The sequence below is a fragment of the Pseudomonas sp. NFACC39-1 genome, assembly GCF_900110355.1.
Classification (GTDB): domain Bacteria; phylum Pseudomonadota; class Gammaproteobacteria; order Pseudomonadales; family Pseudomonadaceae; genus Aquipseudomonas; species Aquipseudomonas tehranensis.
The window spans coordinates 110,348-165,113 of the sequence record NZ_FODL01000008.1 but is presented as its reverse complement, the minus strand read 5'-3'; the positions used below and the strand labels follow the sequence as shown (position 1 = coordinate 165,113).

Sequence of the window (54,766 nt, the reverse complement as noted above, 5' to 3'; positions counted from 1 at the left end):
GGTCAGCTTCCTACAACTGCCGGTAATTGTAGTCGGGGCTGGTCGCGGTGTGGTCGCTCCGTATAATGCCCGGCATTGCCACTTGGTATGGATGAACGGATTGCATATGACTGAACAGCGCCCGATTGCGGTCCTGGGGGGCGGGAGTTTCGGTACCGCCGTGGCCAATCTGCTGGCCGAGAACGGCCACCCGGTGCGCCAATGGATGCGTGACCCGGAGCAGGCCGAGGCCATCCGGGTCAATCGCGAGAACCCGCGTTACCTCAAGGGCATCAAGATCCGCCCTGAAGTTGAACCAGTGACTGACTTGCAGGCCACCTTGCAGGACTGCGACCTGTTTTTCGTTGCCTTGCCGTCCAGTGCCCTGCGGGCGGTCCTGGCGCCCCATGCCGAACGCTTGAGCGGCAAATTGCTGGTGAGCCTGACCAAGGGGATCGAAGCCCAGACCTTCAAGCTGATGAGCGAGATTCTCGAAGAAATCGCCCCAAAGGCTCGAATCGGCGTGATTTCCGGGCCGAACCTGGCGCGCGAGATCGCCGAGCATGCGCTGACCGCCACCGTGGTCGCCAGTGAAGACGAAGAACTGTGCCAGCGGGTCCAGGCCGCGCTGCATGGCCGCACCTTTCGGGTCTACGCCAGTGCCGACCGTTTCGGAGTGGAACTGGGCGGGGCGCTGAAAAACGTCTATGCAATCATCGCCGGCATGGCAGTGGCGCTGGGCATGGGGGAGAACACCAAGAGCATGCTGATCACCCGGGCGCTGGCGGAAATGACTCGTTTTGCCGTCAGCCAGGGCGCCAATCCGATGACTTTCCTGGGGTTGGCCGGGGTCGGCGATTTGATCGTCACCTGTTCCTCGCCCAAAAGCCGCAACTATCAGGTCGGCTTCGCCCTCGGTCAGGGGTTGAGCCTGGACGAGGCTGTGTCGCGCCTGGGTGAAGTGGCCGAAGGCGTCAATACGCTCAAGGTGCTCAAGGCCAAGTCTCAGGAGTCCGGGGTCTACATGCCACTGGTCGCGGGGCTGCATGCGATTCTGTTCGAAGGGCGCACGCTGGAACAGGTGATCGAACTGTTGATGCGCGGCGAACCCAAGACCGACGTCGATTTCATTTCCACCAGTGGCTTCAACTGAACCTTTATTGATCAGAAGCGGGAGCAAACCATGAACGATCCAAAAGAGCAGGCACGATACGAATCCATCCTGCTGCGTGTGTTGTGGATGGTGATTTACCTGCTGGTGTGGCAGGTGGCGCAATTCATCCTGGGCGCCGTGGTGCTGGTGCAACTGATCTACCGGCTGATCTATGGCGCGCCCAGTGCCAGCCTGATGAACTTTGGTGACAGCCTGAGCCAGTTCCTGGCGCAGATCGGCCGTTTCGGCACTTTTCATAGCGACCAGAAACCCTGGCCATTCGCGGACTGGCCAACCCCGCGCACGCCGGAAGGTGAAACGCCTCACGCCGTGGCTCCGGCCCCGCATCCGGTTCGGGATGAGGAGCCGAAACTATGAAACTTTGGGTATTGCGTCATGGTGAGGCCGAGCCCCATGGCGCCCGGCCTGATCCCGAGCGAACCCTGACCCTCCATGGCCGTGAAGAGGTGCTGCGCAGCGCCGGCCGGTTGATGGGTGAGCCTTTACGGGCCATCTACGCCAGCCCGTATGTGCGAGCACAGCAGACCGCGCACCTGGTGCGTGAAGCGCTGGGTTTCGAGCCGGCGCTGATCACGGTTGACTGGCTTACGCCAGAAACCCGGCCGCAAACCGTCCTGGAACACCTCAAGGATCAGGATGATGTGCTGCTGGTCAGCCATAACCCGCTGGTGGGCAGTCTCTTGGGTTTTCTGCAGCATGGGCACTTGCAACAACCGGAACAGGTACAAACGGCCGGGCTGGCGGAGCTGGAGGGCGAGCTGCCCTTGGCTGGGTCTATGACGCTCAAGGGCATCAAGCGCCCATAAGATTGAGCACCCTGAAAATCTCAAAGGAAAGGCAACGATGAGTCTGTGGCGCACCACCCCCAACATCGAGCAACTGAACGCCGCCGGTAAAAACACCATCAGCGAAGTGCTGGACATTCGTTTCGAATCTTTCGACGACGAGTCCCTGACCGCCAGCATGGTGGTCGATCACCGCACCCACCAGCCATTCGGCCTGTTGCATGGCGGTGCATCGGTGGTGCTGGCTGAAACGGTCGGGTCCATGGCGGCCTATCTGTGTGTGGACACCAGCAAGTTCTATTGCGTGGGCCTGGAAATCAATGCCAACCACCTGCGCGGTGTGCGCAGCGGTCGGGTCACGGCCACGGCCCGGATGGTCCACCTGGGCCGCACCACCCAGGTCTGGGACATTCGCCTGACCAACGACGAGGGCAAGGTCAACTGTGTGTCGCGCCTGACCATGGCCGTGGTGCCGCTGGGCGAACAGCCGCCGGCGCGCTGAAGCCTGGTTGGACCAGGCGGCGCTGTCCCTGTAGGAGCTGCCGCAGGCTGCGATCTTTTGATCCTGATCCATGAGCGTTCACTCTCGCCTCAGTTGCCTGGGAAAAGATCGCAGCCTCGCTGCACTCGGCAGCTCCTACAGGGGGCAGCGTCTTCTTGCATGGGGCCGGGTTCATAACCCAGCCGTGCCTGTCACCATTGCTGTCAGTTACGGTCATTGCCGCGCCGCCGGGATGTGCGGACAATCGGTCCCAGTTTCCCCATGGATCCACCGTCATGTCGCAACAGGTGTTTTTCGCCCACGCCAATGGTTTTCCCTCGGCCACTTACGGCAAGCTGTTCGCCGCGCTGGCGCCGCAGTACGAGGTCGCGCATCTCGAATTGCACGGTCATGACCCGCGGTTTCCGGCGGACGATAACTGGCACAACCTGGTGGACGAGCTCATCCATCACCTGGAACAACAACCTGAACCGGTGTGGGGCGTCGGCCATTCCCTGGGTGGCGTTCTGCATCTGCATGCCGCATTGCGCTGCCCCCAGTTATATCGTGGCGTGGTCATGCTCGATTCGCCGGTGCTGACCCGCGCCGATCAGTGGGTGATCCTGGCCGCCAAGCGCCTGGGGTTCATCGATCGTCTGACTCCGGCGGGACGGACGTTGGGGCGGCGTGAAGAGTTCGCTGACCTGGAGTCGGCCCGGCAGTATTTTTCCGCCAAGACGCTGTTCCGCGGGTTTGACCCGGAATGCTTCGACGCCTACCTGCAACATGGCTTGCAGCAAGTCGGCGACCGCTTGCGGCTGCGCTTCGATCCGGCCACGGAAATCAGTATTTACCGCGGCGTGCCGCACACCAGTCCCGGCCGGGCCCGTATGCTCAAAGTGCCGCTGGCGGTGGTGCGCGGCCGGCAGAGTCGCGTGGTGATGCGCCATCACACCCGCTCGGTGGGCCGTATGCCCCATGGCGAATCCCTGAGCATGCCCGGCGGCCACATGTTTCCCCTGGAACGTCCGCAGGACACGGCCAGACTGCTCAAGGACCTCTTTGAGCGCTGGGAAGGGCGCAGCTTATGAGTGGGGTTGAAGAAGTCCGTCTGAGCCTGCCGCACATTGAACTGGCGGCCCACCTGTTCGGGCCGGAGGATGGCCGGCCAGTGATCGCCTTGCACGGCTGGCTGGACAACGCCAACAGCTTCGCCCGACTGGCCCCCCGGCTTGAGGGCCTGCGGGTCATTGCCTTGGACATGGCCGGTCATGGTCACTCCGGGCATCGTCCGCCCGGTGCCGGCTATGCCCTGTGGGATTATGCCCATGATGTACTGCAAGTCGCCGAACAACTGGGCCTGGCGCGTTTCGCCCTGCTGGGGCATTCCATGGGCGCGATCGTCTCGCTGGTGCTCGCCGGTGCCTTGCCCGAACGGGTCACGCACCTGGGGCTGATCGACGGGGTGATCCCGCCCACGGACAAAGGCGAAAACGCCGCCGAACGCATGGGCATGGCTCTGCAGGCGCAGCTGGATTTGCAACAGAAACGAAAGCCGGTCTACAAAACCCTCGACCGGGCCATTGAGGCCCGCATGAAAGGGCTGGTGGCGGTCAGTCGCGAAGCCGCCGAGTTACTGGCCCAGCGCGGCCTGATGCCGGTACCGGGAGGCTACACTTGGCGCACCGACAATCGCCTGACCTTGCCATCGCTGCTACGCCTGACCGATGAGCAGGCCATGGCCTTCGTGGCGCGGATCGCTTGCCCCGCGCACCTGGTGGTGGCTGCCGACGGCATGCTTGCCCGGCACCCCGAGTTGCTGGAGCGTCTACCCTTCAGTCATGAACGGTTGCCCGGCGGTCATCATTTGCACCTGAACGACGAGGTCGGCGCGGCGCTTGTAGCAGACTGTTTCAATCGGTTCTTCACCGTTTCTTGACTTGCGCCTGGCAACTGTCGAGGCTGGGCGGGTTGAAAAAGGGAGACAACCATGACAGATCTCTGTTTAGCGGCCTCGCAGCGCATAGATGGCACCGGCCTCACCCCAGAGACCCAGGCCATGCCGATCCGATGAAAATATCCATTCATTCACTCGCCTTGCTTACGCTGGCCTGCTTCAGTCCGGCATCATTTGCCGCCGATGTTCCCGGCAGTCGGGATCTGGAGCGGGTGCCTCGCATGCCTGACGCGCAAATAGTCGATTACCGACAAACCACTGACCTGGAGCGGATTTATCCCCTGGGTTCGATCCGCAAGATCAGCGGCCAGTTGCGCTTCGATGGGCAGGTTGATGCCCGTGGCAACACCACGTCGGTGACCTATGAACTGCCGCCGGAACACTCCGCCACCCAGGCCTTTACCGCCGCCCGCGAAGCCTTGCAGAAGCAGGACGCGCAACTGTTGTTCTGGTGCCAGGCCCGCGATTGCGGTGAAAGCAGCCTGTGGGCCAACGAAGTGTTCGGCAATGCCAAGCTCTACGGCGCCGACAACGGCCAGGCTTACCTGCTGCTGCGCCTGGCGCCGCCGGCGGACAACACGCTGATTGCGCTGTATGGCATTACTCGCGGCAATCGCAAGGCCTACCTGCACGTCGAACAGTTCGAGGCAAACGCCTCGCTGGGGAACCTGCTGCCCACATCGGCCACGCTGTTGCGCCAGCTCAAGGATACCGGCGTGCTGGACTTGCCGCGTCTGGTCGGCGAACCGGACGACACTTGGTTGCGCCTGCTGTCCCGGGCGCTGAACCTGGACACGGGCCTTCGCGTCACTGTCGCCGGACCCCAGGCCGAGGCCTGGCGGCAAGCACTGATTGACCAGGGTGTCCGGGCGGCGCGAATGGAGGCCGCCAGGGGCGATGCGGCGGGCCTGCATCTTGAGCTGCTGCGTTAAGCTGTTTCGGGTGACGCGCTTCACGCCGTCATCCCGGCCCTGTTTTTATTTCGAGACCTGACATGCTCAATAACGATCGGCTGTTGGTGCAGATCCTGCTCCTGGTGTTGTTCGGTGCAAGCTTCTGGGTAATGGCGCCGTTCTGGTCGGCGCTGTTCTGGGGCGCGGTGCTGGCGTTTGCCAGTTGGCCACTGATGCGCCTGCTGACCCGCTGGGTCAATGGTCGCGAATCGCTGGCGGCGGCCTTGCTGACCGTGGGCTGGATGGTGCTGGTGGCGGTGCCGCTGGTGTGGCTGGGCTTCAACCTGGCCGACCATGTGCGCGATGCCACGGCATTTATCAAGAATGTGCAGGTCGATGGACTGCCCGATGCCCCGGTATGGTTGGCGGGTGTACCGCTGGTGGGCGGGCGGTTGGTGGGCATCTGGAACAGCATCGATCAGCAGGGTGCGGCCATGATGGTGTCCGTCAGGCCATACCTGGGTCAGGTCGGCAACTGGCTGCTGGCTCGCAGTGCCCAAATCGGCGGTGGGATTCTCGAACTGACCCTGAGCATTGTGTTCGTGTTCTTTTTCTACCGTGACGGCCCGCGCTTGGCGGTGTTCGTGCACAAGTTGCTGGAACGCCTGATTGGCGACCGTGCCGGTTACTACATCGAATTGGTGGCCGGTACGGTGCAGCGTGTGGTCAACGGCGTGATCGGCACCGCAGCGGCCCAGGCGGTGCTGGCGCTGATCGGTTTCCTGATCGCCGGCGTACCGGGGGCGTTGGTACTGGGCATCGTCACCTTCCTGCTCAGCCTGATTCCCATGGGGCCGCCCCTGGTCTGGATCCCGGCCACGGCGTGGCTGGCCTGGAAGGGCGAATACGGGATGGCGGTGTTCCTGGGGATCTGGGGCACCTTCATCATCAGCGGTGTGGACAACGTGCTTAAACCCTACCTGATCAGCCGTGGCGGAAACCTGCCGTTGGTGATCGTGTTGCTGGGGGTGTTCGGTGGCTTGATTGCCTTTGGTTTCATCGGGCTGTTCATCGGCCCGACCCTGCTGGCGGTGGCCTACAGCTTGCTGACGGACTGGAGCAAGAGTCAGGCGCGATAATCCCACGCCTGAGTCCAGCACAAACGGGCTTTGATCCAGGCAGGCAAGCCCGGCTCCGAAAGGCCAGGCTTGCGGGTCAATCAAGTGGCCACGTTCAGGTATTTCCCCACGGGGACGACATCATCCAGTGAGTATTGTCGGCTGAGGTTGGCGATCATCCTGTTCAACGCTTCACTGACATGGGGCTGCTCGGTGGAGCTGTCGCTGTTGCGGTTGGCCTGCAACGCGCTGGTCTGTTCGCGGGTGTCGAGGCTGTTCTGAGCATCGGCGTCGAGCAGGCTGAGCAATGCCTCACCGGAGGCCTGTTGTGGCGGTGGTGCCATCGCGGCCAACTCATCACTGCTCAGGTCCCCGCTGCTGTCGCTGTCCAGGTCGCTGAAATTATCGCTCAGGCTGACCAGGATGCCGTCGTCACTCTTTTGCGACAGGGCAGTGCTCAATTCATCCTGATCGATCGAGCCGTCGGCGTTGCTGTCGAGCTTGCTGAGCAACTCCTTTTGAAACTGCTGGCTACGGGCACTGCTGGTCGTGGTGCTGCTGGTACTGGTATAGGGCGAGTAACTGCTGACGCTACCGATCATGGGCGCTCTCCTTGGGCTGGAATGCCGGTGGGTGCACCGGCTTATGCAGCGTCGGCGGGGCAGTTGTCGTGGGTGTGTGGAGTTTGTACCGGCGGGTGTACAAACTCAGCCCCCGGCGCGGCTCCCACATGGGATTGAGGTTGTTTCAGGCGCGCGGCAAGCGGATCACTGCCGTCAATCCACCCCCCGGCGTTTCTTCCAGGCTCAACTGCCCGCCCAAGCGTTCGGCGGCTTCCCGGGCGATGGTCATGCCCAGGCCGACACCGCCGGAGTTGCGGTTGCGTGAGCCTTCCAGGCGATAGAAGGGCTCGAACACCGCTTCGCGCTTATCCGCCGCAATCCCGGGGCCGTGATCGATCACCCGAATCACTACCTGGTCGCGTTGGTCTTGCAGCGCAATCAATGCATGGCCGGCGTAGCGCAAGGCATTGTCCATGAGGTTGTTGATACACGAGCGCAACGCCATCGGCTGCACCCGCAACGGCGCGCAGCCACCGCTGGTTTGCACGTCGGCACCCTGGTCCTGGGCGTTTTCGCTCAGCGACTCCACCAACGCTTGCACGTCCATCCATTGCAGCGCTTCGCTGGTGCGTTGCTCGTGCAAGTAGGTGAGGGTGGCGTCGAGCATGCCAATCATATCGTTCAGGTCCTGGCGCATCTGGCCCTGAAGCTTGATGTCATCGATCTGTTCCAGGCGCAGCTTGAGCCGTGAAAGCGGAGTGCGCAGATCATGAGACACCGCGCCGAGCATGCGCGAACGCTGCTGCACCTGCTCGCGAATTCGCTGTTGCATGAGATTGAACGTATGGGCAGCCTGGCGGGCCTCCCGGGGGCCGGTTTCCTCCAACGGTGGGCTGTCGAGGTTTTCACTCAGGCGTTCGGCGGCATCGCTCAGGCGCTGGATGGGCCGGGTCAGCAGTTTGGCGCCGTACCAGGCGGCGACGATCAGGCACACAAACTGAAACGTCAGCGGGACCACCGGCCCACCGAACCAAGGGCGCGGAGGGCGGTTGGGCGGGGTCCCCATGGGCGGAGTTTGCTGGCCTTGCCGGGAAAATTCGGGGGGTGGCCCCAAAGGCGGTTTGTCGTATTGAGAAAACCAGGCAAAGGCCAACAGGTGCGCCAGGACGATCGCCAATAACAGCACGCCAAACAGGCGGCCGAACAAGGTGTCGAGGCGCAAGCGCATCAGCCGATGTCCCGGGCGTCGAACAGGTAGCCTTCACCGCGCACGGTCTTGATCAGTTGCGGTGCCTTGGGGTCGTCACCCAGTTTCTGGCGCAGGCGCGAGACCAGCAGATCGATGCTGCGGTCGAACGCCTCGATGGAGCGCCCACGCGCGGCATCCAGCAACTGTTCGCGGCTCAGTACCCGGCGCGGTCGTTCGATGAACACCCAAAGCAGCCGGAACTCGGCATTGGACAGCGGCACCACCAGCCCGTCGGCGGAGATCAGTTGGCGCAGTACGCTGTTGAGTCGCCAGTTATTGAAGCGAATATTGGCCCGTTGCTCGGTGCGGTCGTCGCGTACCCTGCGCAGGATCGTCTGGATCCGCGCCACCAGTTCCCTGGGTTCGAAGGGCTTGGCCATATAGTCGTCGGCGCCCAGTTCCAGACCGATGATACGGTCGGTGGGTTCGCACCGGGCGGTGAGCATCAGGATCGGGATGTCCGATTCGGCGCGCAGCCAGCGACACAATTGCAAGCCGTCTTCACCCGGCAGCATCAGGTCGAGCACAACCACGTCGAAGCGCTCGGCCTGCATCGCCCGGCGCATGGCCGCGCCATCGGTCACGCCGCTGGCGCGTATGTTGAAACGGGCCAGGTAGTCGATCAGCAGCTCGCGGATCGGCACATCGTCATCGACGATCAACGCCCGGGTACTCCAGCGCTTGTCATCGTCGGACGCTTTTTGATCGTCAGAATTTGCAACAGGGGTGTTCTGCATGGGTGCATCATCTGCCAGATAAGCTGCCAAACACAAAGAAGGCGGCGAGGTAGTGGCTCCAGCATAGGCTTCGGGCCGCGAGGCGCAAAGCGCTGAAAGGACGGGGTGCGGCGCAGGGTAGCGTGCAGGCGTGTTGCACACATGTCATGAATGTATCGACTTCGACACAACGGCCGGCATCGTCCGTGCTGCTCGGGCTCGCTGATGATTTACCGATCACCGGGTCCCGCACGGGCGCCTCTTGCGCTACACTGCGCGCCGATTTCGACTTGCCTGAGAGCCCGCTCATGTCCGCCTGCCAGACGCCCATCATCGTTGCCTTGGATTTCCCTACCCGTGACGCCGCCCTGAAGCTGGCCGATCAGTTGGACCCCAAGCTGTGCCGGGTCAAAGTCGGCAAGGAGCTGTTCACCAGTTGCGCTTCGGAAATTGTCGGGACCCTGCGTGACAAGGGTTTTGAAGTATTCCTGGATTTGAAATTCCACGATATTCCCAATACCACTGCCATGGCCGTCAAGGCGGCTGCTGAAATGGGCGTGTGGATGGTCAACGTGCATTGCTCCGGCGGCCTGCGCATGATGGCGGCCTGCCGCGAAGTGCTGGATCAGCGCAGCGGCCCGAAACCGCTGCTGATCGGCGTGACCGTGCTGACCAGCATGGAGCGCGAGGACCTGGCAGGTATCGGCCTGGATATCGAGCCTCAGGAACAGGTGCTGCGCCTGGCGGCGCTGGCGCAGAAGGCTGGCCTGGACGGTCTGGTCTGCTCGGCCCTGGAGGCCAGCGCCCTGAAAGCGGCGCACCCGTCGCTGCAACTGGTGACCCCGGGGATTCGTCCGGCGGGCAGTGCCCAGGACGATCAACGCCGCATCCTGACCCCGCGTCAGGCACTGGATGCCGGTTCCGACTACCTGGTGATCGGCCGACCGATCAGCCAGGCGGCTGATCCGGCCAAGGCACTGGCGGCCGTAGTCGCCGAACTGGCCTGAAGATCCCTTGTGGGAGCGGGCTTGCTCGCGAAAGCGACGTGTCAGTTGGCATAAATGGCGCCTGACACTCCGCTTTCGCGAGCAAGCCCGCTCCCACAGGTGTTTTTGTGACTAGACCTTAAGTACCAACTTCCCGAAATTCTCCCCACTGAACAACTTGGTCAGTGTCTCGGGGAATGTCTCCAGTCCTTCAACGATGTCTTCCTTGCTCTTGAGCTGCCCCTTGGCCATCCAACCGGCCATTTCCTGCCCGGCGGCGGCGAACTGAGAGGCGTAGTCCATGACCACGAAGCCTTCCATGCGCGCCCGGTTGACCAGCAGCGATAGGTAGTTGGCCGGGCCTTTCACCGCTTCTTTGTTGTTGTATTGGCTGATGGCACCGCAGATCACTACGCGGGCCTTGAGGTTCAAGTGGCTGAGCACCGCATCGAGGATGTCGCCGCCGACGTTATCGAAGTACACATCCACGCCTTTGGGGCATTCGCGCTTGAGACCGGCATGGACGTCTTCATGCTTGTAGTCGATGGCGCCATCGAAGCCCAGTTCATCGATCAGGAATTTGCATTTGTCGGCCCCGCCGGCGATGCCCACCACGCGGCAACCTTTGATCTTGGCGATCTGCCCGGCGATGCTGCCCACCGCACCGGCGGCCCCTGAGAGCACTACCGTCTCGCCGGCCTTGGGCGCGCCAACGTCCAGCAGGGCGAAATAGGCGGTCATGCCGGTCATGCCCAATGCGGACAAGTAGCGCGGTAATGGCGCCAGTTTCGGATCGACCTTGTAGAAACCTCGCGGCTCGCCGAGGAAATAATCCTGCACGCCCAGTGCACCGTTGACGTAGTCACCGACCGCGAAGGCCGGGTTGTTCGAGGCGACCACCTGGCCTACGCCCAAGGCGCGCATCACTTCCCCAATGCCTACCGGCGGGATGTAAGACTTGCCTTCGTTCATCCAGCCGCGCATGGCCGGATCCAGGGACAAATATTCGTTCTTCACCAGAATCTGGCCGGCTGCCGGCTCGCCGACCGGTACTTGCTGATAGGTGAAAGTCTCGCGGGTCGCAGCGCCCACCGGGCGTTTGGCGAGCAGGAACTGGCGATTGGTCTGGGCAGTCATGGCTGGCACTCAAGATGAATGAAGCCTTGTTGATAGACCTTCGAAGCACTTGTCGCAAGGTTTGCTGATGCAGCGAATGCAGTTCGATCGAGCCCAGTGATAATGGCGCCGGGGCCGTTATCACTGGCGCCCATGAATGCCCAAACGGCAACTGGATAGTGCTGCCGCATCGTCCGGACCTGTGACTAGACTGGCGCCATCTCCCGCACTCTTCGAGGATTTGACAATGAGCATGACGTTTTCCGGACAGGTCGCCGTGGTCACGGGCGCAGCCGCGGGCATTGGCCGTGCGACGGCCCAGGCATTCGCGGCGCAGGGCCTGAAAGTGGTGGTGGCCGACCTGGACGTGGCGGGCGGCGAGGGCACGGTGCAGTCGATTCGTGAGGCGGGCGGTGAAGCGCTGTTCGTGCGCTGCGACGTAACGCTGGAAAGCGACGTGCAGAACCTGATGAGCGAAGTGATCAATGCCTATGGCCGGCTTGATTACGCCTTCAATAACGCCGGGATCGAAATCGAAAAGGGCAAGCTGGCTGACGGCACCCTCGATGAGTTCGACGCCATCATGGGCGTCAATGTGAAGGGCGTCTGGCTCTGCATGAAGTATCAATTGCCGCTGCTGCTGGCCCAGGGGGGAGGTGCCATCGTCAATACTGCCTCGGTGGCGGGTCTGGGGGCGGCGCCGAAGATGAGCATTTATGCAGCGTCCAAGCACGCGGTGATCGGCCTGACCAAATCGGCGGCGATTGAATACGCCAAGAAGAAAATCCGCGTGAACGCGGTTTGCCCGGCGGTGATCGACACCGACATGTTCCGTCGTGCCTATGAAGCGGATCCGAAAAAAGGTGAGTTCGCCAACGCCATGCATCCGGTAGGACGCATCGGCAAGGTCGAGGAAATCGCCAGCGCGGTGCTGTATTTGTGCAGCGATGGCGCTGCATTCACCACCGGTCATTCGTTGGCGGTGGACGGCGGCGTCACGGCTTTCTGAAGAGCGTAGTGTTTAGCTTGTAGGACTAGGCCCGCACTTGTTGTGGGCTTTTTCTTTGGGGGTTAAAAATGACCCGTGTCAGCCCCTGAATGTGTTTCAAAGGGTGAGAATCGACCGTTTTGGTGACGTTGTCGTACATCGTCCGGAGACGGCCTGTGCTTAACTGTTTCCAGAGATAAAACAGTTGCTTAGGAGCTTGGTTACTCATGGAGTTGAGAATCGACCGGCAGGCCCTGGTGCCTGTCGTGCAGCAAATTGTCGACGCGCTGGCCGGCTGGATTCGACAGGATGGGGTGCAACCGGGAACCCGGCTGCCCTCCATTCGCCAATTGGCCCGGGAGAATTTGCTCAGTCAGTCCAGTGTCAATGAGGCGTGTGAACGCCTGGTGGCCCAAGGAGTGTTGGCGGCGTGCCATGGCTCGGGTTTTTTCGTCGCTCCGCCCCCGTCGTCCAGCTACGAGCCCTCCGACAACGACTGGCTGGAAGACGTGCAGCTCACTCAGGACAGCGTGCCCCGGAACTCGCAGTGGGAACTGAAACTGGGCTGTGGCGGGCTGCCCGAGAGCTGGCGCGAAAGCGATGATTTGGGCTACGCGATCCGTCAGGTCACCCGCACCGACATGGCGGGGTTGTTCAATTACAGTACGCCGATGGGGCTGCCCGCTCTGCGCGAGCAACTGTCCAGGCGCCTGAAACAATTCAATATCCAGGCCGATGCAAATCTGATCCTGACCACCACGGGGGCGACCCACGGTCTGGACCTGATTGTACGCACACTGCTCGAGCCTGGATGCTGCGTCGTGGTGGAGAGTCCGGGGTACTCGAAGCTGTTCGACCTGCTCAGGTTGCATGGCATCGACATGATCGAACTGCCCAGGACTCCGCGCGGCCCGGATGTCGATGCATTTCAATGCCTCTTGGCGACCCGCCGGCCCAGCGCCCTGTTCGTCAACAGCGCCTGTCATAACCCGACCGGCAGCAGTCTGGCCCCGGCCGTGGCTCAGCAACTGCTGCAACTGGCGAAAAAACACGCCATTTTGGTGGTCGAAGACGATGTCTATGCCGACTTCCAGAGTTCAACCCGCACCCGCCTGGCAGCGCTGGATAGCGACGTGGTGTACGTGGGCAGCTTCTCGAAAACCCTGAGCAGTTCCTTGCGAGTCGGTTTCATAGTGGCCGGCTCGTCTGTCATCACACGCCTGAGGGACGTCAAGGATATTACCAGCATGGGCAGCTCTCGGTTCTGTGAGTCAGTGCTGGCCAATCTTCTGGCCAGCGGTGCCTATCGCAAATTGGTCCAGCGTCAGCGGCAACGTTTGAGTGTCGACATGGCAGCGGTGTTGCAGGTGTTGGAGGATGCGGATTGGGAAGTCTTTGGCCGACCCGCCGGCGGTCTGTTCATTTGGGCGCGGGCACCCTTGTGCGACTACGCTGCATTGCAGCGTCTGGCCAAGCGGTTCGGTGTGTTGCTTTCTTCCCGTACAGCGTTCAGCCCGTCGGGGGCTGTCAGCGACTGGCTACGGATCAACGTGGCCCATGCCTGTGATTCGAGGGCACTGGCATTCTTCCGCGCGGCGGCTCTGGATCGACCTCAATTGTCCTGAAAACGACGGCGCTGTAGCTTTTTGCCATTATTCCGACGCCAGCATCTTGTGTTACAGGGTGTCTCGTTGCGAATCTGCGATCAACACACACTGGCAGAGGACTGGGCGCAATGATTTCGGCCGTGCAAAGACGTTTTGCCAACCTGGGTATGGCAAAGAAACTGGGCCTGGGGTTTGTCCTGGTGCTGCTGCTTACCGCCGTGGTGGCGGCCATCGGTGTCTGGTCCCTGCAAACCATCAGCCATCGTTTCGATGGCCTGAAGCAGATGTCATCCCTCAATAGCGGCTTGCTCAAGGTCCGTCTGCTTGAGCAGGAATACGCCTTGCGCTCCGACCCCAAAACGGTCGATGCCTTGCGGCTGGGCGTGGACGGACTGATTGCCCAGGCCAGCGAACTCAAGGCGCAATCGGCGGCCAACGTGCCGGTGATGAACGACGTGGAGCAAGCCCTGGCGGCTTATCGCAAGGCGTTCGACGAATTCGTCGAGTTGAGTCAGAGCAAGGATCTGGCTCTGGAGATGGCCAGTTGGTCAGTGTCCAGCGTTGCCAATAACCTGGATGTACTGCAAGCGGGGCTGGCGGATGATGGCGCTTATACCCTGAAAGAATCCGAAGGCAAGGAGGGCGGCGAGTTCATTGAGCAGGCCAATCAGGTCAGCGAAGTGTCACGGCTGATGTTGCAGGCCATGAACGAAGCGCGGGTGCGCCTGGATCAAAGCCGCAAAGGCTCTGAAGAGGGCGGACAGGGCACGATCGAACAGGCCGAGCAAGCCATGAAGCAGGCCGAGGTGCTCAAGACCACCGTCAAGGACCCGGGATACCAGACTGTGCTTAACGAAGTGGCCGGGCACATCGCCGGTTTCAACGAAAAACTTGCTGAATACACCGGTCTGCTGGCCCAGGAGAAAATCGTCTATCAGCAACTGCACGAGCGTGCCTCCCAGGTCGTGGAGCGGGTTGACCAGGCTTATACCGCCGAAGACGCGGCCATGCAGGCGGAACTGAAGAAAAATTCGCTGCTGATCATCGGCTCGTCGGCCCTGGCGCTGCTGGTGGGACTGATTGCAGCCTGGGTCATTACCCGGTTGATCGTCGGGCCGTTGCGTAGCGTCATCCGCGTTGCACAGCAGATTGCCTCGGGCGACTTGAGCGCAACGGTGCAAGTGACACGCCAGGATGAGATCGGACAACTGATGCTCGCCATGCAACAGATGGGGGCGGGCCTGAGCAGTATCGTCAGCGGTTTGCAGGCCGGTATCGAACAGTTGGCCAACTCTGCCCAATCGCTGTCGGCCGTGACCGAGCAGACCAACCTGGAAGTCAGCAGCCAGAAGGAGGAGACCGAGCAGGTCGCCACGGCCATGAACCAGATGACCGCCACCGTGCACGACGTGGCGCGCAATGCCGAAGAGGCGGCCCAAGCGGCCCAGACCGCTGACGATAAGGTTGAAAGCGGTCAGCAGGTGGTGCGTCAGAGCATGGTGCGCATTGAACAATTGGCTGACTCGGCCACTTCAGCCAGTAGCAGTATCGAAAGCCTCAGCGCTGAGATCCAGAACATTGGTACGGTGTTGAGCGTGATCAAGAGTGTGGCTGAGCAGACCAACTTGCTGGCGCTCAATGCGGCCATCGAAGCCGCCAGGGCCGGTGAGCAGGGCCGGGGCTTTGCGGTGGTGGCCGATGAAGTGCGGGCCCTGGCCAAGCGCACGCAACAGTCCACCGAGGAAATCGAACGACTGGTGAGTGCCTTGCGCTCAGCAGCCCAGACCTCCGTGCAGCAGATCCAGAGCAGTGGCGAGCTGGTGAAGATGGCGGTCAGTGATGCACTGCAAACCGAAAGCGCCTTGGGGAGCATTGCGGCGGCGGTGTCACTGATCCAGCAGATGAACCAGCAGATCGCGGCGGCGGCCGAGCAACAGAGCTCGGTGGCTGAAGAGATCAACCGCAGTGTCACCAGCATCCGCGCCAGTGCCGATCAATCTTCGCTGGCGATGCAGGGCAATGCCGCGTCGAGCATTGAGCTGGCGCAGTTGGGGGTTGAACTCAAGGGAATGGTGGGGCATTTCAGGCTGTGAGCTGTCGGCGAAGCACTTGTGGCGAGGGGATTTATCCCCGCTGGGTCGCGCAGCGGCCCCGACTGTTCAAGGTTTAATATCAGTCAGCAATGACTTGGGCCGCTACGCAGCCCAGCGGGGATAAATCCCCTCGCCACACAGGAGTCAGGCTTGAGAGCCCAACCCGTATATCAGTCGTAAACCTTCTTCTTCTTCCACTCGTCGTTTACTTCGGCGTCCTTCAGCCCTTCGGTCAACTGGTTGACTTCGCCTTCGACTGGCTGGGTGCTGGCCAGAACCATGGCATTGGCGCGGGCCAGGAGTTTTTCCAGGTAGTCCAGCTGTTCGGCATAGACCTGCGGTTCCTGTTGCTTGCGCAGGTACTGCACGCCCCGTTCGAACGCCAGGCGGGCCTGCCCCGGTTGTTCTTGCTGCAAGGCGTGTTGGCCGAGATTATTGAAGAACTCGATGTGCAGCAGCACCAGAATGTGCCGCACTTCGCGGATCCAGCGCTTGGCTTCGTTGGGCGGCAGGAAGCCGTCCTGGGCGGCACGGGTAATCTGACCGTGAAGGGCTTCGAGCAGAAACCGCACATCCTTGGCCTTGGCTTCGGTCTGGATCGGTGCCGGTGGGTTGTTCACCGGAATCGATTCACCCTGGGCGGCGAGCGCATTCAGTTCGTCCAGGCGCGCCTTGACCGCTGTATTGGTTTTCTCCAGGTTCAGCAGGCGCTGGCAGACGTTGATCTCAAGACGCGTGATCAACAGCTTCAGGGCCGGGGTCATCAATTGTCCGGGAAAGGTTTCAGTGAGCTCGCCACAACGACGTAAGCGGTCGTTGAGTTCAACCTTGGTACGGGCCTTTTCCAGCTTGTTGTTTTCCACCACATGGTTCATGTAGCCAATGGCGATCAACAGTGCGATCCCGGCTACGACGAGCAGGGTGATCATGAGTGGTGTCACCGGTAAGACCTCTTTATTGGGGTTCGCATATCAAGAGTGTAGTGGCTTGGCTTTTAAGCGCATAGGCCTGCGCGATGCGATTAGACAGGCGTGGCGCTGCGTATGGAAGTGCGGCGAAGATAGATGCACATTGCCACCATTTGTCAGGCACGACTATAACGTCTTGGCGGATGACAGAATATAGGCGCCAGAGACCGGACGGGCAAAATGTGCGAACAGCCCCCAAACCGGGCGAAGTCATTGATTTAAATAAATTTATATCTGGGGGTTGACGACCCAGCAATCCATCCATAGAATGCGCGCCACTTACAGCGTAAAGCACTTAGCCAAACGCGATAAGCAGTGAATGTTGTACGTGTGTCCCCTTCGTCTAGTGGCCTAGGACACCGCCCTTTCACGGCGGTAACAGGGGTTCGAGTCCCCTAGGGGACGCCAATGCGGGAATAGCTCAGTTGGTAGAGCACGACCTTGCCAAGGTCGGGGTCGCGAGTTCGAGTCTCGTTTCCCGCTCCAATTTTAAACAGCGTTGCCTTCGGGCAGGGCTGAGTGAAACCAGAACCGATATCTTCGGGTACGGATCTGGGCACTGGAACACACACCATGTGTTCCGGGCAGCGTGTCCCCTTCGTCTAGTGGCCTAGGACACCGCCCTTTCACGGCGGTAACAGGGGTTCGAGTCCCCTAGGGGACGCCATTTGCGGGAATAGCTCAGTTGGTAGAGCACGACCTTGCCAAGGTCGGGGTCGCGAGTTCGAGTCTCGTTTCCCGCTCCAAATTCAAAAAAACGCCGCTCATTGAGCGGCGTTTTTTTTCGTCTGTGAAAAAGCACGCTTCAATCTTCGAGGCTCTCCACCAGGCTCTCAAGTGCGTCTGCACGCTCGTTTTCCGGCAGATCGGGAGCGGGAATCATTGTTCGCATCTGCCGCGCCAGGCGGTATTCACTGGGTGTGCAGTTGGCATACTGCTTGAAGGCGCGGGCGAAGTAGGAGGGATCCTTGAACCCGGCCTCATAGCCGATGCTGGTGATAGGCATCTGGCTATTGTCGAGCAGTTCCTTGGCAAAGCTCATGCGTTTGTTCAGCACGTAATCGGTGAAGCCAAGCCCGTTGGCTTCCTTGAACACACGGCTGAAGCGAAACGTGGTCATGCCGCATCGCTTGGCCAGGTCCCGCTGATCGATGCTGTCGCGAAAATGCTGGTCGATGTACAGCATGATATGGCTCAGGGCCTGGTGTTTCTGGTGCCCGGAGGTCAGGCGGATGCTGTCCGGCAGGGTTGGCGCGTGGTCGATCAGCGAAGTCTTGCGCGGGCCACAGCTGTGGCGGCGTAACTCGCATAATTGCACCAGGGCAGTCAGGTAGCGCTTCCTCTCCGTGGCTGACAGGGGCAGTACCATGTATTCCCATACACTTGAGCGCATGGCCCAGACCGCCAGTTCTTCGGAGTGCTGCACGGTGAACATGGTGATGGGCGTGGCAGGGACGGTGCGCTTGATCTCCAGCAGCCGCCGCAGGCCCGGCGTATCCGGGCGATCGAAATGGATGCAGATCATGTCTGCCTGTTCCCCGCCGGGCAGCAGGGCATCTTTTGCCTGGGTGCAGTCGCAAGTGTCCTCGAACTGGCTGACAAGTTCCTGGGTGGACCGATCGTGAGTCAGATCGAACCACAACAGCTTTGGCTTTCTGGTCAGACTCGAGATCATGTGCCTACCACTCAGCGTGATGACTGCCCTTAAGCTTGCAGTATTGCCAATGTGCCATCACTTCGCCGAATAATTTTTTTATAAAAGCCGTTTTTTTAAGCGCCACAGGCTCAGAACGGCAGAGCGCGAATCGTTGCGAGTTGCAATCGCAAGGCGTGCCTGGCTCCCCCCGCAAAATAATCCTAGCGATGTGCAAAATCCTCCTAACGGCTATCCCCACCCGCTGACTAGGGTTGCATCAGGCAGTTGCAAATGTACTGCCCCTGAAAACAACCCTGATGAGGTGCGCAAAATGACTCTTCAAACAATCAAGGCTTCGGTGCTGAAGTTCGCCAAAGATGAAGACGGCCTGACCATTGTGGAATACGCCGTGGCCGGTGGGTTGATCACGGTGTTGGTGGCCGCCGCCTTTGTGCTTCTGGGCGGTGCCGTGAATACCAAGATCCGCGCGCTGTGCCAGGCCGTCAACGGCAACGTCGCCTGCTCATAGCGATAACTGCGCGGGGACACGGCCGCTTTCAAGGAAGCCTCGCTTGCGACTCTTTTGCTGTGAGTACAACGAATCACTCAAATGGACTTGGCGTTGTCCCCGACAACTTAGTTCATGGCGGTACAGCCTTTATTCAAAGGCGAGGTGAAGAAAATGACTCTGCACACAATAAGAACTTCGATCAGCCGGTTCGCCAAAGATGAAGATGGCTTGACCATTGTTGAATACGCCGTCGCGGGAGGTTTGATCACGGTGTTGGTGGCGGCAGCCTTCGTTCTTCTGGGCGGCGCGGTGGACACCAAGATCCGTGCGCTGTGCCAGGCCGTCAACGGCAACGTGGCCTGCTAACGATAACTGCAACAGGGAGACGCGCCATGTCCATGGAATTGCTGGTGTCGACGGTACTGCTGCTGGGACTGCTGGGCGTGGCGGTGGTGAGCGACTTGCTCCGCCACCGCATCCCCAACACGCTGGTCCTGTTGGGCCTGGCCTTGGGCTTGGCCGGTCAGACTTATACAGGCGGGATCAGCGGAACGGGCGATAGCCTGCTGGGCATGCTGGTCTGTTTTGCGCTGTTTTTGCCCATGTATGCGGTGGGTGGCATGGCCGCCGGTGACGTCAAGTTGATGGCCATGGTGGGCAGTTTCCTGCCGGTTCATTACGCATTGTGGGCTGCGCTGTTCAGTCTGATCGCCGGTGGTGTGTGCGGTTTTCTGATCGTGCTGGCCCGCGGTCAGTTGCTCCAGACCCTGCAGCGTTACTGGCTGATCGTGCGGGCCCAGGCTTACCTGGCACCTACCGCGGATGAAGTGGCGGGCAAACCTTTTCCTTATTCGATCGCGATCCTGATCGGCACCTTGAACAGCGTCTACTGGCAGCTGATTGCCGATGGCTGGGGAGTCTAGTCATGCACGTCATCAACGATAGTGATGCCTACCCTAGTGAACGGGAAGCGGTGCAACGCCTGGCCCCTCAGCCATGCACGATTCAAGACACCGGCCTGACTGACAGTTTTCTCGGCGAGCTGGTCTGCAAGCATCTGCACGACGCTGGTGTACTGGACATGACGCGGTTGGTGGAGCGCCTGGCGCTGACCGGCGCGGTGCTGGAAGAAGTCCTGGCGTTCCTGCGCAAGGACGGTCGTGTCGAAGTGCTCGGCCAGCTCGGGCAAACGAGTGTACAGGCCTTGCGTTACGGCCTGACCGAACGCGGCCGTAGTGCCGCTCGCGACGCCCTGTCTCGCAGTGGCTATATCGGTGCGGCACCTTTCCCGGTGAGTACCTATCGGTCCCTGATCAAGATCCAGACCATTCACCATGGTCGAATCACCGCCACCGACATGCAACGAGCCCTGGCCGGCATGGTGCTGTCGCAAGGCATGCTCGATCAGTTGGGGGTGGCGCTGAATTCAGGGCGGGCGATCATGATTTACGGCCCCGCGGGCACCGGTAAGACCTATGTCAGCAGCCGTCTTATCCGTCTGTTCGCCGAGGCCATCTGGGTGCCCCATGCCATCGTCATCAACGAGTCGGTGATCGAGATCTACGACCCGCAGGTGCATCAGCGCCTGGATGATAAGGGCCAATCGAACAATCTGATGCTCAATGAAGGCATTGACCGTCGGCTGCTGTGCTGCAAACGCCCGATTGTCATCACGGGCGGCGAGTTGAACATGGAGCAACTGGATGTTCGCTACGACCCCTTTACCCGCCAGTACCAGGCCGCGTTGCAGCTCAAGGCCAGCAACGGCCTGTTCATCATCGATGACATGGGACGCCAACGCATGGCCCCGGCCGAATTGCTCAATCGCTGGATCGTGCCGATGGAAGAGAAGCGCGACTTCATCAACCTGGGCGGTGGTCGCCATTGCGAGTTGCCGTTCGATCTGGTCCTGGTGTTTTCCACCAACCTCAACCCCCTGGAACTGGCCGACGAAGCCTTTCTGCGCCGCATTGGCTACAAGGTGCAGTTCGGTTACCTCAAGCCCGAAGAATACGAGCGCATCTGGCGCCAGGAGTGCGAACGCCTGGGCATCCCCCACGACCCGCTGCTGGTGCGCTATGTGCTGCAGCAGCTTTATGCGGGCGAGGGCATGCCGCTGGTGCCTTGCCATCCCCGCGACCTGTTGAACATGGCGCTCGACCGCCAGCGTTACCTGGGCGGTTCCGGGCCCCTGTTGCCGCAAGAGCTGGAATGGGCCTGGCACAACTACTTCGTTCAGCTCGACTTCCTTTGAATCGGAGATACCAACATGAGCTCTCGTACGTTTTCGCTGATTGGCGTTTCCCTGGTCATGGGCTTGGGTGCCGCATGGATGGCTGACTCCTGGCTGAGCGCACGACTTAACGCCAAACCCGATGACCATTTGCGCAGCGTGGTGGTTGCCACCGTGCCAATTGCCTTCGGGCAGATGGTCGAGGCCCAGCAGGTCACCACCGTGCGCATGCCCATGGATACGATCCCGGACGATGCCTTTGACTCCAGCGAACAGGCCGTAGGCAAGATCGCGACGTTCGACATTCTGCGCGGTGACATCGTGCGGGGCGCGCGTCTGAGTGAGCATTTGGGTGGCAGCACCCTGGCGTCGCTGATCGATCCTGACAAACGCGCCATATCGGTACGGGTCGATGATGTGGTCGGTGTGGGGGGGTTCCTGTTGCCGGGGAACCGGGTCGACGTGCTGGCTACCAAGACCACCAGCGCCGGCAGTAACAACGCTGTGTCCCGGACCATCCTTGAAAACCTGCGGGTGCTGGCGGTGGATCAGACAGCGGGCACCGACAAGACCCAGCCGGTGGTGGTGCGGGCCGTAACGCTGGAAATGTCGGCCACGGAAGCAGAGGCCCTGGTGACTGCGCAGACCGAAGGCAAGTTGCAGCTGGCCTTGCGTAATCCGCTGAACCTGGAGAAAAAAGCCGTGGTCGTGGCGCCCCCTCCGGCTCCGGTGATGGCGGCAGCGACCGCTGTGGTGCCAAGGCCCGTGGTGCAGCGCAGCGCCAAAGCGCAGAGCAGCGGGATCACGGTAATCCGTGGAGTTGAAAGCAGCGTCGTCAACGTTCACTGAAACGCGTAGAAAAAATGCCTGGTCCTTCGGCCATGGCAGTGCCGATCCTCACGCGTCGGCAAACGAGGGCTCGATCATGAATCCCAGTATCCGGCAGCCTGTCACTGCGACGCCTCGGCGCCAGGAAGGAGCAGTGAGTGTATTGATGGTGATCGCGTTAATGGCGATTTCCATGATGGCGGCATTGGCCCTGGATGGCGGACACATGTTGCTCAACAAGACCCGTCTGCAAAATGCCGTGGATGCCGCCGCCTTGAGCGGCGCCAAGACCCTGAGCCAGGTGGCGGGGGGGCTCAACATGGCCAGTACGACTCGGGCCGCCGCCCTGGACACGCTGACACGAAATGCTGACGCTGCGGGCAACGCTGAACTGGCAACCGCCGTCGCCGGCAATCCGGGTGCGTTCGCCGCAGTGGAGCTGGCCAGCAGTGTTTATGGCCCGTTTTCCTATCCCGGGCCGTCGGATGCCAAGTACGTACGCGTGTCAGTGTCCAGCTATCAGTTGAGCGGTTTTTTCTGGAGTTTCGTTCAAACGATGGGCAGTGTCGGCCTGGGCAATAAGGCCGTGGCGGCGATCGCCACGGCAGGCCCCAGCCCGACGGCTCCGTGTGATCTGGCGCCCTTGATGGTCTGCGGCGATACCAGTCAATACGACCCGGCTGCCGGAAATTTCTGGAGTTATCGCTTTGGCGACCTGACGGTGCTGAAGACGGCCGCGGGCAACACTTCGCCCATCGGGCCGGGCAACTTCCAACTGCTCGATTTCGGCTCCGGCGGCAGCGCGGTGCGCGAAGACCTGGCGGGCGGCGGTTCGATCTGCCGCAGTGTCGGGGACAACGTCCAGACCGCGCCGGGCAACAAAGCCGGGCCGACGTCCCAAGGCTTGAACACGCGATTCGGTATCTATAACGGTCCGGTCAGCGCTTCGGACTATCCACCGGACCTGGTCACTACATCGAGCAACCCGGCGATGACCTATGACGATTCGCTCTCCCAGGCGCAATACAAAGGACAACCCATCACCTCGAGCAATGGCGATCTCAGCGGCGCTGGTGAGGCAATACTGGACTACAACGACTGGAAAACGGCAGTCGCCGCTTGCGTGGCCGGGGCCGGTAGCGGCTGTGAAAGCAACGGGGTTTTCGAGCGGCGGATGCTCAAGATCGTGATCGGTGACTGCACCGGCAAACTGAGCGGCTCAACCTCGATTCCCGTCCTGGGGTTTGGCTGCTATTTCGTCGTGCAACCGGTTAATGGTGGAGGTTCGGACTCCATCATCTTTGGCCAGTTCGTCCAGGAATGCGAAGGCGATAACGTGCCTGGCCCCACGCCGGTCAGCGATACCGGGCCGCAGGTCATTCAGCTCTACAAAACCTATCTCAACGGCAGCGGCACTCCGAGCACCGACTCGTAGGAGGCGTCATGCGACTTGCCCATTTCAAAGCAGCGCAGGCCCAGCAAGGCGTGGCGCTGGTGGAATTCACCCTGGTACTGCCGTTGTTGCTGCTGCTGTTGCTGGCCTTTGGCGAGTTCGGCCGCATGCTCTTTCAATACAACGTGCTGCTACAGGCCAGCCGTGATGCCAATCGATTCGTCGCCAGCCAGGCCTGGAATACCACCCTGGGCACCATCGCCCTGAACAACACGCTGCAGACCCAGACGAAAAACGTCGCGGTGTATGGCACTCCGAGTCAGGCCGGCGCCGCGGTGGTGGCCGGTTTGACCACGGCGAACGTGGAGGTCGCCGCGGTGGGTGTTGATCATGTGCGTGTCACCATCACCTACACCTTTTGCCCGGTGATTGGCGCAGGCAATTGCGGTGGAACAATTCCCGGTTTCTTCGGCAATGCCATTGCCCTGGGCATTCCACTGGTGGCGACCACCGTCATGAGGGCGTTGTGATGAACAACAAGCACATGCAAGGCACCTACATCGTGGAATTCGCCTTCGTTGGCCTGCTGGTGTTCATCCTCCTGTTCGGCGTGGTGGAAATGGGCCGGCTGTATTTCACCGCCAATGCCTTGGATGAAGCCGCGCGACGCGGCGCGCGGCTGGCGGCGGTGTGCAATATCAACGATCCGGTGGTGTTGCGCCGCGCCATCTTCAATGCCGCGACAGATTCAGGTACCAGCCAACTGATCAGCAGCCTCGCCACTTCGAACCTGGCGCTGACCTATCTGGATGTGAACGGCGCCGTGGTGGCGAACCCCGCCGACACGGTCAGCGCCAATGGCTTTCGCGCGATCCGTTACGTGCAGTTGAGCGTGCAGAACTTCGTTTTCAATCTGTTCATTCCCGGGTTTGGCGTGCCCATTACCTTGCCCACATTCAGGGCGACCTTGCCACGCGAAAGCCTTGGGCGTCATTCCGATTCCGGGGAGATCACACCATGCTGAATACCAGGGAAACTCCACTGTCGACCGTCACCGGCAAAGCCGGGCTGCGGCTACTGATCAGCAGTCGTGACGCTTCGTCCCTGCGCGACCTGCAATGCGTCTGCCAGCGCATGCCTTGCCTGGAAGTGAGCACGCGCCTGGTGAGCAACGGCCATGTCGATCCGCTTTATGGCCTGGAGCGAATGCCCGACCTGCTGTTGTTGCGGGTCAGTCACTTGTGGCGCGAAGAGCTGGCGGCGTTGCTGCAGCGTCCGGCCCATGAGCGTCCACCGATGCTGGTATGCGGTCTGATGGGCGAGCAGGAAGGCATGCGGCTGGCAATGCAGGCCGGTGCCCGGGACGTGCTGCCAGAGCCCTTCGCCGAGACGGAGCTGGTGGCCGCCCTGAATCGTCTGGTGGCGGAGGTCCGCGTCGGCCATGGTGCCGAAGGCAAGCTGGTCGCCGTGATCAGCGCCAAGGGTGGTTCCGGTGCAACCCTGGTGGCCTGCAACCTGGCCCAGCAACTCAGCGCCCAGGCCGGTACCACCCTGTTGCTGGATATGGACCTGCAATTTGGCAGCGTCACCCATTATCTGGATGTGGCCCAGTCCCATAGCCATCTGCAAGTGCTGCAACAGGTCGAAGACCTGGACAGTATCGCCTTGCGGGGTTTTTGCAGCCATTTCAGTCCGACCCTGCACGTGCTGGGTGGCCGCAGCGGCGAGTTGTGCCTACCACAGGACGCTCAGCCCGAACAACTCGACGCCCTGTTGCAATTGGCCCGTGCCAGCTATGACTGGGTGGTAGTGGACCTGCCGCGGCAGATCGACCACCTCACCGGCTCCGTGCTGGAGCAGGTCGACCGGGTCTACGTGGTGGTTCAACAAAGTGTCAGCCATCTGCGCGATGCCAGCGCCCTGGTGCGGATCCTTCGCGAGGACCTGGGCATACGCGCAGACCAGTTGCAGGTGGTGGTCAATCGCTATGACAAGGCGGCCGCGGTCAGCCTCAAGGATGTCGCCGAAGCCCTGCGGTGCACCAACCTGTCGAAATTACCCAATGACTTCAACCTGGTCAGCCAGAGTCAGAACACTGGCGTGCCGTTGGGGCTGCATGCGCCGAGGGCGGCCATCACCGTTGCCCTGCGCGATTTGACCGAAGACCTGGTCGGTCACCAGATGGCCGCAGACAAAGGCCTGCTCAAACGTGCCTTCAACCGTTTTTTCGGGGGATGACCCATGATCAGCGACTTCCGCAACCGCTTGCGTAAACAGTCCGGTAAACCTGCCATTGAGCTGACTGGCGACAGCCTGCCGGATCCGACAGAGCAATTGATGGCCTGGGAGCATGCCATTCCCGACGTGCTCTACGAAACCCGTAGCCAGGTCACCCCGGTGGAAGCCCAATGGCGGGAAAAAATCTACCAGCAACTGCTCAAGGTCATGGACCTGTCCTTGCTCGATTCCCTCGAGCAGGCCGAAGCCACGAGACAGATACGCGATATTTGCCAACGTCTGCTCGATGAGCATTCGGCGCCGGTAAGCTCGGCCAGCCGTCAGTTGATCATCAAGCAGATCACCGACGAAGTGCTCGGGCTGGGGCCTTTGGAGCCGTTGCTGGCCGACCATAGCGTGTCCGATATCCTGGTCAACGGTTTCGCCTCGGTCTATGTCGAACGCTTCGGTAAGCTGCAAAGAACCGACGTGCGCTTTCGCGACGACCAGCATCTGCTGAACATCATTGACCGTATCGTCTCCAGCCTGGGGCGACGCATCGATGAGTCGTCACCCCTGGTGGATGCCCGGCTCAAGGACGGCTCGCGGGTCAACGCAATCATCCCGCCGCTGGCCATCGACGGTCCGAGCATGTCGATCCGGCGCTTCGCGGTGGACCTGCTCAACACCGACAGCCTGATCCAGGTGGGCACCATGACCCCAGCCATTGCCTTGTTGCTCAAGGCGATTGTCCGTGGGCGCTTGAACGTGCTGATTTCCGGTGGCACCGGCAGTGGCAAGACCACCATGCTCAACGTGCTGTCCAGTTTCATCCCCCACAACGAACGTATCGTCACCATCGAGGATTCGGCCGAACTGCAACTGCAACAACCTCACGTGGTACGCCTGGAAACCCGGCCTTCGAACATCGAGGGGCGCGGCGAGGTGAGTCAGCGGGAACTGGTGCGTAACAGCCTGCGGATGCGTCCGGACCGCATTGTCATCGGCGAAGTGCGTGGCGCCGAAGCGCTGGACATGCTCACTGCCATGAACACCGGCCACGACGGCTCCCTGACCACGATCCACGCGAATACCGCGCGCGATGCCTTGGGGCGAATCGAGAACATGGTGTCGATGACCGGCGCGACTTTTCCGATCAAGGCCATGCGTCAACAAATTGCCTCTGCCATCGATGTGGTGATCCAGTTGGAGCGTCAAGAAGACGGCAAACGACGTGTGGTGAGCATGCAAGAGATCAACGGCATGGAAGGGGAGATCATCACCATGACCGAAATTTTCTCTTTCACGCGCCAAGGCATCGGGGAAAACGGCGAGGTGCTGGGTGATTATCGGCCCAGCGGGATGATCCCGGCCTTTCGCGACGTGTTGGCCAGGCGCGGCATCGAGTTGCCGCTGACTCTGTTCCGTCCTGAGTGGATGGAGGCTCGGTCGTCATGAACAACATCCCCAGCGAGTTCATCCTGATTTTTCTTGCCATGGTGTTCATCGCCGTCTTCCTCCTGTCCCAGGGGGTGGTGGTGCCGGTGTTCGGCGAGGCCGGCAAAATGCGCAAGCGCATCCGTGGGCGCCTGCATGTGCTGGAGAAAGCCAACCATCTGCCCAACATGCAGACCGTGTTGCGGCAGAAGTACCTGACGCGCTTGTCGCCCCTGGAAGCCCGGCTTGAACAGTTGCCGTTCATGGCCAACCTGACCCAGTTGATCGAGCAGGCCGGCCACGAATACCGGGCCTATCGGGTGATGATGCTCGGCCTGGCCCTGGGCGTGGCGGCCGGTGCCGTGGTGCTGATGTTCTGGCCGGTATGGTGGGTGGCGCTGCTGGTGGCCTCTGTGGTGACCTGGTTGCCGGTGCTGAAAATCATGCACGACCGCAGCAAGCGTTTCGCCGCCTTCGAGGAAGGTTTGCCGGACGCGCTGGACGCCATGTGCCGGGCCTTGCGCGCCGGGCACCCGTTCAACGAAACCCTGCGTCTGGTCGCCGAGGAGCACAAGGGGCCGGTCGCCCAGGAGTTCGGTATGACCTTCGCCGACATCAACTATGGCAACGATGTGCGCCGGGCCATGCTCGGCCTGTTGGAACGCATGCCGAGCATGACGGTGATGATGCTGGTGACCTCCATACTTATCCACCGCGAAACCGGCGGCAATCTGACCGAAGTGCTGGAGCGCCTGAGCCGCTTGATCCGCGGGCGCTTTCGCTTCCAGCGCAAGATCCGGACCTTGTCGGCGGAAGGGCGCATGTCGGCCTGGGTGCTGGTGGCGATCCCCTTCGTGCTGGCGATCGCCATCGTGCTCACAAGCCCCAGCTACATGCCGGTGCTGATCAATGACCCTATAGGCCACAAGCTGATCATGTTCGCGTTCGGCGCCATGTTGTTGGGGATTCTCTGGATACGAAAAATCATCCGGATCCAGGTTTAAGCGCCCTCGCGGCGAGAGGTATCAGTCATGGATTTTCTGCTCGGGTTGTTCAGTCGGTTTACCGGAAGCGAAGAAATGGCACGGCTGTTGTTCATCGCCGTGATCGGCCTCAGTACGGTACTGGCGGTCGTCGCCATGATCCTGCTGATGCTCGGCCTGCAGGATCCGGTGCAACGGCGCCTGGCGCTGATCAAACGGGGGTATTCCGGCAGTGCGCAAGGGCAGGAGGCGCCAGGTAACCTGCAACTCTTGCTGGAGCGGGTCGGCCAGCGCTTTGCCGCGACTGACCCGAGCCAGGCCAGCGCCACCCTGACCCTGCTCACCCACGCCGGCTACCGTTCCGCGTCGGCGGTGCAGATGTATTGGGCCGTGCGCCTGATGCTGCCGTTGTTGCTGCTGGGCGTTACGTTACTGCTGCTGCCGCTGATCAAGGTGTCCCTGATGGTCGGTTTGCTGGTGGCGACCTTGATGGCGGGTATCGGATGGCTGCTGCCGGCGTTGTACGTCGGCAAGCGCAAGCAGGCACGACAAGCGCGGCTGCGGGCGGCATTTCCCGATGCGCTGGACCTGATGGTGGTGTGCGTTGAGTCAGGCCTGGCCCTGCCCGTTACGATAGAACGGGTGGCTGAAGAGATGTCGGTCAGTCAGGTTGAGCTGGCCGAAGAGCTGGCCTTGGTGAACGCGCAGATCCGCGCGGGTATCACCAGCACCGACGCGCTCAAGCAACTGGCCCTGCGCACCGGCCTGGAGGATATCCAGGGCCTGGTCAGCCTGCTGGCTCAGAGCATCCGCTTCGGCACCAGCGTGGCCGACACCCTGCGCATCTACGCCGATGAGTTTCGTGACCGGCGCACCCAGGCGGCCGAGGAGATGGGAGCCAAAATCGGTACCAAGCTGATCTTTCCGCTGATCTTCTGCCTCTGGCCAAGCTTCTTCCTGGTCGCCATCGGCCCGGCCATGATCGGCGTGTTCAGGGCCTTTGGAAATATGTAGAAGGACATACGGTCCCGGTTGTACAAGCCTGTGGCGAGGGAGCTTGCTCCCGCTCGAGCAGCGCAGCGGCCCCGGTTTGCGGCTGCTGCGCACCCGAGCGGGAGCAAGCTCCCTCGCCACGATAGTGACAGCCTGAAAGCCAACACTCAGACAGGCACGCAAGGGTTATCACCTGACAGTCAACACCCCGCCGGGCACACAAAGATCCTCACCTGAACGTCCATACCCAACCGAATACCAACCCGTGGCGAGGGGATTGATCCCTGTTGGGACGCGTGGCGGTCCTGAAAACCGGAATACGGAGTACCCCTCATTGGCCGGACCCGCGCATGACTCAGTTGAGTGGGGATTTGCTGGAGGGCTGAGCAACCCCGCGGGGATAGATCCCTTCGCCACAACCAGGCGCGTTCAGCTTGATGCAAGGCAGAACAAAAGATCGCAGCCTTCGAAAAGCCCTACACCGGATCGGATGTAGGCATTGTCGAAGGCTGCGATCTTTTGTTTTTCCACTGTGTTTCAGTTGCTGCTGGTGATTTCCCCACCCGAGTCCTGTTCGAAGAATTCCGGGATCGGGTAATTGAAACTATTGAGCCAGCGCTGCATGGCCAATTCCCGTTCGGTGGCCGAGGCGGTTTGCAGGTGGGTTGAGGCCACCACCCCGCGAATCTGCAGCTGCATCCAGCTTTCCGTGCCCTGTTGCGCAGCCGAAGAGGGGCCTGGTTCAATGGCCCAGGCGGTGGTGGACAGGCAAGTCATGCACACGATCAACAGTTGTCTGGTTTTCATCTCTTGGACTCCTCGTAAGGCTCTACTTGACCGCATCGGATGAGGCGTCGGCTACATCGCTCAAACGGTTCACGGGAGATGTCGCCCCGATAGGGGCCGAACCTCTGATTTTTTCCGCCCGGGCTTGAGCATCCGCCACTTGTTTGGGGCTCAGGTTGGCCATGTTTGCCAGTTCGGCTGCCTGCTTCCAGTTGTCCTGGTAAATCAGCAGCGTCACCATGTTGAAGGCGGCCAGTGAGTCTGACTGTCTGAGCTCCATGGCGGTCATGAACTCGAAGCGGGCTTCGGGGATCCGTCGCTGATTGAGATAGACAACCCCCAGGTCATTGCGGATTTTCCCTTCGGTGGGGGACATTTTCACAGCGCGCTCAAGGTGTTCAGTGGCGCCAGCATGATCCTGTCTGGCGGCAGCCAACTGGCCGAGGCCATGCTCGCCATCGGCGGCCAGGCAAGTGCCGAGCAGGCTCTGGTACAACGGCTCTGCCTCGTTCCGTCCCATCAGGCGCAGCACGCGCGCCTTGCGCAGACGGACCTGGACCAGATCTTGCGGCAGCCCTTCGAGGTTCGCCAAGCTTGCATACAAACGTCCGTCATTGGCCATGTCATCAGCCAGGTTCAGCGCCAGTTCCTGATCGGAGCCGGGCTTGGCGCAACTGGTCGGGCGTGAAGCCACGCCGTTGCTGGCGCAGCCGACCAGCAGCACCGTTGCAGCTATCGCGATCACCGCTTTCATTGAATGCCCCCTCGTATCAGGTTGAACACGTGGACGACTGCACTTCAGGCGCCGGCTCATTGGGACAGCCCGTTACGGTTGTCGAACTCGCCGTTTTCAAGGAAGTACATGCGGTAGAAGTTCGGGTCGTAATTGCGCAGCTGTTCGCCCGGCAACGTCGGCAGTTGTGCGTCGGCGGCCAACGGTTGGACCAGATGCGGCGTGACGATCATCAGCAGCTCGCGTTCTTCGCGATTGATGGAATTATCGCGAAAGAACGCACCGAGAATCGGAACATCACCCAGCCCCGGTAATTTGTTCACCTGAGAGGCATTGCGCGTGCTGATCAGGCCGCTGATGACAAAGCTTTCGCCATCGGCCAGGGCAATACTGGTATCGGTACGGCGGACGGTGAGCGCCGGAACCAGTGTGCCGGCGATGTTCACCGCGTTGGTGAAATCCAGCTCACTGACTTCCGGTGCGACCTTGAGCATGATGCGGTTGGTTCCGACGACGGTGGGCGTCAAGGTCAGACGGATACCGAATTCCTTGTACTCGATGGACACGTTGTCGCTGCCGGCACTGGGCACCGGGATCGGCACTTCGCCGCCGGCCAGGAAGCTCGCGCTCTGCCCGCTCAGGGCCACCAGGCTCGGCCGCGCCAGGGTGTAGGCAAAGCCACTGCCTTCCAGCGCATTGATCATCAGCAGGGTTTGTCCGGTGGCAAAGGACAGGTTGAACATGTCGTTGTTGAGCGGCAATGAAGGCCGCACCACGCCACCGATGGTGGGCAGGGTTCTCGGCGCGCCGAACAGGAAGTTGCCACGGCTGCCGAAAATAGAGGTCGAAGCTTCCTTGAGCTTGGTCCGACTGACTTCGACGAAACGGATGTCGGTCTGCACCTGGGCGAGCAGCATAGGGTCTTCGGAGGGCACGCTCGCTGCGCTGGTCAGTGCCGCAGTGGCTCTGCCTTTGACGAAAATCATGCTCTGGCGCGGGTTTTTTGAGCAGGCGGTCCAGACCATCAGGCTGGTAGCGCCGGGCGCCAGGCCTGTAAGAATAAAGGCGTCGCTACCGCTGGGTTGCACGTCGGCAATTTTCGGGTCACCCACCGCCAGTTTCGTCACGGGGGCCAGGATACGCAGTTCATTCTGAAGCCCTTGGCCAACCTCGAAGGTCGCTGGCAAATTGTCCAACTGAGAACAGTTTGCCGTTGCGGCCTGGGCCGCTTCCAGGCCAAGGCCGATCCAGAACAGGCCATGCATCAATTGCTTTAACGCGGGCGGGGTACGATAGCTCATGAAGTGATCCTCGACAGAGAGGCCGTCCCTAGGCTTAACAAATGCCTCGGATCACTTAAGGGGCCCGGGCTGCCCCTTGTATTGCACCAGACCATTGAGCGGCGGCGGTGACCGCCTCGTCGCTACAAGCGAGCGAGCGCATCCCACCGGCCTGACTGAATGGCAGGCAGCTTTCGAAAAAACTTTTTGAGCCCCGCGATAGCGGGGTGACGAGCAGGGTGACCGGTGTTGATCGGGTCGCCCTAGGGGGTGATTTATTCACCGCCGTGCCCGCTTCTTTTTGAAGGTAGTTCATGCATGGCAAAGCGCCACGCCATAAACGAAAAAAACGACTAAAAAGTGACGGGAGGGAAATTCTTGGTAAAGTCGCCGTCAATAATTTGTCTTTTGTGCGATTTTGAGGGCGTGTTTACAGGGACAGGATCAACCGTCCGGCAAAAAGAATCAGGATGACGCCCATGCTCCGTTCGAACCAATGTCCCATGCGCATAAACACTTCCCGCACTCGGGCGCTGGAAAAAAACAACGCGACGAGGACAAACCACAGTGCATTCACCAGGCACATCCAGAGCCCGTACAACGCCTGGATCTGCAGCGGTGTGGTGGTGCTGATCAGCGTGGTGAAGATGGCCAGGAAAAACAGCGTGGCTTTCGGGTTGGTGGCGTTGGTCAGAAACCCGGTGACAAACGCTTTGAATGGCGTTTGCCCAGTAGTGTCTTGATCGTTGCTGTGTACGCCTTCAAGCGTGGATTTGGGTTGGCTGCGCAGCAGGCTGACCCCCAGGTAAAGAATGTAGGCACCCCCCACCACCTTGGCGACCATCAGCAACCAGGGGAAGGTGTGCATCAGCGCACCTACGCCGAGCAAGGTGTAGATTACATGCACCGAGATGCCGGCGCCGATGCCCAGCGCTGTGCAGATCCCGATCCAGCGGCCAAAACGGACGCTTTGGCGGATCGTCACGGCGAAATCAGGGCCGGGTGCGACCACCGCAAGAAAGTGGACGGTGGCCAGGGCCAGGAATTCGCCAAGGTAGCTCGATAGCATTTCAACTCCGAACGGTCAGGGCGCGGCATCGCGGCGATGACCGATAAAAAAAGAGAAAAGGCTCAGGCGCGGATATTCCATACCCGCATCGGAATGTGTGCGGGATTATAAGTTGTGTGGGAATGGGTGATAATCCGTTGAAATTTCATAGAGCTTTTGCGCCATGAGCACAAATCAATCACTGGCCTTGCTCGCCGAAATGGCCATTTTCGTCAAGGTCGTGGAGACCGGCAGTTTCTCCGAAGCGGCCAGGCAGTCAGGCTTGTCCCCGTCGGCTGTCAGCCGAAGCATCTCGCGTCTGGAAAAAGCCTTGGCCACCCGCTTGCTGCAACGCACCACGCGCAAGCTGCGCTTGAGCGATGGCGGGGAGGAAGTGTTCAAGCGTTGTCGGGAGATGGTCGCCGCCGCCCGCTCGGTGATGGAAATCAGCGGCCAGTTCACCCATGAAGCCGAGGGGCGGATACGGGTCAGCGTGCCCAAGGCGGTGGGGCGCTTTGTCATTCATCCCCACATACCCGAATTCTTGCGTCGTTACCCCAAGGTCGATGTGGAGTTACTGCTGGAGGATCGGCAGGTCGATCTGATCGACGATCATGTTGACCTGGCTCTGCGGATCACCGACCAGCCGCCGGTCGGGCTGGTGGGACGTCAGTTGTTGACCATTGACCACCTGCTCTGCGCCACGCCGCGCTACCTGGCCGAACACGGCATCCCCGAGCATCCCCACGACCTGTTGGAGCACAGCTGCATCTACCTGGGAGAAACCCCACACGACGCTCGCTGGAAATTCAGGAAAGGCACCCGGTCCGTCCACGTGGGCGTACGTGGCCGCTATGCTGCCAATCATACGGGCGTGCGGCTGGAGGCTGTCTTGCAGCACATTGGCATCGGCAGCTTGCCGTACTTCACGGCCCGTCATGCGCTGGAGCAAGGGTTGATCGTACAGGTGCTGGCGGATTGGACGTTTCTGGCCTCCTACCAGGGTGGGTTGTGGCTGCTGCATTCGCCCACCCGCTACCTGCCGCCGAAGTTGCGGGTGTTCATTGATTATCTGGTGGAGTGTCTGGAGAAAGAGCCCACCTTGAATAAGGCGGGCCACAAAAAAGGCCCGCCGGATTAACCGTGCGGGCCTTGGCATGACTGATCGCAATCAGTGCTTGCTGTCCTGATCCGACATCGCCAGCAATTGCTTTTCCTGGTTCCAGTCGAAGGGTTCGTCGTTTTGCTCGGCTTCGAAACGACGTTCCTCCAGGGCCTGATACAAGGCGATTTCTTCGTCGGGCATGTAATGCAGGCAGTCACCGGCGAAGTACCACAGCAGGTCACGAGGCACCAGGTGGGCGATCTGTGGATAACGCACGATCACCTGGCACATCAGGTCCTGGCCCAGGTACTGGCTTTCGATCGGATCAACGGGCAGTTGCGCGCGCAATTCGTCGAAGCGCTCCAGAAACAGGGCATGGCTTTCTTCGGGAACCTGGTCTGCCTCACCCACGGCGACCAGGATGCTGCGCAAGTGGTCAAGCAAGACAAGGTGATCGGCAACGACGTTGGACACGAGATAAGTCCTCAAGAGCAAAACGGGCGCAGGAGTATAAAGCGCTTGCGCCCGTTTTTACATGGCAGAAGCACAGGGTCGCCAGGATCAGCGGACCTTGTCCTCGGCGAGCGTGAGTTCCTCCTTGTCGAAATCATCCACGTCGATCACTTTACGTCGGGCCGCTTCGGCCTCGCGCAGGGTCTGGGCCTCGCCGGCCTGTAGCACGCCAGCTTCGAGGGCCGCGTCGATGAGCTGTTCGCCAGGGGCGGGGGTGAGCTGACCCTGTTTGAGCGCACCGTGCAGTTTCTTGTGCAGCGGATGAGCCGCGACCAGCAGGTCGCAAGCGTGCTGCAGCGCACCCACCGGATCGTCGACCGATTGCGGGCGATAACAACCCTGCAGCAGCTCCTCGAGGGTCGGATCGCCCTTGCCCCGACCGATCACCGCGGCCACTTCTGCGTCCAGCCTGTCGCTCGGACCTTTGTGGCGGCGGCCGAAGGGGAATACCACCCCGCGCAACAGACCACCCAGCACCCGGTTCGGGAAGTTGTCCAGCAGTTCGTCCAGGGCCCGCTCAGCCTGGCCCAGGCTTTCTTCCATGGCCCAGGTGAACAGCGGTTCCATGTGGTCCGGCGAGTCCAGGTCGTGGTAGCGCTTGAGCGCGGCCGAGGCGAGGTAGAGGTTGCTCAATACATCCCCAAGGCGCGCCGACAAGCGTTCGCGACGTTTGAGTTCGCCGCCCAGCAGCATCATGCTCAGGTCCGCCAGCAGGGCGAATGCCGCCGCTTGCCGGTTGAGGGCGCGGAAATAACCCTGGCTCAAGGCGTTGCCGGGGGCTCTTTCGAAACGCCCCAGGCCCAGGTTCAGCACCAGGGTGCTGGCGGCGTTGCTGATGGCAAAACCGATGTGTTTGAGCAACAACCCGTCGAATTCGATCAGCGCCTGGTCTTTGTCTTCTCGCGTGGCCAAGGCCATTTCCTTGAGCACGAAAGGGTGGCAGCGAATCGCACCCTGGCCGAAGATCATCAGGTTACGTGACAGGATATTCGCGCCTTCGACCGTGATGAAGATCGGTGCACCTTGCCAACTACGCCCCAGGTAGTTATTGGGCCCCATGATGATGCCCTTGCCGCCATGTACATCCATGGCGTGGCTGATGCATTCGCGACCGCGCTCGGTCAGGTGGTATTTGAGGATCGCCGACAGCACCGAAGGTTTTTCTCCCAGGTCCACCGCGTTGGCGGTCAGCATACGGGCGGCATCCATCATCCAGGCGTTGCCACCGATACGGGCCATGGCCTCCTGAATGCCTTCGAAGGCCGACAATGGCACGTTGAACTGCTCGCGTACCTGGGTGTACTGGCCGGTCACCAGGCTGGTGAACTTCGCCGCCCCGGTGCCCACAGCCGGGAGCGAAATCGACCGGCCGACCGACAGGCAGTTCATCAGCATCATCCAGCCCTTGCCGAGCATGGGCTGGCCGCCGATGAGAAAGTCCAGCGGGATGAACACGTCCTTGCCCCAGTTCGGTCCGTTCATGAAAGCGGCGCCAAGGGGCAGGTGACGACGGCCGATATTGACGCCAGGGGTGTCGGTGGGGATCAGGGCGAGGCTGATGCCCAGGTCCTCTTCATCCCCCAGCAGGTGATCGGGGTCATAGGCCTTGAAGGCCAGGCCGAGGAGGGTGGCTACCGGTCCGAGGGTGATGTAGCGCTTTTCCCAGTTCAGGCGCAGGCCCACGGTTTCCTGACCTTGCCATTGGCCCTTGCAGATGATGCCGGTGTCGGGCATCGCCCCGGCGTCGGAGCCAGCCAGCGGCCCGGTCAGGGCGAAGCAGGGAATATCGTCGCCACGGGCCAGCCGTGGCAGGTAGTGGTTGCGTTGCTCGTCGGTGCCGTAGTGCAGCAGCAGTTCGGCCGGGCCGAGGGAGTTGGGGACCATCACGGTGGAAGCCAGATCGCCGCTACGGGTGGCCAGTTTCATCGCCACCTGGGAGTGGGCATAGGCGGAGAAGCCCTTGCCTCCATATTCCTTGGGGATGATGAGCGCGAAGAACCCGTGCTCCTTGATGTGTGCCCAGGCGGCGGGTGGCAGGTCCATGGCCTGGCCGATCTGCCAGTCGCTGACCATGGCGCAGAGCTCTTCGGTGGGGCCGTCGAGGAAAGCCTGTTCCTCCTCGGTCAGTTGCACCTTGGGGTAGGCCAGCAGCGTGTCCCAGTCCGGCCGGCCACTGAACAGTTCACCGTCCCACCACACCGTACCGGCGTCGATGGCGTCGCGCTCGGTTTCTGACATGGGAGGCAGGGTCTTCTGGAACCAGTTGAACATCGGCGCGCTGAAATACTTGCGGCGCAGGTCCGGCAGCAGCAGTGGGGCCGCGACGGCGGCGAGCACGACCCAGAGGATCAGCATCAGCCAACCGGGGGCGGGACTGAAGAGGTTCATGGCCAGCAGGTAGACTGCAATGATTCCCAGCGCGGGCAGCGGGGCGGTGCGCCGATGCGCCAGCCAGGCTTTCCCGACGACCAGAACCAGTATCCACAACAACAGCATAAGTAATCCTCCGTGAACCAGGGCAAAACCGACCCTCAGAGCTTAGACGGCATCTGCAAAACCGGCGGTCGGCGCGATGTGATTGATTTCGTGGGAAACCTTGGATGCATTGCGCCAGTCTGGTTGGCAACAGCCGTGGGAAATCGTTCGTTAACAAAGTGAGAAAGCGCCATTGTTTGGCCGGAATGCCGTTATCGCCGGGCGAGGGCTGTGGATAAACTCGTGGCAAGCTCTCCTGTAGGAGCTGCCGAAGGCTGCGATTTCGATCTTTCGTTCAGGATTCAATTGTCTGGGGAAAGATCGCAGCCTCGTTGCACTCGACAGCTCCTACAGACGGTGATGTTTCTCCAGAGGCCTTCCATTTATGCAGCAATACCTGAACCCCGGCCGCTTCGTCGACAGCGATCACCCTGCGGTCATCGAGTTCGCCGAAACCCACCGTGGCACCGATGGCGACCCGCTGGCCCAGGCGGTCAGCCTGTATTACGCCGTGCGCGAGGCGGTACGGTACAACCCCTACACCTTCAGTCGCGATCCTGCCACCTTGCGGGGCAGTTATGCATTGCTCAGCGGCGAAAGCTATTGCGTGCCCAAGGCGACCTTACTGGCCGCCTGCGCTCGCCATTGCGGTATCCCGGCGCGCATCGGTCTGGCGGATGTGCGCAATCACTTGTCCACACCGCGCCTGCTGGAATTGCTCAAGAGTGATGTGTTCGCCATGCACGGTTATACCGAGCTCTACCTGAACGAGCGCTGGGTCAAGGCCACGCCGGCCTTCAATCAAGGTTTGTGTGAGTTGTTCGATGTGGCACCCCTGGAATTCGATGGCCTCCAAGACAGCGTTTTCCACCCGTTCAATCGCCAGGGCGCCAAGCTGATGGAGTACGTCACCGACCACGGCCAATTCGCCGATGTGCCCGAAGCGTTCTTCTTCCAGCACCTGGAAAAATGCTACCCGCACCTGTTCGGCGAGCAACTGCCGCCCCTGCTTGGCGACATGCAGGGCGATTTGAGTCGCGGCTGATCCGGCGTATGCTGCTGCGGCATTTATCCATCGGAGCAAGCCGTGATGCTGAAGATCTGGGGTCGGAAAAACTCATCGAATGTGCGCAAGGCGCTGTGGTGCGCCGAGGAACTGGGGCTGGCCTACGAGGCCATCGACGCCGGGGGGGCGTTCGGCGTGGTGGACACGCCCGAGTATCGCGCCAAGAACCCCAACGGCCGTGTTCCGATGATCGAAGATGACGGTTTCGTGCTTTGGGAGTCCAACACCATCGTGCGTTATCTGGCGTCTTGCCATGCTCCGGGTTCGGCCTGGTATCCGGCCGATCCCCAGGCTCGGGCCCGGGCTGAGAAATGGATGGACTGGACCACTTCCTCGTTTGCCGATCCGTTTCGCACCGTATTCTGGGGCGTCTTGCGCACTCCCGCCGAGCAGCAGGACTGGGCGGCCATCCATGCGGCGATCAAGGTCTGCGATGGTCTGTTGGCGATGGCGGACCAGACGTTGAGCGAGCAACCCTACCTCTCGGGGGATGAAATCGGCATGGGCGACATCCCTCTGGGCAGTTTCATTTATGCCTGGTTCGAGATGCCCATCGAGCGGGCTGCGCTGCCTCATCTGCAGGCCTGGTACGCCCGGCTGCAGCAGCGTCCGGCGTATCGCAAGGCGGTCATGACCGCGTTGACTTAATACTTACTATCGACACGCTTGACTGTACTTGTGCGGCGACGCCACGCACCATTGCCTTCGTGCGCCGTGGTTGTATTGCTCGCCGTGCGCCCTTATCTAATTGTTTCTTCCCCTTCTTGGTGCGTAATCCGATATGAGTTCCGCTCTGTCCATCCGGCAGCTAACCAAAACCTACGGCAACGGTTTCCAGGCCTTGAGTGGTATCGATCTGGACGTCGCCGAAGGTGATTTTTTCGCTTTGCTCGGTCCCAACGGTGCCGGCAAGTCCACCACCATCGGCATTCTTTCCACCCTGGTGAACAAAACCAGCGGCACGGTGAATATCTTCGGTCATGACCTGGACCGTGAGCCCGCTGCGCTCAAGCGCTGCATCGGCGTGGTGCCCCAGGAATTCAATTTCAACCAGTTCGAAAAGACCTTCGACATCGTCGTGACCCAGGCGGGTTACTACGGTATCCCGCCGAAGATCGCCAATGAGCGCGCCGAGAAGTATCTGACGCAATTGGGGTTGTGGGACAAGCGCGATGTGCCGTCCCGTTCCTTGTCCGGCGGCATGAAACGGCGCCTGATGATTGCCCGTGCCCTGGTCCATGAGCCGCGCCTGCTGATTCTCGACGAGCCGACCGCGGGCGTCGACATCGAACTGCGTCGGTCAATGTGGACCTTTCTGACCGAGCTGAACCAGAAAGGCATCACTATCATTCTCACCACCCATTATCTGGAAGAGGCCGAGCAGCTGTGCCGCAACATCGGCATCATCGACCACGGCACCATCGTCGAGAACACCAGCATGCGACAGTTGCTCAGCCAACTGCATGTGGAGACGTTCCTGCTGGACCTGAAGAACGATCTGAAGACCGCGCCGCAACTGATTGGCTATCCGGCCCGGCTGGTGGACCATCACACACTGGAAGTCCAGGTGGATAAAGCCGTCGGTATTACCGGCTTGTTCTCCCAACTGGCGCTGCAAAACATTGAAGTGCAGAGCCTGCGCAACAAAACCAATCGCCTCGAGGAGTTGTTCGTGTCTCTGGTGGAGAAAAATCTGGCGAAGGTGGCGGTATGAGTTCCGAACTGCGACCCAACCTCATCGCCCTCAACACCATCGTTTATCGTGAAGTCCGCCGCTTCATGCGGATCTGGCCGCAGACCCTGCTGCCGCCGGCCATCACCATGGTTTTGTACTTCGTGATTTTCGGCAATCTGATCGGTCGGCAGATCGGCGACATGGGTGGCTTCACGTACATGGACTACATCGTACCGGGACTGATCATGATGTCGGTGATCACCAACTCCTACGGTAACGTGGTCTCGAGTTTCTTCGGCAGCAAGTTCCAGCGCTCGATCGAGGAACTGATGGTCTCGCCGGTTTCGCCCCATACGATCCTGATCGGCTACACCTTGGGCGGCGTATTGCGCGGGTTGGCGGTGGGCTTGATCGTGACCTTGTTGTCACTGTTCTTCACCGATCTGCAAGTGCACCATTTGGGCGTGACGATATTGGTGGTGGTGCTCACCGCCACGATCTTTTCGCTGCTGGGGTTCATCAATGCCGTGTTTGCGCGCAACTTCGATGACATTTCCATCATCCCGACGTTTGTGCTCACGCCACTGACTTACCTGGGCGGAGTGTTCTACTCGATCTCCCTGCTGCCACCGTTCTGGCAGACCGTGTCCCTGGCCAACCCGGTGCTGCACATGGTCAATGCGTTTCGCTACGGCATTCTCGGGGTGTCGGACATCAGGATCAGCATCGCCATCACCTTCATGCTGGTGGCAACCCTGGTGCTTTATGTGGGGTGCGCGCGGTTACTGGTCAGTGGGCGGGGGATGCGGACCTGATCCAGCAGGTGTGTTGATTGATATGCCGCTATCGCGAGCAGGCTCGCTCCCACATTGAAGCGCAAAAAAAGGCCTCCATTCAGTGGAGGCCTTTTGGTATCTCACATCCGGCTTTTCTTGCGCCGTTTCCATTGCCGCGCCACCCACCAGCGCCAATAGATCATGGTCATGAAATAGGCCAGGGCGCCGAGCACCAGGCCCGTCACCACCGACCCCAGCAGAAACGGCCGCCACAAGGTAGACAATTGGTTGGTGATCCATTCCCAGGTCAGCTCTTCCGGCAACGTGCGGGCAGGCACATCCATCAACCAGGCCCCGGTCTGGTAGGTGCAGAAAAACACGGCGGGCATGGTGATGGGGTTGGTCAGCCAGACCAGGCTCACCGCAATCGGTATGTTGCCGCGCACCGTGATGGCCAGCGCCGCGGCCAGCAGCATCTGCAAAGGAATCGGCAAAAAGGCCGCGAACAGACCAACGGCCATGGCGCGTGCCACTGAATGTCGGTTGAGGTGCCAAAGGTTGGGGTCGTGCAGCAAGGAACCGAGAAAACGTAAGGACTTATGTTCCCGAATACTCGCTGGGTCAGGCATGTAACGTTTGAAAAGGCGCCGGGGCATAAGGCTTCTCGGTCGGTTCAAAGCGGTGAGGCCGCAAGTATGTCCGCATTCTACGGCGGACTGATTCAGACTTTGTGACAATTGTTAACGCGCACCGTGCCGTAGACCGACTATGCCTGAAGAGAAGACTCTCAAGGACAGGCTTATGCGCACAGGGATGGTCGCGCTTGCACTCGGGCTGCTGACCCCGGTTTTTTGCCCGGCGCTGCCGCCGCTGTGGCTGATTGCGGTTATGCCTGTGCTGGCGCTGATGGTGTTGCCGTTTCGAACTCATCCGCTGGGTTTTTTCCTGATCGGGCTGGCTTGGGCCTGTCTGTCGGCGCAACTGGCGCTGGACGATCGGTTGCCTGCCGCGCTGGATGGAGAAACCCGCTGGGTCGAAGGGCGCGTCGTCGGTTTGCCGCAATATAACGAAGGTGTGGTGCGCTTTGAACTGGCCGATGCCCATTCCCGCCGCGCACGGTTGCCGTCGTCGATGCGCCTGGCCTGGTTCGGTGGACCGCCTGTGAGCAGCGGCGAACGTTGGCGACTGGCGGTGAAGCTCAAACGCCCCACCGGGCTACTGAACCCCCATGGCTTTGATTACCAGGCCTGGCTGTTGAGCCGGGGCATCGGCGCGACTGGCACAGTCAAGGACGGTCATCTCCGGCAACCTGCCCAAGGTGCCTGGCGCGACGGCGTGCGTCAGGCGCTGGCGCAAGTCGACGCCCAGGGCCGTTCCGGGGCGCTGGCGGCATTGGTCCTGGGGGATGGCGCCGGGCTGAGTCGTGATGACTGGCAAGTACTGCAGGACACCGGTACGGTCCATCTGCTGGTGATCTCCGGACAGCACATCGGTCTGCTTGCCGCACTGGTGTATCTGCTGGTGGCAGGTGCGGCGCGCTATGGCATGTGGCCGGCGCGTCTGCCGTGGTTGCCCTGGGCCTGCGCGTTGGCCTTTGTCGCGGCCCTGGGCTACGGTTTGCTCGCTGGCTTCGAAGTACCGGTGCGGCGCGCCTGCACGATGATCGGCCTGGTGCTCCTGTGGCGTTTGCGTTACCGGCATCCGGACCCCTGGTGGGCGTGGCTGCTGGCTTTTAATGGGGTGCTGGTGTTCGATCCATTGGCCAGCCTGCGGCCGGGGTTCTGGCTGTCGTTCGCCGCGGTGGCGATCCTGATGTTTACTTTTGGCGCACGCTTGGGCCCCTGGCGCTGGTGGCAAACCTGGACCCGTGCTCAATGGCTGGTGGCAGTCGGACTGTGCCCGATACTGTTGATATTGGGTTTGCCGATCAGCCTCAGCGGCCCTTTGGTGAACCTGGTGGCGGTGCCCTGGGTCAGCTTGTTGGTGTTGCCGCCGGCGCTGCTCGGTACGGCATTGCTGCCGGTGCCGTTCGTGGGTGAAGGGCTGCTTTGGATCGCCGGCGGTTTGCTCGATCTGCTATTCAAGGGGTTGGCGCTGGTGGCCGGGCGAATACCGGTATGGGTGCCTGCGGCTATCCCCATATGGGCATGGTGCATGGCCGCTCTTGGGGCTTTGCTGCTGTTGCTGCCCAAAGGCGTGCCGCTGCGGGTACTGGGCTGGCCCATGTTGCTGCTGGTGGTTTTTCCTCCGCGCGAGGAAGTGCCCCCGGGACACGCCGAAATCTGGCAACTGGACGTGGGCCAAGGGTTGGCGGTATTGGTACGCACCCGTCGCCATGCCTTGCTTTACGACGCGGGGCCGCGCTTTGGCGAGGCCGACGCGGGTGAGCGCGTCGTGTTGCCCACCTTGCGCAAGCTGGGCGTAACCGGGTTGGACCTGATGCTGCTCAGCCATGCCGACGCCGATCATGCCGGAGGCGCCCAAGCGGTGCGCAACGGGTTGCCAACGGTCCGGGTGGTCAGTGGAGACCCGGCCGCGTTGCCTGCCACTTTGCAGGCAGAGGCGTGCGACAGTGGTGCGCGCTGGGAGTGGGACGGGGTCAGGTTCGAGCTGTGGCAATGGTCATCCGCCCTTGAAAGCAACCAGCGATCCTGCGTTCTGCTGGTCGAAGCGGGCGGTGAGCGGTTGTTGCTCACCGGAGACATCGATAGCCATGCCGAGCGCGCGTTGCTCGACGGGCCTCTGGCGGTGCCGGTCCAGTGGCTGGCGGCGCCCCATCACGGTAGCCGCAGTTCATCGTCGATGTTGCTGCTGTCACGGCTCAAACCCCATTCGGTGTTGATCTCCCGGGGCCAGGGCAATGCGTTCGGTCATCCTCATCCGCGGGTCATGGCTCGCTATCGCCGCTTGGGCATGGCGATCTACGACAGTGCCGAACAGGGTGCCATTCGTCTGCAACTGGGGGCCTTCGAAGCACCGCACCGGCAGGCCGGCCAACGGCGCTACTGGCGCGACCCGCCGTCTGCGGGACCATGGGCGCCACCTTGACCCGGGTCATCTTCCATGACGGTGTAATCGGCGGGGCGGGTCTGCAAGGTGCGTCTGTATGATAAAGTGGCGCACTTTTTCGAGGGGGCTGTCACTGTGTGGGAATTGGTCAAATCCGGCGGCTGGATGATGTTGCCGATCATTCTGAGTTCCATCGTGGCCCTGGCAATTGTTGCCGAACGCCTGTGGACCCTGCGGGCCAGCCGGGTGACCCCGGAGCATTTGCTCGGTCAGGTCTGGGTCTGGATCAAGGACAAGAAACTGAACAAGGACCGGCTCAAGGAGCTGCGGGCCAGTTCACCGTTGGGTGAAATCCTCGCCGCGGGCTTGGCAAACTCCAAGCATGGTCGCGAGATCATGAAGGAATGCATCGAAGAAGCCGCCGCCCGGGTCATCCATGAGCTGGAACGCTACATCAATGCCCTGGGCACCATTGCCGCCATGGCCCCGTTGCTGGGCCTGCTGGGCACGGTGCTGGGCATGATCGACATTTTCAGTTCGTTCACCGGCGCAGGCATGACCGCCAATGCCTCGGTGCTGGCAGGGGGGATTTCCAAGGCCTTGATCACCACGGCCGCCGGGTTGATGGTGGGGATTCCTTCGGTGTTTTTCCATCGCTTCCTGCAACGGCGCATCGATGAGTTGGTGGTGGGCATGGAGCAGGAAGCCATCAAGCTGGTCGAGGTGGTGCAAGGCGACCGTGACGTGGACCTGGCCGAGGGCAAGAAGTGAAATTCCGCCGCAAACCACGGGAAACCGTCGAGATCAACCTCGCGTCGCTGATTGACGTGGTGTTCATCCTGCTGCTGTTTTTCGTCGTGACCACTACCTTCACCCGGGAAACCCAGCTCAAGGTGGAGCTGCCGGAAGCGGTCAGCGGCTCGCCTGCCGAAGACCAGCAACTCAAGAACCTGGAAGTCACGATCAGTGCCGAAGGGACGTTTTCGGTGAACAATCAGTTGCTGCCCAAGAGCGACCTGGCGAGCCTGATCGATGCGCTGCAGAAGGAGTCCGGCGGCGACACCAGCCTGCCGCTGTCCATCAGCGCCGACGGCAAGACCCCTCATCAATCCGTCATCACCGCCATGGACGCGGCCGGCAAGCTCGGCTTCAGCCATCTGCGCATGACCACCGTCGAGGCGGCGCCGGCACCCTGATGGCCATGTCTGATCGATTGCTTGCCGCCTGGTACGAAGGTCACCCGGCCCTGACGCTGTTGCGGCCACTGGAGTGGTTGTACCGGCGGGTGGTGATGGGTAAACGCGAGCGTTTTCTGGCGGGCGAGGGTGAGATTTACCAACCGCCTGTGCCGCTGGTGGTCGTGGGGAACATCACGGTGGGTGGCACCGGCAAGACCCCATTGATCCTGTGGATGATCCAGCATTGCCAGCGCCGTGGCCTGCGGGTCGGCGTGGTGAGCCGGGGTTATGGCGCCAAACCACCCCATTTGCCCTGGCGAGTCGAAGCCGGGCAGGGCGCCGACGTCGCCGGTGATGAGCCACTGCTGATTGTCCAGCGCAGCGGCGTGCCATTGATGATCGATCCGGATCGTAGTCGAGCGGTGCGGGCGCTGCTGGAGACTCAACCGCTGGACCTGATCCTGTCCGACGACGGCATGCAACATTACCGCCTGGCGCGGGATCTTGAGCTGGTGCTGATCGACAACGCCCGGGGCTTGGGCAACCGGCGTTGTCTGCCTGCCGGTCCGCTGCGGGAGCCCGTGGAGCGTCTGCAAACGGTCGATGCCGTGCTGTACAACGGCGCCAGCGCCGACCGCGAAGACGGCTATGCCTTCGAGTTGCGTCCCACAGCCCTGGTGAACCTGGCCAGCGGTGAACGACGGCCACTCGACCATTTTCCGCCCGGCCAGGCCCTGCATGCCGTGGCCGGCATCGGCAATCCCCGGCGTTTCTTCAAGACCCTCGAAACGCTACACTGGCGACCTATACCGCACGGGTTTGCCGATCACGCCCAATACAGCGCCCAGGCATTGAGTTTCACGCCATCGCTGCCGGTGGTCATGACGGAAAAGGACGCGGTCAAATGCCGTGCCTTTGCCGCCCCCGACTGGTGGTACCTGGCGGTGGACGCCGCGCCGTCGCCAGCTTTCGCGGACTGGTTCGACACCCAGTTGATGCGCCTTTTGCCGGACCGGCTTTTGCCCTAAAACATTTATCCAGGGAAATATCATGGACACCAAACTGCTCGACATTCTGGCCTGCCCGGTCTGCAAAGGCCCGCTCAAACTCAGCGCCGACAAAACCGAGCTGATCAGTAAAGGCGCCGGCCTGGCCTATCCGATTCGCGATGGCATCCCGGTGATGCTCGAAAGCGAGGCCCGTACCCTGACCACCGACGAGCGCTTGGATAAATGACCGCAGCCTTTACCGTTGTCATTCCGTCGCGCTTTGCCTCGACGCGCCTGCCCGGCAAGCCGTTGCTGTTGATCGCCGGCAAGCCGATGATCCAGCACGTATGGGAACAGGCTTGCAAAAGCAGCGCCCAGCGCGTGGTAGTGGCGACCGACGACGCGCGCATCGTGCAAGCGTGCAAGGGTTTTGGCGCCGAAGTGGTGCTGACGCGCGAGGATCACAACTCCGGGACTGACCGTCTGGCCGAAGTCGCCGCCAAGTTGGGCCTGGAGCCCGACGCCATCGTGGTCAATGTGCAGGGCGATGAACCGTTGATCCCGCCCAGTGTGATCGATCAGGTTGCAAACAATCTGGCACTCCATCCCGAAGCGCGCATGGCCACCCTGGCCGAGCCGATCGAGGATGTGCAAACCCTGTTCAACCCCAACGTGGTCAAGGTCGTCAGCGATCTCAATGGCCTGGCGCTGACCTTCAGCCGCGCCACCTTGCCCTGGGCGCGTGATGCATTCGCGCAAAGTCGCGACGCGATGCCGGACGGCGTGCCGTACCGCCGCCACATCGGCATCTACGCTTACCGCGCCGGTTTCCTCCAGGATTTCGTCGCCTGGGGCCCGTGCTGGCTGGAAAACACCGAATCCCTGGAGCAACTGCGTGCCCTGTGGCACGGCGTGCGAATCCATGTCGCCGATGCGCTGATTGCCCCGCCGACCGGCGTCGACACCGTGGAAGACCTCGAGCGCGTTCGTCGCCTGCTGGAGGCCTGATGCGGGTTCTGTTTGTCTGCCTCGGCAACATCTGCCGATCACCCACCGCCGAAGGCATCCTGCGGCACAAGCTGCGCGAGGCCGGGCTGGCCGAGCAGGTGGAAGTCGCCTCCGCCGGCACCGGTGACTGGCACGTCGGCAAGGCCCCGGACAAGCGCAGCCAGGCTGCGGCCCTGCGACGCGGCTATGACCTGTCGGCCCAGCGTGCCCGCCAAGTCAGCCGGGCCGATTTCGCCACTTACGACCTGATCCTGGCGATGGACGGCAGCAACCTGCGCAATCTAAAAGCCCTGCAACCGAGCAATGGCAGGGCCGAACTGGATCTGTTCCTGCGCCGCTACGAGGCTGAACTCGATGACGTGCCGGACCCGTACTACGACGGTGAACAGGGTTTCGAGCAAGTGCTGGACCTGATCGAGCGAGCCACGGACCGCCTGGTGATCGAATTGAAGGGGCGGCTATGACCTTCCAGGTGCGGGCCGGCGTCAGCCTCAAGCCGTTCAACAGCTTTGGCGTGGACGTCAGCGCCCGGTTATTCGCCGAAGCTCACAACGATGCAGATGTTCGCGAGGCGCTGGCCTATGCCAGCGCTAATGAAGTGCCGTTGCTGGTGATCGGTGGCGGCAGCAACCTGCTGCTGACCGGTGATATCGACGCGCTGGTGTTGCGCATGGCCAGCCAAGGGATTCGTCTGCTCAGCGATGAGGGCGAGCGGGTGCTGATCGAAGCCGAAGCAGGCGAGCCGTGGCACCCCTTCGTCCAGTACACGCTGGCCCAAGGCTGGTCGGGGCTGGAAAACCTCAGCCTGATCCCGGGTACGGTGGGGGCTGCACCGATGCAAAACATCGGTGCCTACGGCGTGGAGATCAAGGATGTCTTCGCCGGCCTCACCGCCCTGGATCGGCAAACCGGTGAGCAGCGCGATTTCACCCTCGAAGAATGCCGCTTCGCCTACCGCGACAGCCTGTTCAAGCAGCAAGCGGGTCGCTGGCTGATCCTGCGGGTGCGCTTTGCCCTCAGTCGCGCCGCGCATCTGCACCTGGAGTACGGTCCGGTCCGCCAGCGGTTGACCGAACTGGGTATCGAACAGGCGACTCCCTCGGATGTCAGCCGGGCCATCTGCAGCATTCGCAGTGAAAAGCTCCCGGACCCGGCCGTGCTGGGCAATGCCGGCAGTTTCTTCAAGAACCCGCTGGTGCCGGCTTCGCATGTCGCGCAACTCAAGCTGCAATACCCGGATCTGGTGGCTTATCCACAACCCGAAGGGCAGATGAAAATCGCCGCCGGTTGGCTGATCGAGCGCGCCGGTTGGAAAGGCTTTCGCGAAGGCGACGCCGGGGTGCATAAGTTGCAGGCGTTGGTGCTGGTCAATTACGGCTGCGCCACCGGTCCGCAATTGCTGGATCTGGCCCTGCGTATCCAGAAAGACATTGCCGAACGTTTTCAGGTCGATCTGGAAATGGAGCCCAATCGGTACTGAACCTGGCTTTCATCGAGCGCCCTGCACAACCTCGCACAAGGATCATTTGTGCAGGATTGTGCAGGGCGTTTTGCTTAATCCTGGGTTAATTTAGTGGGCTAACGATGCGACCATCGCATTATTGAAGGCCCGGTGCAGACGCTTGCGTGTTTGCACAAGAGAGCCCGATTAGCCTGAGTCAGTCTGCGCCAACCGAACCGTTGCCCAAACGGCAGATTGCTCGACCCCATCACTCGATCACTGTGCGGGCGTGCCCATGATTACCCTGAAACTCAATGGAAAAGATCACCAACTGGATGTGACCGAGGACATGCCGCTGCTGTGGGCGATCCGGGATGTGGCCGGTTACAACGGCACCAAATTCGGCTGCGGCATGGGTCTGTGCGGCGCCTGTACCATTCACATCGACGGCGCCCCGGCGCGCAGTTGCATCACCCCGATCGGCTCGGTGAAAGGCCAGAATGTCACCACCATCGATGCCCTGCACGTCGACCCGGTCGGGCAAATTGTCCAGAAGGCCTGGCTCGATACCGCCGTAGCCCAGTGCGGCTACTGCCAGGGCGGGCAGATCATGTCCGCGACCGCCTTGCTTAAGACCCATCCCAACCCGAGCGATGAGCAGATCGAAGAGGCTATGGTCGGCAACATCTGCCGCTGCGGCACTTATAACCGGATCAAGACGGCGATCCGCCAGGCTTCCACCCATCTGAAGGAGGCCAAGGCATGAGCCGCTTGCCCAATGATTTTGTGCTGAGCAACCTCAGCCGGCGTAGTTTTCTCAAAGGCGCGAGCGCCACTGGTGTGTTGGTGCTGGCCGCCAGTTGGGGCCTGCCGGACGCCTTTGCCGAGGACAAGAAGTTCGGCGGCGAGGGCATGCCCAATGGTGTGATCGACGACCCGAAGGTGTACGTGAGCATCGCCGCCGATGGCAGCGTGACAGTGATCTGCAACCGTTCGGAAATGGGCCAGGGTGTGCGCACCAGCCTGACCATGGTGGTGGCCGATGAACTGGACGCTGACTGGGCGCAGGTGAAGGTGCAGCAGGCACCGGCTGATGAGGTGCGCTTCGGCAACCAGGACACCGACGGTTCGCGCAGCATGCGCCACTGGTACGAGCCAATGCGTCGTTGCGGGGCCGCCGCCCGGACCATGCTGGAACTGGCCGCCGCTGCCCAGTGGAATGTCCCGGCGAGTGAGTGTCGTGCCCAACTGCACAAAGTCGTGCACCAGCCTTCCGGTCGGGAGCTGGGCTACGGCGCGTTGGCCGCCGCGGCCAGTGCCTTGCCAGTTCCCGCCCGTGACAGCCTGCGCCTCAAGCAGCCTTCGGAGTTTCGCTACATCGGCAAGGAATCGAGCCGGGCCATCGATGGCGAAGACGTCGTCAACGGTCGTGCCGTGTTTGGGGCTGATGTACATTTCGATGGCATGCTCTATGCCGTCGTGGCTCGCCCGCCCGTCTATGGTGGCAAGGTCAAGAGTGTGGACAGCAGCGCGGCGCTGAAAGTACCGGGCGTGGTCAAGGTGCTGCAGATCGAAGGACGTCCGCTGCCCTCTGAGTTCCAGCCGCTGGGCGGCGTGGCGGTCGTGGCGAAAAACACCTGGGCGGCGATCAAGGGCCGCGAAGCGCTGAAAATCGAGTGGGATGACGGCCCGAATGCTGGTTATGACTCCGTCGCCTATCGCAAGGAACTGGAAGCCGCTGCTCTCAAGCCCGGGAAAGTCCTGCGCAGCACGGGTGACCTCGACGACGCGTTGGCCAAGGCCGACGCGACCCTGGAAGCGTCCTATTACCTGCCGCACCTGTCTCAGTCGCCGATGGAGCCGATGGTCGCCGTCGCGCGGTTCAAGGATGGCCAGTGCGAAGCCTGGGCACCGAGCCAGGCGCCGCAGGTCACCCGTGAACGTGTCGCCGAACGATTGGGGATCCCTTTCGACAAGGTCACGATACACATCACCCTGCTGGGTGGCGGTTTCGGGCGCAAGTCCAAACCCGATTTTGTCCTCGAGGCGGCCGTGTTGGCCAAGGAGTTTCCAGGCCAGGCGGTGCGGGTGCAGTGGACCCGCGAAGATGACATCCATCATTCGTATTTCCACACCGTATCGGCCGAATACCTCAAGGCTGGCCTGAACCAGGACGGGATGCCGTCCGGCTGGCTGCATCGCACCGTAGCCCCGACCATTACCGCACTGTTTGCACCGGGCATGACCCACGAAGCGCCGTTCGAAGTGGGCATGGGCGTGACCAACATGGCCTACGCAATTCCCAACATGCGCCTGGAGAACCCTGAAGCGGTGGCCCATACGAGGGTTGGCTGGTACCGCTCGGTATCGAACATTCCCCACGGTTTTGCGATTCAGAGTTTCATCGACGAATTGGCCCACAAGGCCGGCCAGGATCCACTGGCGTATCACGTCAAATTGCTTGGCCCGGACCGTAAGATCGATCCGCGCACCTTGAATGAAGAGTGGAACTACGGCGAATCCCCCGAGCGTTATCCCATCGATACGGCGCGAATCCGCACCGTGCTGGAAACCGCCGCCAAGGCCGCCGGTTGGGGCCGCAAACTGCCCAAGGGCCGCGGCCTGGGGCTGGCGGTGCATTACAGCTTCGTCACCTACGTGGCGGTAGCGCTTGAGGTGGAGGTCAAGGACGATGGTACGTTGATCGTGCACAAGGCCGATATTGCCGTGGACTGCGGCCCGCAGATCAACCCCGAGCGTATCCGTTCCCAGTTCGAAGGTGCTTGCGTCATGGGCCTGGGCAATGCGGTGGTGGGGGAGATCAGCTTCAAGGACGGCAAGGTCCAGCAAGACAACTTCCACATGTACGAAGTGGCGCGCATGTCGCTGGCTCCCAAGGAGGTCGCGGTGCACTTGGTCACGCCGCCGGGCGAGGTGCCGCTGGGCGGTGTGGGTGAACCGGGTGTGCCGCCGATTGCGCCGGCGCTGTGCAACGCGATTTTCGCCGCCACCGGCAAACGCATCCGCGAGCTGCCCGTGCGTTATCAGTTGCAGGGCTGGCAGCAGGCGAAAGCCTGATGGACAGCGTTGATCTGAATGTCCTGCGCAGCGTGCTTCAATGGCGCCGCGCCGGGCAGCGGGTGGTGTTGTTCACCGTGGTCCAGACCTGGGGCACGGCGCCAAGGCCTCCGGGGGCGATGCTGGCTCTGCGCGAGGACGGTGTGGTGATTGGCTCGGTATCGGGCGGTTGTGTCGAGGATGACCTGATCGCCCGGCTGCATGACGGGCGTATTCCGGCGGACGGTCCACCCGTGCAGCTCATCACCTATGGCGTGACTCGTGAGGAGGCGGCACGCTTCGGCCTGCCGTGCGGCGGTACCTTGCGCCTGACCGAAGAGCGAGTCGGCGATCCGCAATGGGTGGCGCAACTGCTGGAACGCTGCGAAGGCCATGAAATTGTTGCCCGTGAGCTGACCGTCGCCACAGGCGAAGTGCTGCTGATGTCGGCCAGCAAAACCGACGCATTGGTATTCGACGGTCAAGTCCTGCGGGCCATCTACGGCCCGCGTTGGCGGCTGCTGTTGATCGGCGCGGGGCAACTGTCGCGTTATGTGGCAGAAATGGCTCGGTTGCTGGATTTCGAGGTGTTGATCTGCGATCCGCGCAAGGAATTTGTCTACGGTTGGGAAGAGCAGCATGGCCGCTTCGTTTCCGGCATGCCCGACGAAGCGGTGTTGAGCATCCAGACCGACGAGCGCACCGCCATTGTCGCCCTGACCCATGATCCACGGTTGGACGACATGGCGTTGCTCACGGCCCTGGACTCCAAGGCGTTTTATGTCGGGGCCCTGGGCTCTCGGGTGAACAGCCAGAAGCGCCGGGATAACCTGGCTCAGCTAGGCTTGTCTGCACAGGCGATCGAACGGCTGCATGGCCCGATCGGTTTGCACATCGGCAGCCATACGCCGGCGGAAATTGCCTTGTCGTTGCTGGCTGAAATCGTGGCGATCAAGAATGGCGTCGAGTTGCGTCAGAAAAAGCCGCTGTAATCGGCGGGCGAGGAGGCGGGGATGTCTGAGTCGATTGGCGTGATCATTCTCGCGGCAGGATCGGGCAGCCGTTTCCGTAAGGTTGCCGGCCAGGACAAAGATAAGCTGCTGGCCGATTGCACGGGGCGTGATGGCGCTGTCCGGTCAGTGATCGAGCAGGTGCTGGTGAATTTACCTGCCGCCCTGGAAAAACGCCTGCTGGTGACGAGCAAGGATCGTCCGCAGGCTATTCGCATGGCCCAGGCCTATGGCTGCGATTTCGTGGAGCTGGACTCGCCCGGTTTGGGGGACAGCATTGCCGCTGGCGTCCAGGCTTGCCCGGGCCTTGATGGTTGGCTGATCGTGCTGGGTGATATGCCGTTCATCCTGCCGTCGAGCATCGAGCAGGTGGTGGCGCAGATCAGCGAGGATGGCATCAGTGTGCCCGTATTGGCAGGTGAGTATGGACATCCGGTTGGATTCGGGCGCTCGTTCGGGCCGAAGTTGATGGCGTTGACCGGAGATCGCGGCGCCAGGACGCTGTTTGCCGGGACGCATGTGGCCGAGGTAACCGTGGATGATCCTGGTGTGCTTTGGGATGTGGACGTACCAGAAGCACTGATCTTCAAATAACAGCCGACGCGGATCCCTGTGGGAGCGGGCTTGCTCGCGAAAAGCATTGGATCAGCTTGCATCGATGTTGACTGTGCTACCGCATTCGCGAGCAAGCCCGCTCTCACAGAATCCCAACACTTATGTGGATAAGTCTGAAGACATAAAAAAGCCCCGCCTGGTATCACAACCAGGCGGGGCTTTTTACTGGGCGATGGAATCAAGCGTGAGGTTTTGGCTCGTGCTCTTTTTCCAGTGCTTCAGTGTGGCGAGGTTCGATTTCTTCAGCGGAGTGCTGAGGTTCGTCGATCACCGGAGCCGCTTCAACGATAGCGGGTTCATCTGTGGTTTCTGCAACCGGGGCAGGGGCTGCCTCGATTGCTTGCTCCACGGGTGCCGGCTCGGCCACAGGCGCTTGAGCAGCGGCAGCGGCCGCTTGTTCGGCTTCCTTCTGCAGGCGCTCGGCTTCACGCTTGCGACGACGCACTTCACGCGGATCGTTCGGCGCACGACCGTTGGGGGTCAGGGCGCTGGCAGGTGCTGGCTCTTCCACCGGGGCTGGTGCTTCGACAGCAACGGGCGCTTGGACCACTGGAGCCGGTTCGATCACTTGCGCTTCGACCGCTTTCACGGGTTCTGGTGCCGGTTCTGGCTCGACAACAGGTGCCGGTGCGGCTGGCTCTGCGGTCCAGTTGAACGCAGTCTGCTCTTCACGGGCAGGCTCTGGTGCTTTTTCCTCGGCCGCTGCTTCGAATACAGGCTCAGCGGCCAGCACTGGCTGCTCGACGACCGGTGCAGGCTCGGCTTCGGCTTCGGGCTGGGTTTCACGTGCCGGGGCGAGTTCCACTTCTGGCGAAGCGGTGGTTTCTACCGGGGTAGTGGCTTCGACCACAGGCGCTTCAACCGGCGCGTTTTCCACCACGGCGGTAGCGCGTTCGGCCTGTTCGTGCGCCTCGGCTTCAGCGGGGGCGCTGATCGAGCTGCTGGCAACCGCAGCGGTGACGGCCAGGCCGGCGGCGAGGTCGGCCGCACTTGGCGCTTCGGTGTTCTCGGTGGATTCGGATGCTTCCGAACCTTCGATCACATTGCCGTTGGCATCGCGTTGACGCTCACGACGGTTGCTACGGCGACGCTGACCACGGGAGCGGCGGCGTGGACGATCGCCTTCGGCGTTGTCCTGACCGTCTTCCTGCAGTTGCTCTTCGCTGTTCAGTACTTCCTCTTCGCTGGCAGCGGCAGCCTGCTCGGCGCGTGGTTGACGCTCTTCACGTGGCGGACGCGGTGCGCGTTCTTCGCGAGGCTGACGGGCCGGACGCTCTTCAGCGGTGACGGCAGCGGCAGCGGGAGCGGCATCCAGTGGTTCGCGCAGCTCGCGAACACGTTCTTCACGCTCGCCACGTGGCTTGCGATCTTCACGAGGTGCGCGCGGTTGGCGCTCTTCGCGCGGCGGACGCGGCGCGCGTTCTTCGCGGGCTACGGCTGGCGCTTCCTCACGGGCTTCGCGAGGCTGGCGTTCTTCACGTGGCTCACGTGGCGCGCGCTCTTCACGCGGTGCACGTTCTTCACGGGGTTTGCGTTCCTCGTCACGACGACCGTTGCGGTTGCGGGTCTGCTGACGACCATTGCGACGTTCTTCGTTGCGGGCTGGACGCTCGGTAGTCGCTGGCTTGGTGACAACGGTCGGCGCAACCGGCTCTTCCTTGGTGGCGAACAGGCTGACCAGGGATTTCACCAGGCCTTTGAACAGGCTGGGTTCAGGTGCGGCGGCAGGTGCCGGTGCCGGCGCGGCTGCTTCGGTCGGAACCGGTGCATTGGCGCGGGCTGGAGCCGTCTTGACCGCGGCTTCCTGGCGAACCAGGGTGCGAGTGGCGGCAGCCGGCTGGACTTCTTCCACTTCGGCAGCGGCAGCAGCGATTTCGTAGCTGGACTGATTGGTGTGGGCTTCCGGGCTGTCATCACGCAGGCGCTGCACTTCGAAGTGCGGCGTCTCGAGGTGATCGTTCGGCAGGATGACGATACGGGCGCGGGTGCGCAGTTCGATCTTGGTGATCGAGTTGCGTTTTTCGTTGAGCAGGAACGCCGCCACTGGGATCGGCACCTGGGCGCGAACTTCGGCGGTGCGGTCTTTCAGGGCTTCTTC

The 54,766-nt window shown here is 61.4% G+C and carries 55 protein-coding genes, 4 tRNA genes and 1 pseudogene (1 of these 60 only partly in view); 46 read left to right on the top strand and 14 right to left on the bottom strand.

The genetic code is table 11. The features are described 5' to 3' along the window. The first annotated feature begins 106 nt into the window (after window positions 1-106). From BMY45_RS18730 to BMY45_RS18695, 8 genes are all read left to right on the top strand, one after another. Window positions 107-1,132: an NAD(P)H-dependent glycerol-3-phosphate dehydrogenase gene (locus tag BMY45_RS18730; RefSeq protein ID WP_092400139.1), complete on the top strand. Its 1,026-nt coding sequence runs from the start codon at window positions 107-109 to the stop codon at window positions 1,130-1,132. A gap of 30 nt (window positions 1,133-1,162) precedes the next feature. Further along, complete coding sequence (locus BMY45_RS18725; RefSeq protein ID WP_092400137.1) at window positions 1,163-1,510, top strand: DUF4389 domain-containing protein; 348 nt, start codon at window positions 1,163-1,165, stop codon at window positions 1,508-1,510. Beyond that, window positions 1,507-1,959 (top strand): phosphohistidine phosphatase SixA, encoded by a 453-nt coding sequence (gene sixA / locus BMY45_RS18720; RefSeq protein ID WP_092400135.1) that lies wholly within the window; start codon window positions 1,507-1,509, stop codon window positions 1,957-1,959. Before BMY45_RS18725 ends, sixA begins: the two co-directional genes overlap by 4 nt. Window positions 1,960-1,996: 37 nt before the next feature. Then, on the top strand, window positions 1,997-2,440 hold the full coding sequence (locus BMY45_RS18715) for a hotdog fold thioesterase (protein ID WP_092400133.1): 444 nt from the start codon (window positions 1,997-1,999) through the stop codon (window positions 2,438-2,440). A gap of 275 nt (window positions 2,441-2,715) precedes the next feature. Next, window positions 2,716-3,510: an alpha/beta fold hydrolase gene (locus BMY45_RS18710; protein ID WP_092400131.1), complete on the top strand. Its 795-nt coding sequence runs from the start codon at window positions 2,716-2,718 to the stop codon at window positions 3,508-3,510. Continuing rightward, window positions 3,507-4,358: an alpha/beta hydrolase gene (locus BMY45_RS18705; RefSeq protein ID WP_092400129.1), complete on the top strand. Its 852-nt coding sequence runs from the start codon at window positions 3,507-3,509 to the stop codon at window positions 4,356-4,358. Before BMY45_RS18710 ends, BMY45_RS18705 begins: the two co-directional genes overlap by 4 nt. Window positions 4,359-4,501: 143 nt before the next feature. Then, complete coding sequence (locus BMY45_RS18700) at window positions 4,502-5,308, top strand: DUF4892 domain-containing protein (protein WP_092400296.1); 807 nt, start codon at window positions 4,502-4,504, stop codon at window positions 5,306-5,308. 62 nt (window positions 5,309-5,370) lie between these two features. Beyond that, complete coding sequence (locus BMY45_RS18695) at window positions 5,371-6,408, top strand: AI-2E family transporter (RefSeq protein WP_092400127.1); 1,038 nt, start codon at window positions 5,371-5,373, stop codon at window positions 6,406-6,408. Window positions 6,409-6,488: 80 nt separating this feature from the next. On the opposite strand, the gene xopAW is transcribed toward BMY45_RS18695, so the two are convergent. From xopAW to BMY45_RS18680, 3 genes are all read right to left on the bottom strand, one after another. Next, a complete protein-coding gene (gene xopAW, locus BMY45_RS18690) occupies window positions 6,489-6,989 on the bottom strand; it encodes a XopAW family type III secretion system calcium-binding effector (RefSeq protein ID WP_092400125.1) in 501 nt (166 codons plus the stop codon). A gap of 145 nt (window positions 6,990-7,134) precedes the next feature. Then, window positions 7,135-8,178 carry a sensor histidine kinase gene (locus tag BMY45_RS18685; protein WP_092400123.1) on the bottom strand — a complete coding sequence of 348 codons (1,044 nt, stop codon included), beginning with the start codon at window positions 8,176-8,178 and terminating at the stop codon, window positions 7,135-7,137. Beyond that, entirely contained in the window at window positions 8,178-8,936 is a 759-nt protein-coding gene (locus tag BMY45_RS18680) for a response regulator (protein ID WP_092400121.1), read from the bottom strand. The genes BMY45_RS18685 and BMY45_RS18680 overlap by 1 nt, the downstream gene beginning before the upstream one ends. A 287-nt stretch (window positions 8,937-9,223) precedes the next feature. Here BMY45_RS18680 and pyrF point away from each other — a divergent pair, with 287 nt between their 5' ends. Next, window positions 9,224-9,922 carry an orotidine-5'-phosphate decarboxylase gene (gene pyrF / locus BMY45_RS18675; protein WP_160893102.1) on the top strand — a complete coding sequence of 233 codons (699 nt, stop codon included), beginning with the start codon at window positions 9,224-9,226 and terminating at the stop codon, window positions 9,920-9,922. 111 nt (window positions 9,923-10,033) lie between these two features. Here the strand turns inward: pyrF and BMY45_RS18670 are convergent, their stop codons facing one another. Further along, entirely contained in the window at window positions 10,034-11,038 is a 1,005-nt protein-coding gene (locus tag BMY45_RS18670; RefSeq protein ID WP_092400119.1) for an NADP-dependent oxidoreductase, read from the bottom strand. A gap of 226 nt (window positions 11,039-11,264) precedes the next feature. Between BMY45_RS18670 and BMY45_RS18665 the strand changes: the two genes are divergently transcribed. The 4 genes and pseudogenes from BMY45_RS18665 to BMY45_RS28670 all read left to right on the top strand — a co-directional run bounded on the left by BMY45_RS18665 (window position 11,265) and on the right by BMY45_RS28670 (window position 15,705). Continuing rightward, window positions 11,265-12,026, top strand: a complete 762-nt coding sequence (locus tag BMY45_RS18665) for an SDR family oxidoreductase (RefSeq protein WP_092400117.1) — start codon at window positions 11,265-11,267, stop codon at window positions 12,024-12,026. 206 nt (window positions 12,027-12,232) lie between these two features. Beyond that, window positions 12,233-13,630: an aminotransferase-like domain-containing protein gene (locus BMY45_RS18660; RefSeq protein WP_092400115.1), complete on the top strand. Its 1,398-nt coding sequence runs from the start codon at window positions 12,233-12,235 to the stop codon at window positions 13,628-13,630. A gap of 110 nt (window positions 13,631-13,740) precedes the next feature. Further along, a pseudogene (locus BMY45_RS28675) lies at window positions 13,741-14,844 on the top strand (HAMP domain-containing protein); the annotation flags it as partial. Beyond that, window positions 14,824-15,705, top strand: a complete 882-nt coding sequence (locus BMY45_RS28670; protein WP_370695205.1) for a methyl-accepting chemotaxis protein — start codon at window positions 14,824-14,826, stop codon at window positions 15,703-15,705. The pseudogene BMY45_RS28675 and the gene BMY45_RS28670, both read left to right, overlap by 21 nt. Window positions 15,706-15,875: 170 nt before the next feature. On the opposite strand, the gene BMY45_RS18650 is transcribed toward BMY45_RS28670, so the two are convergent. Then, the gene (locus tag BMY45_RS18650; RefSeq protein ID WP_092400111.1) at window positions 15,876-16,634 is read right to left on the bottom strand and encodes a VHS/ENTH/ANTH domain-containing protein; all 759 of its coding nucleotides are present in this window, start codon (window positions 16,632-16,634) and stop codon (window positions 15,876-15,878) included. 371 nt (window positions 16,635-17,005) lie between these two features. Between BMY45_RS18650 and BMY45_RS18645 the strand changes: the two genes are divergently transcribed. The 4 genes from BMY45_RS18645 (at window position 17,006) to BMY45_RS18630 (ending at window position 17,419) form a co-directional block, all read left to right on the top strand. Then, a tRNA-Glu gene (locus tag BMY45_RS18645) sits at window positions 17,006-17,081 on the top strand. A 2-nt stretch (window positions 17,082-17,083) separates the two neighbouring features. Further along, window positions 17,084-17,159, top strand: a tRNA-Gly gene (locus tag BMY45_RS18640). Window positions 17,160-17,264: 105 nt separating this feature from the next. Further along, window positions 17,265-17,340, top strand: a tRNA-Glu gene (locus tag BMY45_RS18635). Between the two features lie 3 nt (window positions 17,341-17,343). Further along, window positions 17,344-17,419 (top strand) — tRNA-Gly (locus BMY45_RS18630). A gap of 59 nt (window positions 17,420-17,478) precedes the next feature. Here the strand turns inward: BMY45_RS18630 and BMY45_RS18625 are convergent. Further along, window positions 17,479-18,348: a response regulator transcription factor gene (locus tag BMY45_RS18625; protein ID WP_092400109.1), complete on the bottom strand. Its 870-nt coding sequence runs from the start codon at window positions 18,346-18,348 to the stop codon at window positions 17,479-17,481. A gap of 292 nt (window positions 18,349-18,640) precedes the next feature. Here BMY45_RS18625 and BMY45_RS18620 point away from each other — a divergent pair, with 292 nt between their 5' ends. The 12 genes from BMY45_RS18620 to BMY45_RS18565 all read left to right on the top strand — a co-directional run bounded on the left by BMY45_RS18620 (window position 18,641) and on the right by BMY45_RS18565 (window position 28,925). After that, entirely contained in the window at window positions 18,641-18,838 is a 198-nt protein-coding gene (locus BMY45_RS18620; RefSeq protein WP_092400107.1) for a Flp family type IVb pilin, read from the top strand. A gap of 153 nt (window positions 18,839-18,991) precedes the next feature. Continuing rightward, the gene (locus tag BMY45_RS18615) at window positions 18,992-19,186 is read left to right on the top strand and encodes a Flp family type IVb pilin (protein WP_047228300.1); all 195 of its coding nucleotides are present in this window, start codon (window positions 18,992-18,994) and stop codon (window positions 19,184-19,186) included. Between the two features lie 26 nt (window positions 19,187-19,212). Continuing rightward, on the top strand, window positions 19,213-19,743 hold the full coding sequence (locus tag BMY45_RS18610) for an A24 family peptidase (RefSeq protein WP_047228159.1): 531 nt from the start codon (window positions 19,213-19,215) through the stop codon (window positions 19,741-19,743). Between the two features lie 2 nt (window positions 19,744-19,745). Beyond that, window positions 19,746-21,074 carry a P-loop NTPase family protein gene (locus BMY45_RS18605; RefSeq protein ID WP_092400105.1) on the top strand — a complete coding sequence of 443 codons (1,329 nt, stop codon included), beginning with the start codon at window positions 19,746-19,748 and terminating at the stop codon, window positions 21,072-21,074. Between the two features lie 15 nt (window positions 21,075-21,089). Continuing rightward, window positions 21,090-21,902: a Flp pilus assembly protein CpaB gene (gene cpaB, locus BMY45_RS18600; RefSeq protein ID WP_092400103.1), complete on the top strand. Its 813-nt coding sequence runs from the start codon at window positions 21,090-21,092 to the stop codon at window positions 21,900-21,902. Window positions 21,903-21,978: 76 nt separating this feature from the next. Beyond that, a complete protein-coding gene (locus tag BMY45_RS18595; protein WP_371913963.1) occupies window positions 21,979-23,316 on the top strand; it encodes a TadE/TadG family type IV pilus assembly protein in 1,338 nt (445 codons plus the stop codon). 8 nt (window positions 23,317-23,324) lie between these two features. Continuing rightward, window positions 23,325-23,804 carry a TadE/TadG family type IV pilus assembly protein gene (locus BMY45_RS18590; protein WP_092400101.1) on the top strand — a complete coding sequence of 160 codons (480 nt, stop codon included), beginning with the start codon at window positions 23,325-23,327 and terminating at the stop codon, window positions 23,802-23,804. Continuing rightward, window positions 23,804-24,298, top strand: a complete 495-nt coding sequence (locus BMY45_RS18585; RefSeq protein WP_092400099.1) for a TadE family protein — start codon at window positions 23,804-23,806, stop codon at window positions 24,296-24,298. Before BMY45_RS18590 ends, BMY45_RS18585 begins: the two co-directional genes overlap by 1 nt. Further along, entirely contained in the window at window positions 24,292-25,512 is a 1,221-nt protein-coding gene (locus BMY45_RS18580; protein ID WP_092400097.1) for an AAA family ATPase, read from the top strand. The genes BMY45_RS18585 and BMY45_RS18580 overlap by 7 nt, the downstream gene beginning before the upstream one ends. Window positions 25,513-25,515: 3 nt before the next feature. After that, window positions 25,516-26,949, top strand: a complete 1,434-nt coding sequence (locus BMY45_RS18575; protein WP_092400095.1) for a TadA family conjugal transfer-associated ATPase — start codon at window positions 25,516-25,518, stop codon at window positions 26,947-26,949. Continuing rightward, entirely contained in the window at window positions 26,946-27,932 is a 987-nt protein-coding gene (locus tag BMY45_RS18570) for a type II secretion system F family protein (protein ID WP_092400093.1), read from the top strand. The genes BMY45_RS18575 and BMY45_RS18570 overlap by 4 nt, the downstream gene beginning before the upstream one ends. Window positions 27,933-27,959: 27 nt before the next feature. Further along, window positions 27,960-28,925 carry a type II secretion system F family protein gene (locus BMY45_RS18565; RefSeq protein WP_092400091.1) on the top strand — a complete coding sequence of 322 codons (966 nt, stop codon included), beginning with the start codon at window positions 27,960-27,962 and terminating at the stop codon, window positions 28,923-28,925. 516 nt (window positions 28,926-29,441) lie between these two features. Here BMY45_RS18565 and BMY45_RS18560 read toward each other — a convergent pair. The 4 genes from BMY45_RS18560 to BMY45_RS18545 form a co-directional block, all read right to left on the bottom strand. Next, a complete protein-coding gene (locus BMY45_RS18560; RefSeq protein ID WP_092400089.1) occupies window positions 29,442-29,711 on the bottom strand; it encodes a DUF3613 domain-containing protein in 270 nt (89 codons plus the stop codon). A gap of 22 nt (window positions 29,712-29,733) precedes the next feature. Further along, window positions 29,734-30,444, bottom strand: coding sequence for a tetratricopeptide repeat protein (locus BMY45_RS18555; protein ID WP_092400087.1), 711 nt, complete (start codon window positions 30,442-30,444; stop codon window positions 29,734-29,736). A gap of 56 nt (window positions 30,445-30,500) precedes the next feature. Beyond that, entirely contained in the window at window positions 30,501-31,724 is a 1,224-nt protein-coding gene (locus BMY45_RS18550; protein WP_092400085.1) for a type II and III secretion system protein family protein, read from the bottom strand. A 409-nt stretch (window positions 31,725-32,133) separates the two neighbouring features. After that, on the bottom strand, window positions 32,134-32,772 hold the full coding sequence (locus BMY45_RS18545; protein WP_092400083.1) for a LysE family translocator: 639 nt from the start codon (window positions 32,770-32,772) through the stop codon (window positions 32,134-32,136). A 163-nt stretch (window positions 32,773-32,935) separates the two neighbouring features. Here BMY45_RS18545 and BMY45_RS18540 point away from each other — a divergent pair, with 163 nt between their 5' ends. After that, entirely contained in the window at window positions 32,936-33,892 is a 957-nt protein-coding gene (locus BMY45_RS18540; RefSeq protein ID WP_092400081.1) for a LysR family transcriptional regulator, read from the top strand. Window positions 33,893-33,922: 30 nt separating this feature from the next. Here the strand turns inward: BMY45_RS18540 and BMY45_RS18535 are convergent, their stop codons facing one another. Then, a complete protein-coding gene (locus BMY45_RS18535) occupies window positions 33,923-34,330 on the bottom strand; it encodes a PA2817 family protein (protein WP_047228173.1) in 408 nt (135 codons plus the stop codon). A gap of 87 nt (window positions 34,331-34,417) precedes the next feature. After that, window positions 34,418-36,865, bottom strand: coding sequence for an acyl-CoA dehydrogenase (locus tag BMY45_RS18530; RefSeq protein ID WP_092400079.1), 2,448 nt, complete (start codon window positions 36,863-36,865; stop codon window positions 34,418-34,420). Between the two features lie 364 nt (window positions 36,866-37,229). Here BMY45_RS18530 and BMY45_RS18525 point away from each other — a divergent pair, with 364 nt between their 5' ends. The 4 genes from BMY45_RS18525 to BMY45_RS18510 all read left to right on the top strand — a co-directional run bounded on the left by BMY45_RS18525 (window position 37,230) and on the right by BMY45_RS18510 (window position 40,400). Beyond that, the gene (locus BMY45_RS18525; RefSeq protein WP_092400077.1) at window positions 37,230-37,889 is read left to right on the top strand and encodes a transglutaminase-like domain-containing protein; all 660 of its coding nucleotides are present in this window, start codon (window positions 37,230-37,232) and stop codon (window positions 37,887-37,889) included. A 45-nt stretch (window positions 37,890-37,934) separates the two neighbouring features. Beyond that, a complete protein-coding gene (locus tag BMY45_RS18520; RefSeq protein ID WP_092400075.1) occupies window positions 37,935-38,558 on the top strand; it encodes a glutathione S-transferase family protein in 624 nt (207 codons plus the stop codon). 133 nt (window positions 38,559-38,691) lie between these two features. Beyond that, window positions 38,692-39,624, top strand: coding sequence for an ABC transporter ATP-binding protein (locus BMY45_RS18515; protein WP_092400073.1), 933 nt, complete (start codon window positions 38,692-38,694; stop codon window positions 39,622-39,624). Continuing rightward, window positions 39,621-40,400 carry an ABC transporter permease gene (locus tag BMY45_RS18510; protein ID WP_092400071.1) on the top strand — a complete coding sequence of 260 codons (780 nt, stop codon included), beginning with the start codon at window positions 39,621-39,623 and terminating at the stop codon, window positions 40,398-40,400. The genes BMY45_RS18515 and BMY45_RS18510 overlap by 4 nt, the downstream gene beginning before the upstream one ends. A 101-nt stretch (window positions 40,401-40,501) precedes the next feature. On the opposite strand, the gene BMY45_RS18505 is transcribed toward BMY45_RS18510, so the two are convergent. Further along, window positions 40,502-41,017, bottom strand: coding sequence for a DUF2062 domain-containing protein (locus BMY45_RS18505; RefSeq protein WP_092400069.1), 516 nt, complete (start codon window positions 41,015-41,017; stop codon window positions 40,502-40,504). A gap of 145 nt (window positions 41,018-41,162) precedes the next feature. Between BMY45_RS18505 and BMY45_RS18500 the strand changes: the two genes are divergently transcribed. The 12 genes from BMY45_RS18500 (at window position 41,163) to BMY45_RS18445 (ending at window position 52,647) form a co-directional block, all read left to right on the top strand. Continuing rightward, window positions 41,163-43,409, top strand: a complete 2,247-nt coding sequence (locus BMY45_RS18500) for a DNA internalization-related competence protein ComEC/Rec2 (RefSeq protein WP_092400067.1) — start codon at window positions 41,163-41,165, stop codon at window positions 43,407-43,409. Between the two features lie 96 nt (window positions 43,410-43,505). Then, window positions 43,506-44,141, top strand: a complete 636-nt coding sequence (locus BMY45_RS18495; RefSeq protein ID WP_177193368.1) for a MotA/TolQ/ExbB proton channel family protein — start codon at window positions 43,506-43,508, stop codon at window positions 44,139-44,141. Further along, complete coding sequence (locus BMY45_RS18490; RefSeq protein WP_047228182.1) at window positions 44,138-44,566, top strand: ExbD/TolR family protein; 429 nt, start codon at window positions 44,138-44,140, stop codon at window positions 44,564-44,566. Before BMY45_RS18495 ends, BMY45_RS18490 begins: the two co-directional genes overlap by 4 nt. Further along, a complete protein-coding gene (gene lpxK / locus BMY45_RS18485; protein ID WP_092400065.1) occupies window positions 44,566-45,576 on the top strand; it encodes a tetraacyldisaccharide 4'-kinase in 1,011 nt (336 codons plus the stop codon). The genes BMY45_RS18490 and lpxK overlap by 1 nt, the downstream gene beginning before the upstream one ends. A gap of 22 nt (window positions 45,577-45,598) precedes the next feature. Continuing rightward, window positions 45,599-45,784: a Trm112 family protein gene (locus tag BMY45_RS18480; RefSeq protein WP_003179363.1), complete on the top strand. Its 186-nt coding sequence runs from the start codon at window positions 45,599-45,601 to the stop codon at window positions 45,782-45,784. Next, on the top strand, window positions 45,781-46,545 hold the full coding sequence (gene kdsB, locus BMY45_RS18475; RefSeq protein ID WP_092400063.1) for a 3-deoxy-manno-octulosonate cytidylyltransferase: 765 nt from the start codon (window positions 45,781-45,783) through the stop codon (window positions 46,543-46,545). The genes BMY45_RS18480 and kdsB overlap by 4 nt, the downstream gene beginning before the upstream one ends. Further along, window positions 46,545-47,009, top strand: a complete 465-nt coding sequence (locus BMY45_RS18470; protein ID WP_092400061.1) for a low molecular weight protein-tyrosine-phosphatase — start codon at window positions 46,545-46,547, stop codon at window positions 47,007-47,009. Before kdsB ends, BMY45_RS18470 begins: the two co-directional genes overlap by 1 nt. Then, on the top strand, window positions 47,006-48,025 hold the full coding sequence (gene murB, locus BMY45_RS18465) for a UDP-N-acetylmuramate dehydrogenase (RefSeq protein WP_092400059.1): 1,020 nt from the start codon (window positions 47,006-47,008) through the stop codon (window positions 48,023-48,025). The genes BMY45_RS18470 and murB overlap by 4 nt, the downstream gene beginning before the upstream one ends. Before the next feature lie 256 nt (window positions 48,026-48,281). Then, on the top strand, window positions 48,282-48,752 hold the full coding sequence (locus BMY45_RS18460) for a (2Fe-2S)-binding protein (protein ID WP_092400057.1): 471 nt from the start codon (window positions 48,282-48,284) through the stop codon (window positions 48,750-48,752). Then, complete coding sequence (locus BMY45_RS18455) at window positions 48,749-51,064, top strand: xanthine dehydrogenase family protein molybdopterin-binding subunit (RefSeq protein ID WP_092400055.1); 2,316 nt, start codon at window positions 48,749-48,751, stop codon at window positions 51,062-51,064. The genes BMY45_RS18460 and BMY45_RS18455 overlap by 4 nt, the downstream gene beginning before the upstream one ends. Then, window positions 51,064-52,035 carry an XdhC family protein gene (locus BMY45_RS18450; protein ID WP_092400053.1) on the top strand — a complete coding sequence of 324 codons (972 nt, stop codon included), beginning with the start codon at window positions 51,064-51,066 and terminating at the stop codon, window positions 52,033-52,035. The genes BMY45_RS18455 and BMY45_RS18450 overlap by 1 nt, the downstream gene beginning before the upstream one ends. A 21-nt stretch (window positions 52,036-52,056) precedes the next feature. Continuing rightward, a complete protein-coding gene (locus BMY45_RS18445) occupies window positions 52,057-52,647 on the top strand; it encodes a nucleotidyltransferase family protein (RefSeq protein ID WP_092400051.1) in 591 nt (196 codons plus the stop codon). A 199-nt stretch (window positions 52,648-52,846) separates the two neighbouring features. On the opposite strand, the gene rne is transcribed toward BMY45_RS18445, so the two are convergent. Next, on the bottom strand, window positions 52,847-54,766 hold the 3' portion of the coding sequence (gene rne / locus BMY45_RS18440) for a ribonuclease E (RefSeq protein ID WP_092400049.1). 1,275 nt of this gene lie beyond the right edge of the window; 1,920 of the gene's 3,195 nt are visible here — the last part of the coding sequence; the start codon falls outside the window, past its right edge; its stop codon occupies window positions 52,847-52,849.

What these genes read in the sequence shown, in the direction of transcription:
- BMY45_RS18560 (WP_092400089.1), bottom strand. Translation starts at nt 29,711, where the DNA reads ATGAAAACCAGACAACTGTTGATCGTGTGCATGACTTGCCTGTCCACC.
- BMY45_RS18730 (WP_092400139.1), top strand. Translation starts at nt 107, where the DNA reads ATGACTGAACAGCGCCCGATTGCGGTCCTGGGGGGCGGGAGTTTCGGT.
- BMY45_RS18605 (WP_092400105.1), top strand. Translation starts at nt 19,746, where the DNA reads ATGCACGTCATCAACGATAGTGATGCCTACCCTAGTGAACGGGAAGCG.
- BMY45_RS18585 (WP_092400099.1), top strand. Translation starts at nt 23,804, where the DNA reads ATGAACAACAAGCACATGCAAGGCACCTACATCGTGGAATTCGCCTTC.
- BMY45_RS18615 (WP_047228300.1), top strand. Translation starts at nt 18,992, where the DNA reads ATGACTCTGCACACAATAAGAACTTCGATCAGCCGGTTCGCCAAAGAT.
- BMY45_RS18545 (WP_092400083.1), bottom strand. Translation starts at nt 32,772, where the DNA reads ATGCTATCGAGCTACCTTGGCGAATTCCTGGCCCTGGCCACCGTCCAC.
- BMY45_RS18725 (WP_092400137.1), top strand. Translation starts at nt 1,163, where the DNA reads ATGAACGATCCAAAAGAGCAGGCACGATACGAATCCATCCTGCTGCGT.
- BMY45_RS18570 (WP_092400093.1), top strand. Translation starts at nt 26,946, where the DNA reads ATGAACAACATCCCCAGCGAGTTCATCCTGATTTTTCTTGCCATGGTG.
- lpxK (WP_092400065.1), top strand. Translation starts at nt 44,566, where the DNA reads ATGGCCATGTCTGATCGATTGCTTGCCGCCTGGTACGAAGGTCACCCG.
- BMY45_RS18575 (WP_092400095.1), top strand. Translation starts at nt 25,516, where the DNA reads ATGATCAGCGACTTCCGCAACCGCTTGCGTAAACAGTCCGGTAAACCT.
- BMY45_RS18530 (WP_092400079.1), bottom strand. Translation starts at nt 36,865, where the DNA reads ATGCTGTTGTTGTGGATACTGGTTCTGGTCGTCGGGAAAGCCTGGCTG.
- BMY45_RS18620 (WP_092400107.1), top strand. Translation starts at nt 18,641, where the DNA reads ATGACTCTTCAAACAATCAAGGCTTCGGTGCTGAAGTTCGCCAAAGAT.
- BMY45_RS18455 (WP_092400055.1), top strand. Translation starts at nt 48,749, where the DNA reads ATGAGCCGCTTGCCCAATGATTTTGTGCTGAGCAACCTCAGCCGGCGT.
- BMY45_RS18590 (WP_092400101.1), top strand. Translation starts at nt 23,325, where the DNA reads ATGCGACTTGCCCATTTCAAAGCAGCGCAGGCCCAGCAAGGCGTGGCG.
- BMY45_RS18525 (WP_092400077.1), top strand. Translation starts at nt 37,230, where the DNA reads ATGCAGCAATACCTGAACCCCGGCCGCTTCGTCGACAGCGATCACCCT.
- BMY45_RS18565 (WP_092400091.1), top strand. Translation starts at nt 27,960, where the DNA reads ATGGATTTTCTGCTCGGGTTGTTCAGTCGGTTTACCGGAAGCGAAGAA.
- BMY45_RS18595 (WP_371913963.1), top strand. Translation starts at nt 21,979, where the DNA reads ATGAATCCCAGTATCCGGCAGCCTGTCACTGCGACGCCTCGGCGCCAG.
- BMY45_RS18555 (WP_092400087.1), bottom strand. Translation starts at nt 30,444, where the DNA reads ATGAAAGCGGTGATCGCGATAGCTGCAACGGTGCTGCTGGTCGGCTGC.
- BMY45_RS18715 (WP_092400133.1), top strand. Translation starts at nt 1,997, where the DNA reads ATGAGTCTGTGGCGCACCACCCCCAACATCGAGCAACTGAACGCCGCC.
- BMY45_RS18625 (WP_092400109.1), bottom strand. Translation starts at nt 18,348, where the DNA reads ATGATCTCGAGTCTGACCAGAAAGCCAAAGCTGTTGTGGTTCGATCTG.
- BMY45_RS18695 (WP_092400127.1), top strand. Translation starts at nt 5,371, where the DNA reads ATGCTCAATAACGATCGGCTGTTGGTGCAGATCCTGCTCCTGGTGTTG.
- BMY45_RS18660 (WP_092400115.1), top strand. Translation starts at nt 12,233, where the DNA reads ATGGAGTTGAGAATCGACCGGCAGGCCCTGGTGCCTGTCGTGCAGCAA.
- BMY45_RS28670 (WP_370695205.1), top strand. Translation starts at nt 14,824, where the DNA reads ATGCTCGCCATGCAACAGATGGGGGCGGGCCTGAGCAGTATCGTCAGC.
- BMY45_RS18685 (WP_092400123.1), bottom strand. Translation starts at nt 8,178, where the DNA reads ATGCGCTTGCGCCTCGACACCTTGTTCGGCCGCCTGTTTGGCGTGCTG.
- BMY45_RS18710 (WP_092400131.1), top strand. Translation starts at nt 2,716, where the DNA reads ATGTCGCAACAGGTGTTTTTCGCCCACGCCAATGGTTTTCCCTCGGCC.
- BMY45_RS18610 (WP_047228159.1), top strand. Translation starts at nt 19,213, where the DNA reads ATGTCCATGGAATTGCTGGTGTCGACGGTACTGCTGCTGGGACTGCTG.
- BMY45_RS18510 (WP_092400071.1), top strand. Translation starts at nt 39,621, where the DNA reads ATGAGTTCCGAACTGCGACCCAACCTCATCGCCCTCAACACCATCGTT.
- sixA (WP_092400135.1), top strand. Translation starts at nt 1,507, where the DNA reads ATGAAACTTTGGGTATTGCGTCATGGTGAGGCCGAGCCCCATGGCGCC.
- BMY45_RS18665 (WP_092400117.1), top strand. Translation starts at nt 11,265, where the DNA reads ATGAGCATGACGTTTTCCGGACAGGTCGCCGTGGTCACGGGCGCAGCC.
- BMY45_RS18500 (WP_092400067.1), top strand. Translation starts at nt 41,163, where the DNA reads ATGCGCACAGGGATGGTCGCGCTTGCACTCGGGCTGCTGACCCCGGTT.
- BMY45_RS18460 (WP_092400057.1), top strand. Translation starts at nt 48,282, where the DNA reads ATGATTACCCTGAAACTCAATGGAAAAGATCACCAACTGGATGTGACC.
- BMY45_RS18445 (WP_092400051.1), top strand. Translation starts at nt 52,057, where the DNA reads ATGTCTGAGTCGATTGGCGTGATCATTCTCGCGGCAGGATCGGGCAGC.
- BMY45_RS18505 (WP_092400069.1), bottom strand. Translation starts at nt 41,017, where the DNA reads ATGCCCCGGCGCCTTTTCAAACGTTACATGCCTGACCCAGCGAGTATT.
- BMY45_RS18580 (WP_092400097.1), top strand. Translation starts at nt 24,292, where the DNA reads ATGCTGAATACCAGGGAAACTCCACTGTCGACCGTCACCGGCAAAGCC.
- BMY45_RS18515 (WP_092400073.1), top strand. Translation starts at nt 38,692, where the DNA reads ATGAGTTCCGCTCTGTCCATCCGGCAGCTAACCAAAACCTACGGCAAC.
- xopAW (WP_092400125.1), bottom strand. Translation starts at nt 6,989, where the DNA reads ATGATCGGTAGCGTCAGCAGTTACTCGCCCTATACCAGTACCAGCAGC.
- kdsB (WP_092400063.1), top strand. Translation starts at nt 45,781, where the DNA reads ATGACCGCAGCCTTTACCGTTGTCATTCCGTCGCGCTTTGCCTCGACG.
- BMY45_RS18450 (WP_092400053.1), top strand. Translation starts at nt 51,064, where the DNA reads ATGGACAGCGTTGATCTGAATGTCCTGCGCAGCGTGCTTCAATGGCGC.
- BMY45_RS18705 (WP_092400129.1), top strand. Translation starts at nt 3,507, where the DNA reads ATGAGTGGGGTTGAAGAAGTCCGTCTGAGCCTGCCGCACATTGAACTG.
- BMY45_RS18680 (WP_092400121.1), bottom strand. Translation starts at nt 8,936, where the DNA reads ATGCAGAACACCCCTGTTGCAAATTCTGACGATCAAAAAGCGTCCGAC.
- BMY45_RS18520 (WP_092400075.1), top strand. Translation starts at nt 37,935, where the DNA reads ATGCTGAAGATCTGGGGTCGGAAAAACTCATCGAATGTGCGCAAGGCG.
- murB (WP_092400059.1), top strand. Translation starts at nt 47,006, where the DNA reads ATGACCTTCCAGGTGCGGGCCGGCGTCAGCCTCAAGCCGTTCAACAGC.
- BMY45_RS18470 (WP_092400061.1), top strand. Translation starts at nt 46,545, where the DNA reads ATGCGGGTTCTGTTTGTCTGCCTCGGCAACATCTGCCGATCACCCACC.
- BMY45_RS18480 (WP_003179363.1), top strand. Translation starts at nt 45,599, where the DNA reads ATGGACACCAAACTGCTCGACATTCTGGCCTGCCCGGTCTGCAAAGGC.
- BMY45_RS18650 (WP_092400111.1), bottom strand. Translation starts at nt 16,634, where the DNA reads ATGATCACCCTGCTCGTCGTAGCCGGGATCGCACTGTTGATCGCCATT.
- BMY45_RS18670 (WP_092400119.1), bottom strand. Translation starts at nt 11,038, where the DNA reads ATGACTGCCCAGACCAATCGCCAGTTCCTGCTCGCCAAACGCCCGGTG.
- BMY45_RS18540 (WP_092400081.1), top strand. Translation starts at nt 32,936, where the DNA reads ATGAGCACAAATCAATCACTGGCCTTGCTCGCCGAAATGGCCATTTTC.
- pyrF (WP_160893102.1), top strand. Translation starts at nt 9,224, where the DNA reads ATGTCCGCCTGCCAGACGCCCATCATCGTTGCCTTGGATTTCCCTACC.
- cpaB (WP_092400103.1), top strand. Translation starts at nt 21,090, where the DNA reads ATGAGCTCTCGTACGTTTTCGCTGATTGGCGTTTCCCTGGTCATGGGC.
- BMY45_RS18550 (WP_092400085.1), bottom strand. Translation starts at nt 31,724, where the DNA reads ATGAGCTATCGTACCCCGCCCGCGTTAAAGCAATTGATGCATGGCCTG.